The sequence below is a fragment of the Pseudomonas sp. SWRI92 genome (assembly GCF_014268685.1).
GTDB classification, from domain to species: domain Bacteria; phylum Pseudomonadota; class Gammaproteobacteria; order Pseudomonadales; family Pseudomonadaceae; genus Aquipseudomonas; species Aquipseudomonas marvdashtae.
In genome coordinates this window covers 56,294-113,964 of sequence record NZ_JABWQY010000002.1, presented here as the reverse complement: position 1 = coordinate 113,964, position 57,671 = coordinate 56,294, and the positions used below count along the sequence as shown (strand labels likewise).

The 57,671-nt window shown below is 60.0% G+C and carries 43 protein-coding genes (2 of these 43 running past the window's edge); 23 read left to right on the top strand and 20 right to left on the bottom strand.

All coding sequences use genetic code 11. The annotated features are described in order from the left end of the window. On the top strand, positions 1-618 hold the 3' portion of the coding sequence (gene hexR / locus HU762_RS03840) for a transcriptional regulator HexR (RefSeq protein WP_003187110.1). The gene continues 249 nt to the left of window position 1, outside the view; only the last 618 of its 867 coding nucleotides appear in the window; its start codon lies beyond the left edge, outside the window; it ends in the stop codon at positions 616-618. A gap of 122 nt (positions 619-740) precedes the next feature. Then, on the top strand, positions 741-950 hold the full coding sequence (locus HU762_RS03835) for a hypothetical protein (protein WP_186633203.1): 210 nt from the start codon (positions 741-743) through the stop codon (positions 948-950). On the opposite strand, the gene HU762_RS03830 is transcribed toward HU762_RS03835, so the two are convergent. Continuing rightward, positions 892-1,854, bottom strand: a complete 963-nt coding sequence (locus HU762_RS03830; RefSeq protein WP_186633200.1) for a LysR family transcriptional regulator — start codon at positions 1,852-1,854, stop codon at positions 892-894. The two genes, HU762_RS03835 and HU762_RS03830, sit on opposite strands and share 59 nt — an antisense overlap. Before the next feature lie 188 nt (positions 1,855-2,042). Here HU762_RS03830 and HU762_RS03825 point away from each other — a divergent pair, with 188 nt between their 5' ends. Further along, positions 2,043-3,458 carry an acetyl-CoA carboxylase biotin carboxylase subunit gene (locus tag HU762_RS03825; RefSeq protein ID WP_003187105.1) on the top strand — a complete coding sequence of 472 codons (1,416 nt, stop codon included), beginning with the start codon at positions 2,043-2,045 and terminating at the stop codon, positions 3,456-3,458. Between the two features lie 12 nt (positions 3,459-3,470). After that, complete coding sequence (gene oadA / locus HU762_RS03820) at positions 3,471-5,279, top strand: sodium-extruding oxaloacetate decarboxylase subunit alpha (protein WP_186633197.1); 1,809 nt, start codon at positions 3,471-3,473, stop codon at positions 5,277-5,279. Between the two features lie 62 nt (positions 5,280-5,341). Here oadA and HU762_RS03815 read toward each other — a convergent pair whose 3' ends face one another. From HU762_RS03815 to HU762_RS03805, 3 genes are all read right to left on the bottom strand, one after another. Further along, entirely contained in the window at positions 5,342-7,405 is a 2,064-nt protein-coding gene (locus tag HU762_RS03815; RefSeq protein ID WP_186633194.1) for an autotransporter outer membrane beta-barrel domain-containing protein, read from the bottom strand. A 208-nt stretch (positions 7,406-7,613) separates the two neighbouring features. Further along, on the bottom strand, positions 7,614-8,447 hold the full coding sequence (locus HU762_RS03810; RefSeq protein WP_186633191.1) for an amino acid ABC transporter permease: 834 nt from the start codon (positions 8,445-8,447) through the stop codon (positions 7,614-7,616). Next, positions 8,444-9,265: an ABC transporter substrate-binding protein gene (locus HU762_RS03805; RefSeq protein ID WP_186633188.1), complete on the bottom strand. Its 822-nt coding sequence runs from the start codon at positions 9,263-9,265 to the stop codon at positions 8,444-8,446. The genes HU762_RS03810 and HU762_RS03805 overlap by 4 nt, the downstream gene beginning before the upstream one ends. Positions 9,266-9,379: 114 nt before the next feature. Between HU762_RS03805 and HU762_RS03800 the strand changes: the two genes are divergently transcribed. From HU762_RS03800 to HU762_RS26660, 4 genes are all read left to right on the top strand, one after another. After that, entirely contained in the window at positions 9,380-10,279 is a 900-nt protein-coding gene (locus HU762_RS03800) for a homocysteine S-methyltransferase family protein (RefSeq protein WP_186633185.1), read from the top strand. A gap of 191 nt (positions 10,280-10,470) precedes the next feature. Next, positions 10,471-15,468 (top strand): DUF6543 domain-containing protein, encoded by a 4,998-nt coding sequence (locus HU762_RS26670; protein ID WP_238340348.1) that lies wholly within the window; start codon positions 10,471-10,473, stop codon positions 15,466-15,468. A 138-nt stretch (positions 15,469-15,606) separates the two neighbouring features. Next, the gene (locus tag HU762_RS26665) at positions 15,607-17,487 is read left to right on the top strand and encodes a hypothetical protein (protein ID WP_238340347.1); all 1,881 of its coding nucleotides are present in this window, start codon (positions 15,607-15,609) and stop codon (positions 17,485-17,487) included. Next, positions 17,488-20,970, top strand: coding sequence for a DUF6543 domain-containing protein (locus tag HU762_RS26660; RefSeq protein WP_238340346.1), 3,483 nt, complete (start codon positions 17,488-17,490; stop codon positions 20,968-20,970). A 56-nt stretch (positions 20,971-21,026) separates the two neighbouring features. On the opposite strand, the gene HU762_RS03785 is transcribed toward HU762_RS26660, so the two are convergent. From HU762_RS03785 to HU762_RS03775, 3 genes are read right to left on the bottom strand one after another with little or no spacing between them, the layout of a single operon-like run. Then, positions 21,027-21,698, bottom strand: a complete 672-nt coding sequence (locus HU762_RS03785) for a GNAT family protein (protein WP_186633183.1) — start codon at positions 21,696-21,698, stop codon at positions 21,027-21,029. Between the two features lie 10 nt (positions 21,699-21,708). After that, positions 21,709-22,155: a GNAT family N-acetyltransferase gene (locus tag HU762_RS03780; RefSeq protein WP_186633180.1), complete on the bottom strand. Its 447-nt coding sequence runs from the start codon at positions 22,153-22,155 to the stop codon at positions 21,709-21,711. A 2-nt stretch (positions 22,156-22,157) separates the two neighbouring features. After that, on the bottom strand, positions 22,158-22,799 hold the full coding sequence (locus HU762_RS03775; protein ID WP_186633177.1) for an FMN-binding negative transcriptional regulator: 642 nt from the start codon (positions 22,797-22,799) through the stop codon (positions 22,158-22,160). Between the two features lie 100 nt (positions 22,800-22,899). On the opposite strand from HU762_RS03775, the gene HU762_RS03770 reads away from it, so the two are divergent. Then, positions 22,900-24,444, top strand: a complete 1,545-nt coding sequence (locus HU762_RS03770) for a PLP-dependent aminotransferase family protein (RefSeq protein WP_186633174.1) — start codon at positions 22,900-22,902, stop codon at positions 24,442-24,444. A 41-nt stretch (positions 24,445-24,485) separates the two neighbouring features. On the opposite strand, the gene HU762_RS03765 is transcribed toward HU762_RS03770, so the two are convergent. From HU762_RS03765 to aspA, 7 genes are all read right to left on the bottom strand, one after another. Continuing rightward, positions 24,486-29,084, bottom strand: a complete 4,599-nt coding sequence (locus tag HU762_RS03765; protein WP_186633171.1) for a DUF6543 domain-containing protein — start codon at positions 29,082-29,084, stop codon at positions 24,486-24,488. A gap of 115 nt (positions 29,085-29,199) precedes the next feature. Beyond that, positions 29,200-30,300, bottom strand: coding sequence for a polyamine ABC transporter substrate-binding protein (locus tag HU762_RS03760; protein ID WP_186633168.1), 1,101 nt, complete (start codon positions 30,298-30,300; stop codon positions 29,200-29,202). A gap of 11 nt (positions 30,301-30,311) precedes the next feature. Then, entirely contained in the window at positions 30,312-31,343 is a 1,032-nt protein-coding gene (locus HU762_RS03755; protein WP_186633166.1) for a histone deacetylase family protein, read from the bottom strand. Positions 31,344-31,679: 336 nt separating this feature from the next. Then, positions 31,680-32,672: an AraC family transcriptional regulator gene (locus tag HU762_RS03750; protein WP_186633163.1), complete on the bottom strand. Its 993-nt coding sequence runs from the start codon at positions 32,670-32,672 to the stop codon at positions 31,680-31,682. Between the two features lie 76 nt (positions 32,673-32,748). Beyond that, positions 32,749-33,753, bottom strand: coding sequence for an asparaginase (locus HU762_RS03745; protein ID WP_186633160.1), 1,005 nt, complete (start codon positions 33,751-33,753; stop codon positions 32,749-32,751). Positions 33,754-33,884: 131 nt separating this feature from the next. Further along, complete coding sequence (locus HU762_RS03740) at positions 33,885-35,336, bottom strand: alanine/glycine:cation symporter family protein (protein WP_186633157.1); 1,452 nt, start codon at positions 35,334-35,336, stop codon at positions 33,885-33,887. 487 nt (positions 35,337-35,823) lie between these two features. Further along, the gene (gene aspA, locus HU762_RS03735; protein WP_186611362.1) at positions 35,824-37,248 is read right to left on the bottom strand and encodes an aspartate ammonia-lyase; all 1,425 of its coding nucleotides are present in this window, start codon (positions 37,246-37,248) and stop codon (positions 35,824-35,826) included. Positions 37,249-37,430: 182 nt separating this feature from the next. On the opposite strand from aspA, the gene HU762_RS03730 reads away from it, so the two are divergent. The 5 genes from HU762_RS03730 to HU762_RS03710 all read left to right on the top strand — a co-directional run bounded on the left by HU762_RS03730 (position 37,431) and on the right by HU762_RS03710 (position 41,147). Next, the gene (locus HU762_RS03730; RefSeq protein WP_186633154.1) at positions 37,431-38,348 is read left to right on the top strand and encodes a LysR substrate-binding domain-containing protein; all 918 of its coding nucleotides are present in this window, start codon (positions 37,431-37,433) and stop codon (positions 38,346-38,348) included. Between the two features lie 235 nt (positions 38,349-38,583). Then, complete coding sequence (purE, locus tag HU762_RS03725) at positions 38,584-39,075, top strand: 5-(carboxyamino)imidazole ribonucleotide mutase (protein ID WP_003187060.1); 492 nt, start codon at positions 38,584-38,586, stop codon at positions 39,073-39,075. Positions 39,076-39,088: 13 nt separating this feature from the next. Continuing rightward, positions 39,089-40,174, top strand: a complete 1,086-nt coding sequence (locus HU762_RS03720; protein WP_186633151.1) for a 5-(carboxyamino)imidazole ribonucleotide synthase — start codon at positions 39,089-39,091, stop codon at positions 40,172-40,174. 102 nt (positions 40,175-40,276) lie between these two features. Continuing rightward, complete coding sequence (locus HU762_RS03715; protein ID WP_186633148.1) at positions 40,277-40,522, top strand: GlsB/YeaQ/YmgE family stress response membrane protein; 246 nt, start codon at positions 40,277-40,279, stop codon at positions 40,520-40,522. Positions 40,523-40,610: 88 nt separating this feature from the next. Further along, on the top strand, positions 40,611-41,147 hold the full coding sequence (locus HU762_RS03710; RefSeq protein ID WP_186633145.1) for a DUF3299 domain-containing protein: 537 nt from the start codon (positions 40,611-40,613) through the stop codon (positions 41,145-41,147). Between the two features lie 69 nt (positions 41,148-41,216). Here the strand turns inward: HU762_RS03710 and HU762_RS03705 are convergent, their stop codons facing one another. Then, positions 41,217-42,116, bottom strand: a complete 900-nt coding sequence (locus HU762_RS03705; protein ID WP_186633142.1) for a D-hexose-6-phosphate mutarotase — start codon at positions 42,114-42,116, stop codon at positions 41,217-41,219. Between the two features lie 57 nt (positions 42,117-42,173). Beyond that, on the bottom strand, positions 42,174-42,578 hold the full coding sequence (locus HU762_RS03700; protein ID WP_030139126.1) for an acyl-CoA thioesterase: 405 nt from the start codon (positions 42,576-42,578) through the stop codon (positions 42,174-42,176). 373 nt (positions 42,579-42,951) lie between these two features. Between HU762_RS03700 and HU762_RS03695 the strand changes: the two genes are divergently transcribed. The 8 genes from HU762_RS03695 to HU762_RS03660 all read left to right on the top strand — a co-directional run bounded on the left by HU762_RS03695 (position 42,952) and on the right by HU762_RS03660 (position 53,506). Further along, positions 42,952-44,250, top strand: coding sequence for an MFS transporter (locus HU762_RS03695; protein ID WP_186633138.1), 1,299 nt, complete (start codon positions 42,952-42,954; stop codon positions 44,248-44,250). Positions 44,251-44,416: 166 nt separating this feature from the next. Further along, a complete protein-coding gene (locus HU762_RS03690) occupies positions 44,417-45,415 on the top strand; it encodes a phosphate ABC transporter substrate-binding protein PstS (protein ID WP_186633135.1) in 999 nt (332 codons plus the stop codon). 407 nt (positions 45,416-45,822) lie between these two features. Beyond that, positions 45,823-47,856 (top strand): ABC transporter permease subunit, encoded by a 2,034-nt coding sequence (locus tag HU762_RS03685; protein ID WP_186634399.1) that lies wholly within the window; start codon positions 45,823-45,825, stop codon positions 47,854-47,856. A gap of 15 nt (positions 47,857-47,871) precedes the next feature. Then, a complete protein-coding gene (gene pstA / locus HU762_RS03680) occupies positions 47,872-49,542 on the top strand; it encodes a phosphate ABC transporter permease PstA (protein WP_186633132.1) in 1,671 nt (556 codons plus the stop codon). A gap of 93 nt (positions 49,543-49,635) precedes the next feature. Beyond that, positions 49,636-50,469, top strand: coding sequence for a phosphate ABC transporter ATP-binding protein PstB (gene pstB / locus HU762_RS03675; RefSeq protein WP_186633129.1), 834 nt, complete (start codon positions 49,636-49,638; stop codon positions 50,467-50,469). A 72-nt stretch (positions 50,470-50,541) separates the two neighbouring features. After that, positions 50,542-51,303, top strand: coding sequence for a phosphate signaling complex protein PhoU (gene phoU, locus HU762_RS03670; protein WP_030139132.1), 762 nt, complete (start codon positions 50,542-50,544; stop codon positions 51,301-51,303). A gap of 166 nt (positions 51,304-51,469) precedes the next feature. Then, entirely contained in the window at positions 51,470-52,417 is a 948-nt protein-coding gene (locus tag HU762_RS03665) for a response regulator (protein ID WP_186633126.1), read from the top strand. Positions 52,418-52,609: 192 nt separating this feature from the next. Next, entirely contained in the window at positions 52,610-53,506 is an 897-nt protein-coding gene (locus HU762_RS03660; RefSeq protein WP_186633123.1) for a peptidoglycan DD-metalloendopeptidase family protein, read from the top strand. A 25-nt stretch (positions 53,507-53,531) separates the two neighbouring features. Here HU762_RS03660 and HU762_RS03655 read toward each other — a convergent pair whose 3' ends face one another. The 3 genes from HU762_RS03655 to phoB all read right to left on the bottom strand — a co-directional run bounded on the left by HU762_RS03655 (position 53,532) and on the right by phoB (position 57,052). Next, the gene (locus HU762_RS03655) at positions 53,532-54,872 is read right to left on the bottom strand and encodes a hemolysin family protein (RefSeq protein ID WP_186611377.1); all 1,341 of its coding nucleotides are present in this window, start codon (positions 54,870-54,872) and stop codon (positions 53,532-53,534) included. A 122-nt stretch (positions 54,873-54,994) separates the two neighbouring features. Next, positions 54,995-56,281, bottom strand: coding sequence for a phosphate regulon sensor histidine kinase PhoR (gene phoR / locus HU762_RS03650; RefSeq protein ID WP_189664485.1), 1,287 nt, complete (start codon positions 56,279-56,281; stop codon positions 54,995-54,997). An 81-nt stretch (positions 56,282-56,362) separates the two neighbouring features. Beyond that, positions 56,363-57,052 carry a phosphate regulon transcriptional regulator PhoB gene (phoB, locus tag HU762_RS03645; protein WP_186633116.1) on the bottom strand — a complete coding sequence of 230 codons (690 nt, stop codon included), beginning with the start codon at positions 57,050-57,052 and terminating at the stop codon, positions 56,363-56,365. A 152-nt stretch (positions 57,053-57,204) separates the two neighbouring features. Between phoB and HU762_RS03640 the strand changes: the two genes are divergently transcribed. Next, a complete protein-coding gene (locus HU762_RS03640) occupies positions 57,205-57,585 on the top strand; it encodes a hypothetical protein (protein WP_186633114.1) in 381 nt (126 codons plus the stop codon). A gap of 75 nt (positions 57,586-57,660) precedes the next feature. Here HU762_RS03640 and ubiA read toward each other — a convergent pair whose 3' ends face one another. Next, positions 57,661-57,671: the 3' portion of a 4-hydroxybenzoate octaprenyltransferase gene (gene ubiA, locus HU762_RS03635; RefSeq protein WP_186633111.1), read on the bottom strand. 880 nt of this gene lie beyond the right edge of the window; 11 of the gene's 891 nt are visible here — the last part of the coding sequence; its start codon lies off the right edge, out of view; its stop codon occupies positions 57,661-57,663.

Below are 57,671 nucleotides of genomic sequence, written 5' to 3'. Positions count from 1 at the left end.
GCCATCCATGAAGACGACTCGGTCGCCGACTACAGCCTGAAGATCTTCGACACGACCCTGCACACGTTGATGGAGGTTCGCGAGAAGCTCGACCCGGTGGCGTTGCAAAAAGCCGTGACGGCCATGTCCCAGGCCCAGCGTGTCGAGTTCTACGGTTTTGGCGCTTCCGGTGCGGTGGCCGCCGATGCACAGCACAAGTTCTTCCGTTTGTTGCTCACCGCAGCGGCGTATTCCGACCCGCACATGCAGGCGATGTCAGCGGTCACGTTGAAACCCACCGATGTGGCGATCTGTATTTCCCAATCGGGGCGTTCCAAGGATCTGTTGATTACCGCGAATCTGGTTCGCGAAAGCGGCGCCTCGTTGATCACCCTGTGCCCGAGCCAGACTCCATTGGCTGAGCTGTCGACGGTGAACCTGGCGATCGATGTGCATGAAGACACCGAAATCTATACACCATTGACCTCGCGCATCGCCCATCTGGTGGTTATCGATGTATTGGCAATGGGCGTGGCCATGGCGCGTGGGCCGAGCCTGGTCAATCATCTGAAGAGTGTGAAGCGAAGCCTTCGCAGCTTGCGATTGTCGCCCAAGTCGGTGAAGGCGCTGGACGACTGAGCGCAGATCCTGGAGCCTCGGGTTCATCTGCGCAAATTCATCGTTCTGTAACCCTCGCGCCGCCAAATCGTCATCCCGCGCCGTCATCTTGAAGCTCCCGTATACGTCTTGGGAGTCTCGACATGACCCAGTCCTACGAAGAACGCAGCGCCGTCAAAACCCGTCGACAGCAGGAAGACCAGCGCCGCATGGCGTTCCGTCGTGCCATCGAAGACCGCTATGAACAGCGCCAGCTTCTGGCACAGATCAGCGAATTTCCTGACGCTGCAGAGTTCAATTACTGGCAGGCAACACCGGCGGCTTCCCGTCGAAACGTTCAACCAGGGCGATGATCTGAGCGCGCTCGCCGCGTACGAACGCCAGGAAGGCATGCGCGACGGGTGACAAGCGCTTCGCCCTGGCCTGCACCAGGCACCAGCTGCGGTACAGCGGCAATTCCTCCACCGGCAACTCAATGAGCGCGCCGGACGATAGTTCCCGGCTTACGGCGTGGCGTGTCAACAGCGCCACGCCCAGCCCGGCTACCACGCATTCGCGCTGGGCCTCCGCCGACGCCACTTCCAGCGTCTGGGTGAAATGCACCCGTTTCTCCTTGAAGTATTCCTCGCAGGCCAGCCGCGTGCCGGACCCTGGTTCGCGCAACAGCAGGGTGTAGGGCTCCAGATCCTGCAATCGCAATGAGCCCATATGGCACAGCGGATGGTCGGGCGGCGCCACGGCGACGATTGGATTGTTGAGGAACGGCAGGAATTCCAGCCCCATGTCCTGAGGCACCATGGACATGATCACCAAGTCGTCACGGTTGTCCGAGAGCCGCCGGATGACTTGACCGCGATTGACCACCGTGAGGTTCAGGTTCACCTCGGGATGCTGGCGCTTGAACGCAGCGAACAGGTGCGGGACGAAATACTTGGCGCTGGATTCCACCGCAAGCTTCAATTGGCCCTGCAGCGAACCCTGCATGTCCGAGAGCTGCATGTCGAGGTTTTCCAGGCGCCCGAAAATGTCACGGCTGGCACGTTGCAGGGCTTCGGCGGCCTCGGTCATGTAGAGTTTTTTGCCGACATATTCGAATAACGGCTGGCCAATCAGCTCTTCCAAAGATCGAATCTGTAGGCTAACGGCCGGTTGTGTGAGAGACATTTCGTCGGCCGCACGGCTGTAGGACCTCAGATCGCACACCTCGTTGAAAATTTGCAGTTGACGCAATGTCATACGCATCAATGACTTACGCATTTTCTAGACTCTTTGGTGTGGGGCGGATAACGCAACTATAAGTCTTTGCTTATGCACGACCCAATAATTATTCATTTTTGTTAATCGACGCCCCGGACTAGTGTGGAGCTGCGACCAATTGTTACATCTGGTCACGCATCGGCCTGAACCTCGGGCCGTGGGTATCACCGGCTCAAGGGAACCTCCAATTGATAACAAAGATCCTGATCGCCAACCGTGGTGAGATTGCCGTCCGCATCGTCCGCGCCTGTGCAGAGATGGGCATCCGCTCGGTCGCGGTCTATTCCGACGCCGACCGCCACGCCTTGCATGTCAAACGTGCGGACGAGGCCCACAGCATTGGCGCCGATCCGCTGGCCGGTTATCTCAACCCACGCAAACTGGTGAACCTGGCGGTGGAAACCGGTTGTGATGCGTTGCATCCCGGCTATGGTTTCCTCTCGGAAAACGCCGAGCTGGCAGACATCTGCGCTGAACGTGGTATCAAATTCATTGGCCCGTCCGCGGAAGTCATTCGCCGCATGGGCGACAAGACCGAAGCGCGCCGCAGCATGATCAAGGCTGGTGTGCCGGTCACGCCGGGGACCGAAGGCAACGTAGCGGGCATCGAAGAGGCGCTGACCGAAGGTGATCGGATTGGTTACCCGGTCATGCTCAAGGCCACGTCCGGCGGCGGTGGCCGTGGCATCCGTCGTTGCAACAGTCGTGAAGAACTCGAACAGGCCTTCCCGCGGGTGATTTCCGAAGCCACCAAGGCGTTCGGTTCGGCGGAAGTGTTCCTGGAAAAATGCATCGTCAATCCCAAGCACATCGAAGCGCAGATCCTGGGCGACAGTTTCGGCAACGTCGTGCACCTGTTCGAACGGGACTGCTCGATCCAGCGCCGCAACCAGAAGCTGATCGAAATCGCCCCGAGCCCGCAGCTGACGCCCGAGCAGCGCGCCTACATCGGTGACTTGTCGGTGCGCGCCGCCAAGGCCGTGGGCTACGAGAATGCCGGCACCGTGGAGTTCCTGCTCGCCGAAGGCGAGGTGTACTTCATGGAGATGAACACCCGAGTGCAGGTGGAACACACCATCACTGAAGAAATCACCGGTATCGACATTGTCCGCGAACAGATCCGCATCGCCTCCGGGCTGCCGCTGTCGGTCAAGCAAGAAGACATCCAGCACCGTGGCTTTGCGTTGCAGTTCCGAATCAACGCCGAAGACCCGAAAAACAATTTCCTGCCCAGCTTCGGCAAGATCACCCGTTATTACGCTCCGGGCGGCCCGGGCGTGCGCACCGACACGGCGATCTACACCGGCTACACCATTCCGCCGTTCTACGATTCGATGTGCCTGAAGCTGGTGGTCTGGGCATTGACCTGGGAAGAAGCGATGGACCGTGGCCTGCGAGCCCTGGATGACATGCGCCTGCAGGGGGTCAAGACCACCGCCGCGTATTACCAGGAGATCCTGCGCAATCCGGAATTCCGCAGCGGCCAGTTCAATACCAGCTTCGTTGAAAGCCACCCTGAACTGACCAACTACTCGATCAAGCGCAAACCCGAAGAGCTGGCCCTGGCCATCGCCGCCGCCATTGCCGCCCACGCAGGCCTGTAAGGAATCATGACAATGTCCAAGAAGATCCACGTAACCGACACAATCCTGCGCGACGCCCACCAATCGCTGCTCGCCACCCGCATGCGCACCGAAGACATGCTGCCGATCTGCGACAAGCTCGACAAAGTCGGCTATTGGTCGCTGGAAGTCTGGGGCGGCGCAACCTTTGACGCGTGCGTGCGCTTTTTGAAAGAAGATCCATGGGAGCGCCTGCGCCAACTGCGCGCGGCGCTGCCCAACACTCGCTTGCAAATGCTCCTGCGCGGCCAGAACCTGCTGGGCTACCGTCATTACAGCGATGACGTGGTCAGGGCGTTTGTCGCCAAGGCTGCGGTCAACGGTATCGATGTGTTCCGTATCTTCGACGCGATGAACGACGTGCGTAACCTGCGCGTTGCCATCGAAGCCGTGAAGGCTGCTGGCAAGCATGCTCAGGGCACCATCGCCTACACCACCAGCCCGGTGCACACCATTGAAGCTTTCGTGGCCCAGGCCAAACAGATGGAAGCCATGGGTTGCGATTCGGTGGCGATCAAGGACATGGCCGGCCTGCTTACGCCGTACGCCACTGGCGAGCTGGTGAAAGCGCTGAAGGCCGAGCAATCGCTGCCGGTGTTCATCCACTCCCACGATACCGCCGGCCTGGCCGCGATGTGCCAACTCAAGGCCATCGAAAACGGTGCCGACCACATTGACACCGCGATCTCCAGCTTCGCCTGGGGCACCAGCCATCCGGGCACCGAATCGATGGTCGCGGCCCTTAAAGGCAGTGAATTCGACACCGGCCTGGACCTGGAACTGCTGCAGGAAATTGGCCTGTATTTCTACGCTGTGCGCAAGAAATACCACCAGTTCGAAAGCGAGTTCACTGCGGTGGATACCCGCGTTCAGGTCAACCAAGTGCCGGGCGGCATGATCTCCAACCTCGCCAACCAGCTCAAAGAGCAGGGCGCGTTGAACCGCATGAACGAAGTACTGGCGGAAATCCCGCGTGTGCGTGAAGACCTCGGCTTCCCGCCGCTGGTGACTCCTACCTCGCAGATCGTGGGTACCCAGGCGTTCTTCAACGTGTTGGCCGGTGAGCGCTACAAGACCATCACCAACGAAGTGAAACTCTATCTGCAGGGTGGCTACGGCAAGGCCCCGGGCGCGGTGAACGAGAAGTTGCGTCGCCAGGCCATCGGCAGTGAAGACGTGATCGACGTCCGTCCCGCCGACCTGCTCAAGCCGGAAATGACCCGGCTGCGTGGAGAGATCGGCGCCTTGGCCAAATCCGAGGAAGACGTGCTGACCTATGCGATGTTTCCGGACATCGGTCGCAAATTCCTCGAGGAACGCGATGCCGGCACCCTGACCCCGGAAGTGCTGCTGCCAATTCCTGAGGCAGGCAGCGTGAGCTCCGCGGGTGGTGAAGGTGTGCCGACCGAGTTCGTCATCGATGTTCACGGTGAAACCTATCGCGTGGATATCACTGGCGTGGGCGTCAAGGCTGAAGGCAAGCGTCACTTCTACCTGTCCATCGATGGCATGCCGGAAGAAGTCGTTTTCGAACCGCTCAATGAATTTGTCGGCGGCGGCAGCAGCAAGCGCAAGCAAGCCACTGCGCCGGGCCACGTCAGCACCACCATGCCGGGCAACATCGTCGATGTGCTGGTCAAGGAGGGCGACATGGTGAAGGCCGGCCAGGCTGTGCTGATCACCGAAGCCATGAAGATGGAAACCGAAGTGCAGGCCGCCATCGCCGGCAAGGTCACCGCCATTCATGTGGCCAAGGGCGACCGGGTCAACCCGGGTGAGATCCTGGTCGAGATCGAAGGCTGACAGAACAGCCTCGATACAACGCTTTAACCTCGGGGGGGCATGTGCTCCCCTTTTTTTGCCTGTCAGAACATCATTCTCCACTGGCCCATGAGTGCACCGTTGCGGTTGTCCTGGCCGGTTTCACCGCTGTAGCTCAATCCCAGGGTGTGACGTGGCGAAACAGCCAGGTCCAGCCCGGCTTGCAACAGCAGGCTGTCTCGGTCCAACTCGACACCTTCGATGGTGTAGGAACTGCCCCCATCAGCCAGACGTTGATCGGAGCTGCCCCTGACATCGCCGTAGCGGTGCTTCCAGCCGATGTCCAGGCGCGGCGTCAAGCGTGTGCCGCGATCAAACAGGAAGGGGCGCACGAGGCGCAAGCCCAAATCGCTGCTGTAGTGGTGCTGTGACTGGCCGTTGTACTGCAACGCAGCGTCCCCGCCTTTTTCGGTATAGCCGTCGCGTTGGTAGCGTTGATAGCCAACTTGGGCATAGGGCTCGATATCGAAATGACCTAAAACCCAGTTGTAGCCAACCTGTCCAAAGACCTGCTGCGTAGTGGCATCGTAGCGGCCTTTCAAACGATCCCTGAAACCGTTGAAGGCTACGTGGCGATTGGTGCTGCCGTCATGATTGCCATAGACAGCGCCCAGACGCAGCGCCAGCGGCCCGTCCTGGCGTAAGGCGTATGCGCCTGCGAGCCAACTGTCCAGGGCACCGTCGAACTGATAACTGTCCAGCCGGGTCTGGGTCTTGCTGCCGATGATGCCCAAGCGCCAATCGGAGCTGATCGCCCAGTCGGTTCCCAGCATCAGGCCCTTTGTCGAATGCTTGAGGGCAAAGCTGCCCAATTGCTTGGCGAGGCTGCCGCTGTTGCCGATGGCCTGGATCCAGACTTGGCCGTTGTCGTATTCGCCCGACGGGGTGTTCCGGCCCATGGCGGAAAGCATTCCGCTGCTGATCGGTGCGACGCTGCTGAGAGTGGAGTTGCCCAGGTCCGCCGTGTCATAACCGCCCAGCTGGTCAATGGCGTCGGCGGCTGTAGCCATATTGGTGCCGAGTAGGGCGTTGATGGCGGCGTTGGGTTTGGGGGCGGTAGCTACTTTCGGTGGTTCGTTAGGATTTGATGTGGGCTGACTGGTTCGCGGCTCGGTGGCGACGGGGCCTGACTGCTTTGGTTCGACCTGTTTCAGGATACTGCCTAAAGCCGCTTGGCCATTTTCAGAGTCGGTGACTTTCGTAGGCGCCACATCCTTGAGCGTAAGGGTCAGTCCTACTTCTGCACCTGTGGTGTAGTCAGGTGTCGCTGTCACGAGGGCCAATTCGTTGATGACCTTCCCAAATTCACCATCGATTTTGGTTGCTTTTATCACGACGTGTTTACTCTGTCCGACGGACTCGCCCGGCAATGACGTGATTTTCAACGTCGCATTGCCTAACGTCGCGGTACCGCCAACCTTTATCGTCGCGCTTCCTTTTTCTGCATCGATTCCGTAAACCAGCATCGCGCTTTTGGAAAACTTGAGATCGTTGGTAATCGAAGGGGCGCCGACTTCAGGACCGACCTCTATCAAACCTGCAACGTCCAGTGCGTCGACCGTCCCGTTGCCGCTGAACTTGGCATTTTTCCCTACAAAAACCGGTCCGGCCACCGTGCCTTGGTTAGTGAACTCGCCAAGAACGTGCACCGCACCGCCGATAGCTCCGGTATTAATCAATTTAGCCTTGGAATCAATCAGGCTGTTTCCGCTGAAAACCCTGCTGTTCGACCATTCGCCTGGCTTTACATGCAGATCCTGGAAGTTGCGTGTTTCAGGCGACTCGCCTCCCTTGGCGTTATCCAGCTGCAAGACATTGATACCACCGCCGCCGTCAGTGATCCCGATGAGTTGGCCGCCGCTTTTTAAAATCACCAGATCGTTATCGTCGCCTTTCGACAGGGCTGCTTCTTGGGCTGTGATGACTTTATCGATCTTCGTATCCTTCGTTGTCGCGAACGCCTTGAGACGAGCCTGCATCTGGGCGGTCGTTTCTACGGAGCGGGCTTGATCGGCAACTGACTGAGCCATCGAAACCTCGGCACAGCCAAGCGCCAAGGCGATCGCCAGAGCGAGGTGGTGGGGCAGGTACACGTGTTGGGTAGGCATCGAGTGCGGCCTCTCATGAAATGAGTCCGCACTTTAGAAATTTCATCCAGGAGACGATGCCAGCCATCTTCTCGCCGTTGGCGAGACATGACGATGGAGCCTGTAGGCTTCTCGTGTTGCGATCACCGCATCGCTGCATTGGCATTCTTGAGAATAGGCTTTTCCCTACACAATCCTCGGACCGTTCCGTTTGACTACGTGTGTGCCATCAACTGCGCTTGAGATAAGCCTTCCCATAATGCCGCTCCATCCGCGCCTGGATCAGCTCCAGCGCAATGGACATCAACCAGTAAATGATCGCCGCCGTAGTCAGCATTTCGATATAGCGATAGCTCGAGCGACCGTAGGATTGCGCCAGAAACATCACCTCCCAGACGCCCATCACCGAGATCAATGAAGAGTCCTTGAGCATGGAGATGAACTGGTTGGTGGTCGGCGGGATGATGGTGCGCATGGCCTGGGGCAGGGTGACGCGCCAGAAGATCACGGTTTCGCCCATGCCCAGCGCCAGCGAGGCTTCGCGTTGGCCGTGGGGCACGCCGAGGATGCCGGCGCGAAAGATTTCGCTCAGGTAGGCGCCGTAGTTCAGCGACAGGGCGATGATTCCGGCGGCAATGGCGCCCGGGACCATGCCCAGTTGTGGCAGACCCAGGTAGATCAGCAGGATCTGGATCAGCAGCGGCGTGCCACGAAAGAACGAGGCGTAGAAACTGGCGATGCCGAACGCCACCGCGCTGCTGGACAGCCGCGCCAGGGCGGTGATGAAACCCAGCAGTGAGGAAGCGAAGATCGAGCACACGCATAGGAACAACGTCAGCACCGCGCCCTGCAAGAAGCCATTGGGCGCCAGATGCACGCCCAGCAGGTTCGGCAGTTTGTCGAGGATGATCGAGAACTTCAGGTCGAAGCTCAGGAAGAAACTCGCGAACAGCACTAACATCGCCGCCCAGGTCAGGTACAACCGGGTGCGAAAACCGAAGATTTTTTGCAGGCGTGACTCAGCCACCGGTGGCGGTGGCTGAGGGGGTGGAAAAGAAGTCATTGGCTGATATCGGCGCCGATCCATTTTTGCGAGAGTTTGCTCAAGGTGCCGTCCTGTTTCAACTGAGCGAAGACTTCACGCACTTTGCTGTTCCACTCGGCGTCACCCTTTTCGATAGCGACCGAGTTGGGCTCGGAATACAGCGCCTCGCCCGCCAGTTTGAAACGCTTGTCTTCGGTCAGGCGTGGCTGCGCGGTCACCAGGTTGGTCAGCACTGCATCCAGGCGCACCCCGGCGCCGAGGCCCAGGTCTTGGAACGCTACGTTGTCGGTGTCGTACGGGGCGATCTGCACGTCCTCGAACGGATAGCTCAGTTGGGTATCTTCAGCGCCTTCGATCACCAGGTTCTTGTTCAGGTAGCTTTCGTAGCTGGAGGCGCTGGTGAGGCCGACTTTCTTGCCGCTCAAGTCCTTGGCGCCGTGAATACTGTCGTCCTTGGCGTTTACCACGATCACCGCTGGCGAGGCGTAGTACTGCACGGGAAAATCGAACACTTCGGCGCGCGCCTTGCTCGGCGTCATGGAGCAGATGCAGATGTCATAGCGCCCGCTCCAGCGACCGGCCGCGATCACGTCCCACGAAGGCGTTTCCAGGCGCAGCTTCACGCCCAGTTTTTCAGCGACTGCCTTGGCGACGTCCACGTCAAAACCATCGAGTTGGTTTTGATCGTTGAGGAACGAGAAGGGTGGATAGCTTTCCATCAACACGCCAACCAGTTCTTTTTTTTGTTCGATGCGGTCCAGCGTGGCGCCGGCGAACGCTTGCGAGGAGGCGCCCAGGAGAGTCAGGCCCAGGGCCAGCAACGGTTGTAATTTCATGTGACGCGCCCTGTTAGAAAAATAAGTTGTAGTTCTCTGAATCGTGCGTATTAAATAGTTATAAGAACGACTCCGGTAGTGAGTATTTTTCATAAGCTTATGAGTGAATCGCATATGGGCGCAGCAACGACAGTCATTCTCGACGGCGGCATGGGCCGTGAACTGCAACGCCGGGGCGCGCCGTTCCGACAGCCCGAGTGGTCGGCCCTGGCCTTGAGCGAAGCGCCCCAGGCGGTAGAAGCCGTGCACGCGGCCTACATTGCCAGCGGCGCCAACGTAATCACGAGCAACAGCTATGCCGTGGTGCCGTTCCACATTGGCGAAGCGCGTTTCGCTGCCGAAGGCCAGGCCTTGGCCGCGCTGGCTGGCGAATTGGCGCAACGGGCGGTACAGGCTTCAGGCAAAGCGGTGCGGGTGGCCGGGTCGCTGCCGCCGCTGTTCGGTTCCTATCGGCCGGATCTGTTCGACGCCTCCCGTGCCAGTGAACTGCTGACGCCCCTGGTGAACGGCCTGGCGCCTCATGTCGATTTGTGGCTGGCCGAGACCCAGAGCTCCACGGTCGAAGCGCGGGCGATTCACGCCGGGCTGCCGAAGGATGGCAAGCCGTTCTGGCTGTCGTTCACCCTCCAAGACGAAGACACTGATGAAGTGCCACGCCTGCGTTCCGGCGAACCGGTGGCGGACGCCGCTGCGGTGGCGGCCGAACTGGGCGTCGAAGTGCTGCTGTTCAACTGCAGCCAACCGGAAGTGATCGGCGCGGCGATCGATGCGGCGCGGGATACCTTCGAACGCCTGGGGGTGAAGATTCACATAGGTGCCTACGCCAACGCCTTCCCGCCGCAACCGAAGGAAGCGACGGCCAACGACGGGCTCGATCCCCTGCGCGAAGACCTCGATCCGCCCGGCTATCTGCAATGGGCGACTGACTGGCACAAGCGTGGCGCCAGCCATCTGGGCGGCTGCTGCGGGATCGGGCCGGAGCACATCGCGGTGTTGGCGCAAAATTTGGTTTGAGTTGCCTGGCGGTCGGCAGGTAAAGGAACAGTGCCGGGTCGACCGCCCATAACACCCCTGCGCCCAACAGCGTGGACATTGGCGGTTACGGTTGCGCCACGCAGCTGTGGCGACGCTATATATATGTATGTCTGCCGCGCCCTTACGACGCGATAGGTTCTGGACTTTCCAACCACAACTTGGACAGTCCAATGCCTTTCGATTCAACAAATGAAACCAGCACGTCGTCGCTACCCAGCGATGTTCGATCCGTCAACGATCAGCAAGCCCTCGCCCAGCCTGACCAGGGCGATGTACAACGTCGCCTATTGGAGCTCCTGGATATCAACCAGGAAAAACTGGTCCGTTTGTTCGCCAAACTCCCAACGTTCGATACGGTGATCAAGAATCTGCTGGTCAGCACCATCAAAGCCGGGATTGCGGCGCAACAATTTCGCGGCTCGCAATTTCCGAACCTGGACCCTGATCACTGCTATGTGAATCACTTTACCGTTGACCCGAACGGTGAGCGTTCACTGACGTCCTCGCTGAGTTTTACTGAGGTGCTATGGGAATGTCTGCTAACGGATAAGCCTCCCATTTTCACCACCGGGGAAGTGGGATTTTTCTCCCGTCCGGATACCGTCGACGAAGTTGACAGTCTGTTTGCGGGCGCGGTGGATGCGCGAATTCTTGGGGCCATGGCGTCTGCCTTTTATATCGCCAACCCCACCACTCAGGACAAAGTGAAGGGGCAATTGCGTGACGAGCTCAAGCTTTTTCACACCAGCCAACATTGGAACGGCTCGCTGGATTCCACTACGCCTTCGACAATGGAAGCGGCGTTCGCCCATCTGCTTTACCAACGGTTTCAACATCTTTTCGACTTGTACAAAGTCGATCAGCCCCCCTCCTCAGAATTAACCCAAAGTGCGCGAACCCAACGGATCGAGGAAGAACGCCTGCTGGATATCATCACGACGCATCCTGATAAGACAGCAAGAAGCCGGTTGATGCGGGCGCCCATCCCACATGTCTATGCCGTCATGCTCGACATGGGAGCCGAGGCATCCCAGACATGGCCCGCGGCGATGGTAATCAAGCGAGTGGATGGGCCGGCGCTGTTTCTTTACTCCCTGGAGGGCGGACTGCAGCGATTCGATTCTTTTCAACAGCTGGTCAATGAAGTGCAGCCTGTCTATGAAGGACGAGTGCACACAATCCGAGATATTTCATCCGAGCTCACCGGGCATGTATTCGATGTCGCGGCACAAGAGCTGCTGGTGGTGCAAAGCGCAGCGCTCGAAAGAGCATTGAATGCACCGCAAAACGCGACGATTGCTGTAAGAGCGTTTGCAAACAACGTCGAGGTTGCGCTGGTTCTGCCAATGCTGTCGCTGGCCGGTCCGCTGCTTTTTCGTATGGCAACAGCGATCGAAAACAACCGGCCCGATTTCTACAAAACCGCGACACGTTTGGAGCGAGCTCATTATCGCCGTTTGGAGGGCAAGGCAATGGACGCGGCCTACCGACTGGGCGGCGGCATTCAGTCGATCGAGCAGTTCGCCCGCCAAAAGATCCGAGCCTATCTTCGGCAAACAGTGCACACCGATATAGATCCCGACCCGGACAAAACAATGATCACGCTTTCTTTCGGGAAAAGCATCGAGCCGAGGAGTTCCCGCACTACCCACTTGACTCAGTTGATGCTCGACAATATCCGTTCGCCTCAGTATCCGAATGCAATGAGAGAGGTATCGAGCGTTTACTTGATTGACGGACATGGCCAACGTATCCGGCACCCGGCCAGCGGTATCCACATTACTTTGGCGGGGGATGAGCTTGCCACGATGGCGACGACGCTCGATGTCGGTGGGAGTTATGAAGTCGTGCTCCGAGACGCACTGAATAAGCCTGGCTACAAAGCGGCGTGGCAGGCAGCGTACCTGGCCAATATAAAGCTCAAGACGTACGAGGCGACGCTCAGAGGAGAAGCGGTGTTCAGGGGCGACGCACTCGATCAGACCCTCAAGCTTGGGAAATCCAGAAAACTGCTCGCTCTCTGGTTGCGGGTCATCGCGGCGTCGCCGTCAGCGGAGGCGCGCCCGCTGGTTTGCGGGCGCCAGGTTCATGTCTACGGTCTTCTGCTGGGAGGAAGCGTGGGTATGGGTGGACAGAACGGGACGATGGGCAACGCGACTAGCATCGACGGCGCACTGATCTTTACCGATCAGCACGGGCCGGTGATCAAGGGGACCGTTGGGGTTTGTTTTCCGGACGCTCCAAAGGGACAAGACCTGCATGAATTCTCTGATTTGAGTGACGGTGTCACAGAGCTGCTGAAACAGGAGGAGTGGCAAACTTATTTCCGTTCGCGCATTGCCAGTGTCGATCAGGAGGAAATAAAAACGCTGCTAGGCCAGCATCGCAGTCGTCCTCTGGTTCGGGGGGCGCTTATCACCGGTGATTTTCTTGAAACCCATCATCGGGCGCACGTTAACTTTCACAGCGCGTACGCGGATCACCGCTCCACCAGCAACCGGGATATACAGCGTGAAACCGCTTTAAGGGTCGGCATGGCGGTGGTCGAAAGCGTGATGGATGTGGTGGGTTTGCTGTTCACGCCTGGCTTTCGATTGCTCAAGCGTGCAGTGGAGGTTGGCTACCGGACATTCAAGACCGGTATCCCAATGGACCTGAAAACGCTGTTGCGTGTGCATAACGTCGCCACTCGCAAAGGACGACGACCTGTTCACGGCCTCATCCTTCCATTGCGGGACCAACCCGTCCTCAAGGCGTTGGCAGTTCCTCAGAACCAGGGGGAAGTGTTGATGGGGCTGCCGTTGGAGGAGGCGCTTTATCGTCGTTATGCCGTGACGGATGAGTCCTTGATTCGGGGCGTTTCGGCGGACGCCCAAGGTTTTTATCGCCCCACCGTGACCGATAATGTTACCGGTAGCGTCACGCGTCCCGTCTACGTACGGCAACCCGACGGGACGGTTTTCCGGGTTCACGATCACACGCGTTTGAACGCCACCGAAGCCACCCTTGTCGATCCGTTGACGGGCTTGAGCATTCGTACCAGCGGTGTGATGAGGAGTACCGTGGCGCGGATGCCCGATGGGGAATGGCGCGCCGTAGGGTTTGGCCAGGGAGGTGGGAAACGTCCGGGAGAGATGACTTCCCAGCCAGGCCCGTCAAAACCGAAGAGACCTGCCGCTTCGTCCCGCGCGGCTTCTGATCTGGTACGCACGCCAGGGGTTTGGGACGAGGAGGTTGTGGACCTGGTCCCTGCAATCATGACTCGCTTGCCGAGTTGGCCGCAGAACCGAAGTTTGCTGATCATGGATGAAATAGCCCCGGAACGTGATTGGTCGGTGCGTTTCACCCCAGGGCATGCTGAAAGCGTTTATCCGATGAGCGCTCATCCGCATAGAGCACGCACCGATATCGTCTTGAGGCGCGTGGCGCGCAATCATTACAGCCTGATCCTGCCGGATCGTGTCGAAACTTTGGACCCGGACGGCGATTGCTTCTTCAATGCTATCGCCCGAGGTTTGAACGAAGGGCAATCGCAAGAAACTTTCTCCACGCAAGGGTTGCGTGATGCCGCGGCCGACTATATCGACCAGCACCCCGAATTGAGTCCATACCTGCCGGTACCACAGGCCACCACTCAACAAGTCCTGCTCAATAGGGCACCGCCGTTGAAATCCCTGTTGGGCCGAGATGCCTTCGGCTTTTTGACGCGGATCGTTCATGGCGGTCCCAACCCGCATGGGTTGTTTCGACCGACCCTGAACTATCTGAGGCTATATGGAGACCGTGTGAACCGTAGTGTCTTGGCTCAAGCGCAAGACACTGACTTACCCCCTCAGAGGTTGGAAGCGATGGGTCACTCTCTGTCACCCCGGGCTCCGGGTCCTCTGGATAGAGGGTACGGGCCTTTATTTTCCTCGGATGAAAAACGGTTCTTTCGCCGCTTTCTACAAGATGTTTTGCTGGAGCCCGTCCAGGGCCGTCACATCGATGAATTGCTCGACGACAGCCAATTTGTACTGAGTCATCACCAACTGCATATCAAGCTCGAGTATGGCGTCACCTCCTGGGAGTTGGCATGGAATCATCCCGTCTCCAGGGAAGGTTATGTCATGTATGACGAGGCCGTTCACGGACATCTCGACGAGGATGAACTTGAGGAAGTGCTGGAGGGTGCGACGCTGGTGACTCGCAATGATCTGGAGGACTTATCGGCCAACATCAAACGGATTACTGGCCGGGACGTCGACAACGATAAAGCGTTGCTGGGGTTGCTGGTCGAATACAACTCAGCGGATGCAACGAGAGATTTATATCGTAGCGCGCTAAGGCGTTTTCCCGATCTACAGAGGCGGGCTGGAATTCTCCTCGAATCCCGGATCATTGCCTTTACCTTGGCCGATAAATTGAGCGTAGCTTTATTTGCCAGTTGGTTGCGCAATCCGGCTATAACCGAGGCACGGCTGCGCATGATTGCCGAGTATGCCAATACTCGCTATGACGAGCTGCTGAGTAATAACCACCTCGATATCGATTGGATGCGACCGTTCAGTGATCGCAACCTACAAAACCTTTTCACTCATCAACAAGCGTTAACGGGCCTCTTGAGGTTTCTTGGAGGCGCCCGGAGCGATGCGGGTGATATTGGCATGCCTGCTGTCGCGGGGTTGTTCAGGTCACCCGATCAGGCTGTTTCAAATACCCGAGTCGCGATGTTATTCAATACCCCGGGGCTTTGGGACTCCCTTCAACTTCTCCCGCAAGACATGGCCCGGCAAATCTGGAACGAACTGATCGGGCCGTATTTCAGCGATGCCAATATTCAACGGACACTCAGGCATCCTGGGGCGCTGGGCTCCGGGTTGAATTTTGCGGTTGCGTTAAGGGACAGCTTGGAGCCCGATGAAGCCCGTGTGAATCTCATTGTTCAGGGGTTGCTGAGCATCGGCCAAGGGCGGGCCCAGCAATACCTGTATAACTTTGATTTTCCAACCAACCGCCTGGGTCATAGCCGTCTGGATTTTGCCTTGTATCTGGAAAACTATCTGACAGTGCCGGAGTGGGCCTGGCAGTATGCGAGAGAAGGCGTGACGCCGGACTCGCTCAGGCCGTTCGGAGCGATGAAAAGACACGATCCTGGCAAACTACGAACCTTGACCACCCCGGACTAAGTTACCCGACCGGTTTGGCAGGACATTCAAGCTTACGATTTTCGCCGCTTGCGCAGCGATGCCTATACATATGTATGCCATTTGCGTTTCAGCGACGGGATAGGGTCCGGTTTCCTCAATCAAAACCGGACCCCTTGAATGTCTATTCTTCCCGAAGATAAGCCGGGCACGCCAGCGAACACGGCTGTAGCCTCTTTTAAGCCCATTACCCTGTTACCCAGCGGCCTGGAATTTCAACCGCACCCGTTTGCCGATCAGTGGCTGCTTGAAAGAGGTCTTGCCGGTGACACCCTGGTTAAGGTCACCTACCAAGAAGTCGATACGGTTGACTCGGCAGCAGAACTAAAAAGCGTTTCGGTGCCTTTGCGCAATGCCGTGACCCAGGGCTTTTCAGTCGCCTATCAAAGCACTGATACGGTGGCCAGCGTTGCGCGCCCGGCCCGCGAAGGCTGGGTTTATCCACACCGAAGCCATCTATCAGTGAACTTCGCGCCGTTGAGCGTCAATGGCCAAGCCCTCTCGCAAAGCCTACTGGGCGAGTTGAAAGCGGGTATTCCTCACAATTATCGGAGCATTGACCAACCCGCTATTGCCCCAAGCGAGGCTCAAGGCGACCCGCTCAGCCCCAAGGGAGAAGAGCAGGCCAGATTATTGGGTTCGCTGGATACCAACCAGGCGAAACTGGTGCGTCTGTTCGCCGGTCTTCCGACCTTCGACACCGTGCTGAAGCGTTTGCTGGTCGACATCCTCGAAACAAAAAATTTCACGCGTAAATTACGCGCCGCACGGCCTGAGGAGATTGATCCGGACTTCTGCTATGTGAGTCACTTTACGGCTGACTCGAACGGTGGGCGCTCACTGACGACTTCGGAGAGTTTTACCGACGTCCTGTGGCGGTGCTTGCAGACGGACACGCCCGAGACCTATACGGGCGGCGGCGTGGATTTCTTCACCCGTCCGGACTCGGTGAAGGAGGCCGACAGCCTGTTTGTCGGCCCGCCGGGCGCGCAGGATCTACGCGCGATGGAGGCTGTGCTTTACCTCGCCAACCCCACCACGAATGAGCGCATGAAGCGCCAGTTTCACGACGACTTGACCCAGTTTCGCAACCGTCTTTACCGCGAAGCTTCCCTCGAGCTGCCCACCACGGCGGCAACCTTCGCTCACTTGCTTGCCCTGCGATTCCTGCACTTTTTCGACCTGTATAAAGTTGATCGGGGGCCAGCCACCCCACTCACGCCCAGTGAGCGCATCCAGCAGCAAGATGAAGACCGCCTGGTGGACATCATTACCACCCATCCTTCCAAAGCGGATCGAAGCCGGTTGCTGCGGGCTCCCATTCCCCACGTCTACACCGTGATGCTAGACATGGGCACGGCGGCACCGCAGAAATGGCCCGCCGCGATGGTGATCAAGTTTACTGATCGCCTGACGTTGTTCCTGTACTCCCTGGAAGGTGGGATACAGCGATTCCGTTCGGTACAAGAGCTGATCAGCAATGTGCACCCGACCCATGAAGGGCAGGAGCGCACCATCCTCGATATTTCGTCCGAACTGTCCGGGCATGTGTTTGAGGTGGCGGCGGATGACCTGCTGCAACTGCAAAGCGCCGCCCTGGAAAAGGTCCTGAATGCGCCAGGAAACGAGACGCTCGCGTTGAACGCTTTCGCTCAGCGCGCCGAAAGTGCATTGGGCCTGCCCATGTTGTCACTGGCCGAGCCCCTGGCGGTGCGCCAGCAAACCCTGGTGGAAAACAATCGCCCGGGTTTCTACAAGGCCGCGACCCGGTCCGAGCAAACCCAATATCGTCGTCTGGAAGGGCAGGTATTCAAGGCCGTCTACGCCTTGGGCGGCGGTGTGCAGACGCTGCTGCAGTTCACGCGCCAGCAGATCAGGCAATACCTTGAGCGCACCGTGTATCCAGGCATCGAGCCGGACGCGGACAAAACCGTGGTCACGCTGTTCCAGGGCAATATTGCCCGTCCGAGCCAGTTCCGTACCAGCAGCCTGACGCAGTAGATGCTCGATAACCTGCGCCCGTCTCAATACCCCAACGCGATGAGGGAAGTCCTGCCGGTTTATCTGCTCGATCGACATGGCCAGCGTGTCCGGCACCCGGCCAATGGTTTCTTTATCACCTTGACGGGCAAGCAGCTTGCCGAGATGGCAAGCCATCTTGATGTCGGGGGCCGTTATGAAACCCTGCTGCGCAAGGCGATGAACGAACCTCGATACAAGGCCGCCTGGCAGGCGGCGTATCTGGCTAACTTGCAATTCAAGGGCTACGAGGCTTCGCTCAGGGGCGACAAGGTGTTCAAGACCACCGTGCTCGATAAGGCATTCGACCCACCAAAACCTTGCAAGCGGGTGGCTTTCTGGCTGGACACGGTCTTGCGTTCGCCGACAGCGGCGGGGCGCGCCCGGGTCGATGGGCGCAAGGTCTGCGTCCATGGCTTGGTACTGGGCGGCAGCGTGGGCGCAGGAGGACAGCAAGATGCGCTGAACAACGCGGTCAGCATCGACGGCGTATTGATTTTTTCCGATCAGGACGGCCCGGATATCCACGGCACCGTGGGCGTTTATTTCCCGGACAGCCCCGGTGGTGAAGATTTCCATGAGTTCGCTGACCTGAGCGACGGCATCGCCGGGCTGTTGCCGGAAGAACAGTGGCAGGCGTATTTCCGTTCGCGCATTTCCACGCTCGATCTCGCGCAGATCAAGCGCCTGTTGGGCCAGCAAGGCGGTCGGCCGTTGATTCGTGGGGTGTTGTTGAGCGGCGATCTGTTTGAAAGTCTTCACAAGGCCTATGTCGATTTCCAAAGCGCCTACGCGGATCACCGCTCCAACAGCAACCGGGATATCCGTCATCGCGCCGCGGCGAGGCTGGGGATGATGACCGTCGAGCTCATCGTTGACCTGGCCGGCCTGCTAGTACCGGGTTTCCAAATGCTCTTGCGCGCCATCAAGACCGGCTTGCTGGTGCTCAGGACTGGTGCTGTCCCAACGAACCTGGCCACCCTGGCGTTCGTCGATCGTGTGGCAAACCATGTGCAGAAAGGGCTGGCCGTAGGGGTGAGCGTTCCGGTACGCGGCAAGTCCACTTTCCTGGCGGTGACGGCTCGCCAAAGCCAGGCCGAAGCGTTGGCCGGGCTGCCGCTGGAAGATGCGCTTTATCGCCGTTATGCCGTGACGGACACGTCGTTGCTACGAGGGGTTACACCGGACCTGCAAGGTTTTTATCGCCCTACGATCACTCAAAACGCCACGGGGAGCGTGACCCGCCCGGTGTATGTGCGACAACCCGATGGGACGGTGTTCCGGGTGCATGACCATACGCGGTCGAGGGCCACCGAGGCGACCATCGTCGACCCTGTCACGGGGCTGAGCATCCGCTCCAGTGGTGTGAGCAGAAATACCGTGGCGCGGATGCCCGATGGTGAGTGGCGCTCGGTAGGGCACGGCTGGGGCGGCGGCAAGCGCTCGCGATCGCCGTCCCCCCAACCAGGCTCTTCAAATCCCAAGCAGCCTGCCGCATTGCCTCGCAGCACTTCCAATCTGGTGCGCACGCCAAACGAGTGGGACGTCGAGATCATGGATCTGGTGCCTGCCCTCATCACCCGGCTGCCGAATTGGCCACGCAACCGCAGCTTGTTGATCATCGAGCAAAGACCGGCGCATCAGGACTGGTCAGTGCGCTTTACGCCGGGAGAGGTTGAACGGGCTTATCCGGCCATTGATCATCCGCTGAGATCAGACACGGATGTCGTCTTGAGCCGGATCGGTGAGAACCATTACAACCTGATGTTGGGTGAAGATGTCATCAGGTTCGAAGCCGATGGTGACTGCTTCTTCAATGCCGTCGCCCGGGGATTGAATGAGGGGCAGGCCCCACAGCGGTTTTCGATGCAGGGGTTGCGCAATGACGTCGCCGATTACATCGACCTGCATCCGGAAGTAAATGATTACTTGGTGGCGCAACCCTCCGGGATTCAGCAGGCACTCTCTGATAATGCACGGACGCTGGCAGACATCATGGACGAGCCGGCAGTCCTCGACCTGACTCACGTCATCTATGGCGGTGCCAATCCACATGGCTTGTTTCGGCCGATCCAGAATTACTTGGACGTGTATGCAAGAGAATCGGGACGTCGGGTATTGGATCAAGCCCAGGCGGCTGACTTGCCGCCGGAGATACTGCAATACATCGGAAACTATTTATCACCGCGCATGCCGGGTCGCTTGATGCTGAGCAGCATTCCGTATTACACGCAAAAAAGTCAGGCCTTGCAGGCATTCTTCGAGGATGTGCTGTTGCAGCCCATCGACCGCCGGCAAATCGCCGAACTGCTCAATAACGAATACCTCATGCTCTCTCAGGACGTGGTGCACATCATGCTTGAATACGGCATTCGGGCCCGTGAGCTGACAGACCATCACCCTCGCAATGGGATGGCCTACGTCAAGTACGATCAGGCCGTGCATGGCGCTCTCACCGATGAGCAGCTCGACGAACAACTCAATGGTGCTCTTTTGGTAGATCGCGACGACCTGAAGGAAGTGGCAGGACGATTCGAGCGTGAGACGGGCGCACGCATCGATGACGATGTCGATCTGATGGATCAGTTCGTGTACTACGACAGGGTCGAGGACCTCACGGATCTGCTCATGGTGTCCCTTGAACGTTACCCCGTGTTGTTGGCGCGGGCCCAGATCCTCCTGCGCAGCCCCGTGATCGCTTCCAATCTGGGCGGCCTGTTTCCGGTGAACGCCCTTGCGGCATGGATACGTAATCCGGCGCTGAACGACGCGCGCCTTCAAATCATTGCCGGCTATACCGGCAGCCGTTATCAAGAGCTGGTGAGAAGGGGCGGCATTGATATCGATTGGATGCGACCATTCAACGATCGCAATCTGCGCGATCTTGTTTTCCATCAGGACGCCTTGGTGAGTTTTTGGGATTTTCTCCAGGGCACTCGGCCCCTCGATGGCAACAATATGTCGACGGCCATGGGTTTGTTCAACGTTTCAGGGCAGATGGCTTCCAATAGCCGGATCGCGATTTTTTTCGAGACCCCGGACCTGTGGCGATCCATTCAAACCATGCCGGGTATCTCAGCGCATAGCGCCCGGCGAATCTGGGACGATCTGGTCGGGCCACAGTTCAGCGATGAGAATATCCGGCGAACATTGATGCAGCGTGATTCACTGAGTTCCGAGTCGGCTTTTACCAGCGCGCTGATCGACAGCCTTACGCTCGACGAAGCCCATGCCCATCAGGTCATTCTCGGCGCCTATGGTGTGACGCCAAGACAAGTCCTGCGTTTTCTGCGCAGCTTTGATTTTCCAGGGACGACTGCAGACCACAGCCGCCTGACGCTGGCGCTTTACCTGAGTCGTCATGGATCGATACCGGATTGGGCTTGGCAGTATGCCCGAGCGGGGGTGACGCCCGAATCGCTGCGGTCATTCCTGGCCGCACGCAAAACGTCGATTCCCAAATGATTTGAGTCGTTATGTGGCGAGGGGCAGCCGCCACGGGTAGGTGGCCGGCAGCAGCCCTAGAACCGGCACTCCACCAAGCCGCGCACCTGCCCGTCCTCGCGCTGGTTCTCTTCGCTCAACCAGCGCTCGAACCCGGCGCCGATGGCGGGCCATTCCGAGTCCAGCATCGAGTACCAGGCCGTGTCGCGGTTCTGGCCCTTGACCACCATGTGCTGGCGGAATACACCCTCGAACGTAAACCCCAGCCGCTCGGCCGCATATTTGGAGCGGGCGTTGGCGTTGTTGCACTTCCATTCCAGGCGGCGATAACCCAGGGCGAACGATTCTTTTGCCAGCAGATAAACGGCTTCAGTGCTTTTCGGCGAGCGCTGCATCGGCGCGCCGAACGTCACGTGGCCGATCTCGATGCGGCCTTGGGCCGGGACGATGGACATGAGACTGAGAATGCCCTGCACCTCGCCGCTGGCACGGTCGATCACGCTGAAGAAATAGGGGTCGGAGTTGGCGGCATGGTTGTTCAGCCAGGCGTCGAACGTGACGCGATCCTTGAACGGACCATAGGGCAAGTAATCCCAGAGTTTCGGGTCGGCCCCGGGACCTTCGAGGGCTTGCCACAGGCCGTCGGCATGCCGCGCCGGGTCGAGTTTTTCCAGGCGAATGAAACGCCCTTCGAGCAACTGCGCGGAGGGCGCCGGGGCACCTTTCCAATCAGCGAGTGAAGTCGTCATGAGGCGCTCCTTAAAGGGCTTTGCGAAATTGAATGAAGCCTGGGCGTTCGGCGATGCGCTCGTACAGCTGGATCGCCGTGGCGTTGGTTTCGTGGGTCAACCAGTGCACCTTGCAGCAACCGTCGGCCTTGGCGGTGGCGTAGACGAACTCGATGAGCTGGCGACCCACACCGGTGCCACGGCTCTGTTCCGTCACCAGCAGGTCTTGCAGATAGCAGGAATTCTCGATGCTCCAGTTCGAACGGTGATAGATAAAGTGCACCAGGCCCACCGCTGTGTCGCCCTGCCAGGCCAGGGCAGCATGGGTCGGTTCACGCTCATCGAGCAAGCGCTGCCAAGTGCTTTGGCTGACCGCCTCCGGCAGCTCGGTGTTGTAGAACTGCAGGTAGGCTTGCCACAACGGCAGCCAGGCAGCGTGATCGGCGGCGTTGACGAGGCGGATTTCGGGCTGGCTCATGTTCACTCCTTGGACAATTGTTCAGGTATCAGGTGGGCGAGGGCCCGGTCCTGCGGATCGGGACTGGCGGCGAGCCCGTTGCGTACCCCGGCGACATCCGCGGGGCTGCGGTTCTGGCTGAGCTTGCGCTTGCCTTCCAGACGCTGGATGGGCAGGGCGAAGCCGACGATGGCTTTGAGCATGCTGTCGATGTACTCGGCCGGTGCATCATCGATCTTCCATGGCTGCCCACGACCGGCTTCGTGGCGGTCGGTGAGGGCGCCGACCAGGTTGCGCAGGCGATGAGCATCGCTGAACACCTCGGCCTTGCCGTAGGCGTGTACGGCCACGTAGTTCCAGGTCGGCACGACTTTGCCGTGTTCGGCCTTGCTCGGGTAGAACGCCGGGCTGACGTACGCCTCGGCACCGGCGAATATCACCAAGGCTTCGGCGCCGGCTTCGAGGTCGCGCCATTGTCGATTGGCCCGGGCCATGTGCCCATAAAGGCTGCCGTTCGGCCCCTGTCGCGTGTCCAGCAACAACGGCAGATGGCTGGCCTGCAAGCCGTGTTCGCCGTGGGTGACCAATACGGCCAGGCGGCAGTCGCCCATCATCTGGTGCAGTTGGGGCAGGTCTTCGATGGCAAAGGCTTTGGGGTTGTACATGATGATTTTCCTTGGCGAATGCGAGCATCCTAGGCAGGCTATTGGTCTGTTGTAAGAGCCACTTACGACCAATTCGATAGGTCCATTTGCGAGGGCTGTCATGCACAACGCCGCGCCGCCACTGTCGTTCAACCCCGCGGGTATCGAACTGGACCGCCGTCATGGGCTCAGCCGCCAGCTTTACCAGGCGTTGCGTGCCCGAGTGCTGGACGGGCGTCTGGCCAGCGGCACGCGCCTGCCGGCCAGCCGTGACCTGGCGGCCGCCTTGTCGATTTCGCGCAACAGCGTGGTGCGGGCCTATGACCAGCTCTACGCCGAGGGCTTCATCGAAGGGCGGGTCGGTGACGGGACTTACGTGGCGAAACTGTCCACCACGACCTTGCCGCTGAAAAACATATCCACAAAAGTATCCACAGGCTTTTCAACAGGCTTACCCACAGCCTTATCCACAGATTGGCTCGATTTACCTGTGCTTCCATCCAGTAAAGTTATCCACAGCGACGCCTTGAACCGCGTCGAAAACCACCATTTACCCCCGCCACCCAGTGGCCCGCCGCGAGCATTCAGGGTCGGCGTGCCGGCTTTCGATCTGTTCCCTTTTGACGTCTGGGCCAAGCTGAATGCGGCTTTCTGGCGCAAGCCGGATCTGCAACAGCTGTGTTATGGCGATTCCCAAGGGGACGCACGCTTGCGCGGGCTGATCGCCGCTTATTTGCGCAGCTCCCGCGGGCTGCACTGCACGGCTGAGCAAATTGTGATCACCAGCGGCGCGCAGCAGGGCATTAGCCTTTGTGCACAGCTGCTGGTGGACCCGGGCGACGTCGTGGCGGTGGAAAATCCTGGCTATCGCGCGGCGGGGCATGCGTTCGCCGTTGCTGGCGCGAACGTCAGGGGCGTGCCGGTTGATAGCGATGGCTTGGATTGCACGGCGCTCGGTGCGTTGAACCACTGTCGGCTGGCCTACGTCACCCCCTCCCATCAATATCCGACCGGGGTGGTCATGAGCCTGCCACGACGCCTGGAACTGTTGGCCTGGGCCGAACGCAACGACGGCTGGATCGTCGAGGACGACTACGATGGCGAGTACCGCTACAGCGGCGCGCCCCTGGCGCCCTTGGCGGCGTTGGACCGCCAGGGCCGGGTGCTTTACGTCGGCACGTTCGGCAAAGTCGCGTTCCCGGCCCTGCGCCTGGGCTATCTGGTGCTGCCGCCAGGCCTGGTCAGCGCCTTCGCCCGCCGGCGTGCCGTGGACGTGCGCCACTCCGAAGTCAGCACCCAGGCCGTGATGGCCGAGTTCATGGCCGCCGGGCATTTCCAGCGGCATATCCGCCGTATGCGCAGGGCCGCCCTGGCTCGGCGTGATGCGTTGCTGGCGGGCTGGCCCAAGGCTGTTGCGGGTATGGGGGCCATGCCCACCGTCGTCGCTGGGTTGCATGTCACGGTTGCCGTGGACAGCATCGAGCGTGAGCGTGAGCTGATTGCCCTAGCGACGAATGTTGGGATCGAAATCAATGGTCTGAGCAGTTATTGGTTGCCCGACACCTCCTCGCAGAGGCGCGCCGGGCTGGTGCTGGGGTTTGCGGCGGTCCCGCCAGCGGCGATTGGCAGTGCGCTGGCGAGCCTGGAGAAGGCCTGGAAAACCTGATCGCCCACAATTGGGATATCAATCGCAGGCCGGGCGTTGGCTCATGACCGTTTCTCCGGGAAAAATACCTGTATGGCCTGGTCCACGGAGATTTCGCCGCGGTAAAGGTCGATCAACTGACGCTGGCTCAATTCATCCGTAGAGATCTCGGCGAAGCCCGAATCGACTTGTTCCAAGGTTCTGAGGCGCGCCGAAAGGAACGAACGGTGGGTAACCCAAAACGTGGAGTAGTGGAAGTCAGCGAACCAGAGCGTTTTGCCGGTTTTCTTATCCTTGATGTCGTACCTGTCGAGATAGAATTTTTCCGGGATCTTGATGCGGCGTCGGTTGATCCGTTTGGTGACATGGATAAGGTTCCGGTCTTTCAACCAGATCACACCACTCATGGTAGGCGGGCTCTGCTTGATAAGACCCAGGACGGTGTCGTATTCCTCGGCCCACAGTGCCGTCGATTCTTTCTTGAGTGACAATCGCAAGGACTCGGCCGAGCGCTGTTTTTCCTCCGGGAGTTCAACCGTTTCGTTCGTCATGACGCTTTCTGCCTGGTCGAGGGCTTTTCTGATCGCTACCCCGACTGCCTCCATCCGGCTTGCATGCGCGCTCAAGATCATTGCCACGCCAGCAGGCGTGCGTTCTGGCTGCTGCAGGTCTTTTTCGATTTGCGCCTTGAAAGCAGGCAGTCCGTCGAGCAGGGCTTGGCCCTTTCGAAGGCTTGTTTCCAAGGTCGGGATCACCTGCGGTGTGTTGACTGTTACGCGTTGGACCCATTCTCCTGTTGCCTTACGGTGGAATGTCGCGATGATTTCACCGGAGAACGGATTCTTCACGTCGACCCAACCCGCTTCTTCGGACGGCCCGGATAAACGAGGCTCACCACTGACGAAGCCCCAAAAGCGAGCCCTGATAAATTGTTTCCTGGGCCCGGGACGTTCTTTATAAGGACCGCCTGAGCGTCGCTGGATGCTGCGCTCATCCAGGGCTTGGGCCAGATGGCTCAACGCTCTTTTCTTGGAATCGCTTATTCGCTGGCGTAGGCGAATGAGTTGCTGTCGATTGACGCTGTCGTTGTATTCGCTGCCCAGATAGTCGAGGTGCTCTTCGATACCGGCGAACTGTTCCGTCAGGCCTCCGAGTACATCGATCTGTTCGTCCAGCCGGATCACGCTGCGTTCATCCAGCGCGTCGCGCAGGGTTTGGAAAGCCACCATCGCGTTGTCGACCAAGCGGTTGATTTCCAGCCAGCCTTCGGGCATCGTCCCGACGCTTTCAAGGGTCAGGCAGAGGTGGCGAAACAAGTCCAGTTGAAGAAGTCGTAGATCGTCGCTTTGGTACGACGGCATCTTTGCACGATGCTCCCGGACAATCTCGAAGCCTCCGCGTCCTTGTCGCTTGAGCTTGGAGAAGCGCGTTTCCATATACTCAAGGCGCTCAATCATGTCGTCACCGATCCGAATCATGTTGTCGGCGGCGTCGATGTGTTGTTGCTCCAGCGCATTGACCTGGGACAGGCTCATGTCCCTCGTTTGGTCCATGGCGGGGATCAAGCGCTCTCGCAATACGGCCATTTCCGCGAAGGTGAAGTTTATCTGCGCGTTCAAGTAGCCGAGGCATACTCGTGGGGAGTCGGGCCTTGACTGAAAGATCGGCCATTCCATCAATGCGTTCAGAGCCAACTCGTAGTTATCCCGCTGCGCTTCCAAGGTCGACACGTAGACATCACGATAAATTGCTCTGGCATCACCGGAGGCTCGCTCCATCGCCTGAGCATCCATGGTCAGCAACCGCTCGTTGGCCAGTCTCTGGTTTTCGAATCCGTTGAGCTCGGCAAGCAATTGAATGCTTCGCCGCTGAGCGTAGACGTCGGTTTCTCGCCTGACGCGTTTTGATCCACCGCCGCGTAGCCGCAATCGGCTATCGACCCGCCATTGGCCATGGACATCATGGACAAGGGCGGGCCCGGTGCGTGTTTTGTCGATGATGCTGACTTGCTCGGTCTCGACGGCGACCTCAAACCAGTTGTCCGCTATTTTCACGTACCACAGCCCGTCTTTCTGATAGAGGCCCTTGAGCGCACCTTCGCTCATGGGGAGTCCGGGCTCGTCGGGGGCCGCGATGCTGAAGCTATCAAGGAATCGGACGTCCTTTTTGGAGCCGCCCATCAAGGCGCCACTGGTATGGATAGCGTCGTAATGTTCCAGTGCCACTTCTTTTGGGATAAGCGGCGCGAGTGTCTCGATAACCAGTTCGGCCTCCGGTTCCGGTTCGGGCAGACTGGCCTCCGAGGCGATTTCCGGGGCTTCCGACGGACGGCTACGGTTGCTTGCCCTGTTGCGGTCGATGGCGATATTGATGACGCCTAACGCCACGTTGAGCAGCAAGTCGACGAAGATCTCCCACTTCGCTTGGCCCGCGGATGCCTCGTCGTTTTGCGTCAGTTGCTCAAGGTCGGTCATTATTTGCCAGAGCCAGAGCGTGGTGTTCGCGGTCGCACCGAGGTAGGGCAACGCCAGGGAGAAAATCAGCCAACCCGCTTGCTTGAAAGACGCCCAGCGGTTCTCGCTATTGGAGACTGATTGACGATCAGCGAGCGTGACCAAGGCGTCGGCATTGGCCTTGAACAGCAGCGGCATAAAGTCGTTCCCCAAGGATTCGTCGCTGAGACTGACGGGGCCGGCGGTGCCCAACGACGCCATGGCGCTTGTCGCAAAATCCACAACGGTCCAAGGCGAGGGCAGGGCGCCCGGAAAAACGTATCGGCTGTAGGTTTCCCGGACACCGTCGGGCAGCCACGCCAACACCGACTGCCGCAAGGAAGCAGTTTGCCTGATGGCATATATCAAGTTGCTGAACGAGGGGAACTGCCAAAGCTGCGGTTCGAGCATCGGACGGTAGAGCAAGCAAGGACCGGCACTTGATGTCTGCGGGCCGATCACGAACATGTTGGCAACGATGTCCTCTGAAAGGCCCAGTTGCAGTTCGGGCACGAACGCCAATTTGCGCAGGACAATGGCGTGACCGTCAGCCTTGCGGTCGGCTTGCGAAGGCTCCACCAGCGCCGCGACATACCGGCAACCCCGGTCATCTATATTACCCAGCCCACGCAGTTTGCCTTCAAGCGCAAGCATGGGCAGTTGTATACGTAACTGTTCGGTATACAGCTTTTCCCGGCGGGTCGACTCTGCCGGATCGTCTAGCAATTTGGCTTTGACCAGCTCTGGATAGACACGGCCGATATCGACTTGGGTGATGAGATTTTCGACATATTCCACCGTTACCCATGCCGGGAGTTCGGTCCCGTCCAGAGCCCTGACGGTTTTGTTGCCCGATGGCATTGCTATCAGGTTCTGCAAGGCCAGATCGACGAGGTTGAACCGGGTCGTGTCCAGCTGGAACGGAACGACAAACGCTCCCCAGACGATGGGGCTCTGTATTTCGATTTCAATGTTTTTCGGGGCCGGCGTCGAAGCAGCACCATGATCGGCCTGCATCTGGGTCGTCAGGGCGTTGGACGCGTATTTCTTGATGTCAGGGATATCGTCCAGATAGGTTTTGCCGGCATGCGAACTGCTCAATGCCGAGAGGGCTTTCATGTACTGGGCGAACAGGACCTGATCGGTTTCCGATGCTCTCTTCAGCCACTCAGGTATTTGATGCTGGAACCAACGTTCTCCAGGTCCCGTCTCCATACTGGTCGACGCATCGGCATCAGCGAAGAACTCATACAGCGTGGTGTGCGGGATGCCAAGAATCTGGACTTGCATGGCAATGAGCCCGCAGGCCTTGTTATCGAAAATGCTGCCGCTGGGCTCGTAAAGCCGCCACTGTATTTTCGCGATGCCCTCCGCGTTCCCCATATGGGTTGGAAGGGATTGTCCCAGTGCACGGCGCGAGTCGAATTTCTCGTAGCCATTGAGTAACGAGTGCGTGAGGATGACCTCCTTGCTGTCAATCTGGCCGATCAGGACCACCAATGAGTTTTCGTTCACAGGGGTGGTCCGTTCGCCATCGACGATCTCGATGTCGACCAGATACGCGTGGCTGTCAAAATTATCCTTGCGGTCTTCTGGGTTGGGGTGGAGAAACAGCTGCCTGGCCATATCGCACTCAGTTGCCGTCCAGCCTTCGACCTGCTTGACGTTCCAGAGCTTGCGCAGCGTGGCGGAAAGCTCCCGCCAGCGCGTGTCGTAATTGCCAAAGGGAGTGTTCCAGTAAGTCAGTTGCTTTTCCTGGGTGGCCGTCGGCATGGCGGGCGTCAATTCATTGATCAACCGTCCGATCTGGTCGATACGCACCGGCAAATGCATCTCGGGTGTGGTGAGGGGAAGACGGGTCAGAAAGTGCAGTCCTTCAATCAGCAAGGTCGGCAGGTTCGCGTCTGCTCGCTCGGCCAGCAAGTCGCTGAGAGATTTATAGCGGGTGGGGAGCTCTACGATTTCGCCATCGACAATGTCCCAGTCCGGTTCGCCGATGACAGTCGTGTAGGGATCCAGGTCCAGAGACGGATATATGTCCCTGAGTGCATCGCGCAGGAGTGCGGCGGCGACTTCCGGGTAACTGGGGCCCCCAAGCAATTGATTGAGCAGAGCGCCTCTGATGCTTAAGTCAGATATCGAGTCTGTGTCGGTAGGATGAAGCGTCATTTGAGTATCCCTGTCTCGAGAATATGAAAAACCCGAAGCGAATGCTTCGGGCTGTCATGCTAGAGAGGCAGGGGATGGGGAAGGTGGTAACTATTTATATGCGATCGTCCTTGGATTACTGGCCGGATTTGATCCGTGTCCAGGCCCGCGTCCGCGCCCGTTCGGCGTCCCTTGGCAAAGGTTGCAGGGTATAGAGCGTCGCCATGGCGGACTCGGTCGGATACAAGTTGGGGTTGCCGCGGATCGCCGGATCGACCATCTCGGTGGCGTCCTTGTTCGGGTTCGGATAACCAACAAAATCGCTGACCGGTGCAATCACCTGCGGCTGCAGCAAATAGTTGATGAAGGTGTAGGCGTCGTCCGGGTTTTTCGCGCCCTTGGGGATGGCAAGCATGTCGAACCAGATCGGCGCGCCTTCCTTGGGCAGGCGCATGTCCACCGTCACGCCATTCTTGGCTTCCTTGGCGCGGTTGGCCGCCTGGGAGAAGCTGCCGGAATAACCGACCGCGACGCAGATGTCGCCGTTGGCGATGTCGGCCATGTATTTGGATGAGTGGAAATAGGTGATGTGCGGGCGAATCTTCATCAATAGCGCTTCGGCCTTGGTGTAGTCCGCTGGCTTCTTGCTGTTGGGATCCAGGCCAAGATGCTGCAAAGCCAGGGGTAGGATTTCCGAAGGCGAATCGAGCAATGCCACGCCGCACTGCTTGAGCTTGCTGATGTTTTCTTCCTTGAAGATCAGGTCCCAGCTGTCCACTGGCGCGTTGTCGCCCAGGGCGGCCTTGACCTTGTCCGGGTTGAAGCCGATCAGGATGGTGCCGTACATGTAGGGCACGGCGAATTTGTTGCCCGGGTCGTTGGCTTCGATCAGTTTCATCAGCTTGGGATCGAGGTGATTCCAGTTCGGCAACTTGCTGCGATCAAGCGGCTGGAACACCCCGGCTTCAATCTGCTTGGCCAGGAACACGTTGGACGGCACCACCACGTCATAGCCGGCATTGCCGGTCAACAGCTTGGCCTCCAAGGCCTCGTTGGTGTCGAAGATGTCGTAGACCAGTTTGACTTGAGGGTTCTGCGCCTTGAAATCGTCCAGCGCCTTGGGCGTGATGTAGTCGAACCAGTTATAGACACGCAGGGTGCGCTCCTCGGCCTGCGCCACGCCGCACAGCAGCGCGGCGCACAGGGCTGGAGCGATAAAACGCTTGAGTCTGTTCATGCTGTTATTCCTCATTGGGCGCTTTGGAAACCTTCGAGAACGTTCACGGCATTGATGCCGATTTCTGCCACTGCATACCCGCCTTCCATCACGAACAGGGTTGGCTTGCCAAGCGCTGCGATGCGCTTGCCCATCGCCAGGTAGTCCGGGCTGTCGAGCTTGAATTGCGAAATCGGGTCGTCCTTGAAAGTGTCCACGCCCAGGGAGACGACGATGACGTCGGCGTCGTAGCGTTGGAGTTCGCCGCAGGATTGCTCCAGGGCGGCGCTCCACGTGTCCCAGCCTGAGCCTGCGGGCAAAGGATAGTTGAAGTTGAAGCCCTCGCCGGCGGCTTCGCCGCGCTCATCGGCATAGCCGAGGAAGAACGGAAACTCGGCTTCCGGGTGGCCGTGGATCGAGGCAAACAGTACGTCGCTGCGCTCGTAGAAGATCGATTGAGTGCCGTTGCCGTGGTGGTAGTCGACATCGAGGATCGCGACTTTTTTGTGTCCTTGGTCAAGAAACGCCTGGGCAGCGATGGCGGCGTTGTTGAGGTAGCAATAACCGCCCATCAAGTCGCTGGCGGCGTGGTGTCCGGGCGGCCGGCACAACGCAAAGGCGCTGCGCGCACCCCGCTGGATCTCGGCCTGGGCGGTGAGGGCAACTTGCGCGGCGCTGTAGGCGGCTTGCCAAGTCCCGGCGGTAATCGGTGCGCCGCCGTCGAAGCTGTAATAACCGAGCTGGCCGTGCAGGCTGGTCGGGATGACGGGGCGCAGGGTACGGGCCGGCCAGGTATAGGGCAGCAGATCACCGTCGCGTTTGAATTCGGTCCAGCGGTCCCAGGCGCTTTTGAAAAATTCCAGGTACGCCTGGGTATGGATGCGCTGGATTGGCCCGAGGCCGAAATCCTCAGGTGCTCTGACCGGACCCAGGCCTTGGGTCTTGACCCGGTCCAGCACATGGTCGGCCCGGGAGGGCATTTCGAAGCAGGGCATCAATTGCCCATCCATCAACTCGCAGCGTCCATGGTGCAGGTGGTGATCGTCCGAGTAGATCGTCAGCATTTTTATTCTCCGCAAGGCTGATTCGCTTGATCACAGTTTTGCGGCGTATGGGGTTTTGGAGAACGGCAGGGAAGGCCAAAAGGGGATCGAAACGGCCAAAAGGTTTGACCGTAAATCGCCCCTTGTTGGCGCGGGCGTGCGCTGGTTCGGGGCGCGACGTAAAGCTGTTGCTGGAAAACCCGTGGCGAGGGAGCTTGCTCCCGCTGGGTGGCGAAGCCGCCCCAATCAATTCGACGCATTTCTATAGATGGACCGCGTTGGCCGGTTTGCGACGGCTGCGCCGCCGAGCGGGAGCAAGCTCCCTCGCCACGGGGATCGTGTTGAAACCAACGCGGATCACGGCCGGAACTGACTCGGCGCCACGCCGCTCCAGCGTACGAACGCATGGCGAAAACTGGCGGTTTCGCTGAAGCCGAGCAATTCGGCGATCCGATAGATCGGCAGTTGGTCCTCGCAGAGCATCTGCTTGGCTCGCTCGAAGCGCAGCTCATCCAGCAGTTCCTGATAGCTGCAACCCAATTGCTTGAGATGCCGACGCAAGGTGCGCGCCGAACAGTTCATGTGTTCGGCCAAGCCTTCCAGGCCTGGCGCAGCATCCAGCTGTGTGCTGAGCAACTGGCGGATCCGTCCCAGCCAGGCCTGCCGGCCGGTGAACTCGGTGTTCTGGCGGCGGCAGCGTTCCGCCATGGCGTGGTGGGTGATGGGGTCGGCCAATGGCAGCGGTTGTTCCAGCCAAAGGCGATCGAAAGCGAAGGCGTTGTCAATGCTGTCAAAGCGCACCGGGCAATCGAACAGCGCGCCGTAGCGTGCGTGATAGTCCGGTGCCGAGTGCTCGAACCGCGCAGCACGCAAGGGCAGCACGTGGCCGAGCAAGTCGTTGCAGATCACCTTCAGCGAGACCATGCAGAACTCGGCATTGAACACCGCCAGGGCCGGGTTTTCCCGATAGTCACTGGCGCTGAGCCAGATATGTTGGCCGTCATCTTCCAATGCCAGCTCAAACAGTGTTCCCAGTAGCGCTGGGTAACGCAGCGCCAAGCGCAAAGCGTCACCTAAGGTGGCGCTAGTGAGCAGGGCGTACCCGAGCATGCCGTAGGACGAAACGTGCATGTTGAGGCCCAGCTCCAGGCCAATGTCGCGTTTGAGCGCGACGGCGTTGGCGCAGACCTGCATCTCCTGGTTGGTGGTGATGCGCGTATCGGCCCGGCTCAGGTCCGCGGCGCTGATGCCACTGCCGGCCAACAATGCATCGCTGGGCAAGCCTTCGTTCTTGAAGGCGTTGAGCACCAGGGAGACGGCGTTGAGCGTGGTGAGGTGGGAATGCAGCATGGTCCGTTTCCAGACTTGGGAGACTGGAAGCGGAGCAAGTTGTATGCCGCTCACTACACGTTGATGCAGGTTCGGATCAGCGCAGTTCGCCACACAGGTCCAGCTCAACCAACCGCCGAACCTCATTCACTGGCAACCCCGCGCCAATCAGCGCGTGCAATTTGCCGAACGCGGCCTCGCGGGTCATGCCGCCACCGGACAGCACGCCAACGCCACGCAAGCGGCTACCCGCTTCGTACACGTCCAGCTCAACGCCACCTTCATGGCATTGAGTGACCGCCACGACCACCACTCCGCTGTCCCGCGCCCGCTCCAGGCTCGCGAGGAAGGCCGGGTTGTCGCTCGGGCCGGTGCCGCTGCCGTAGCACTCCAGCACCAAGCCTTGGATGCCGCTGCCCAGCAGGCCTTCGACAATCTCGGCGCTGATGCCAGGGAACAGCGGCAGCGCCGCGACGTTCGCCAGTTGCTTGGGCTGGTTGTAGTTCAACGGCGCCGGCAGGGAATCGGCCTTGGCACCGCCGCCTTGGCGTTCCAGGTGCTTGAACGGATGACGACCAAAGCTGCGCACTTTCGCGCAACGGGTCGGCGCCAGCAACTCACCGTGGAAATACAGGTGCACGCCTGGCGCCAGGCCCTGGCCGAGGGCGACCAGTGCGCCGCTGAGGTTTTCCCAGGCATCGCTGTCGGTCACGCCGGCGGGCAGCATGGAACCGGTGAAGCACACCCGCGCGTGCAAGCCCAGCAACTGGAAACTCATGGCGGCGGCGCTGTAGGCCAGGGTGTCGGTGCCGTGCAGGATCAAGACGCTGTCGCAGCCTTGCACATCCACGGCATCGACCACTGCTTCGCGTAGTTGCTGCCAGTAGCCCGGGGTCATGTTGGCGCTGTCGATCAGCGGCGACATTTCCCGAAAGCGCCACTGCGGGACGACGAGTTCCGGCTGGCTGTGCAGGTAATCGCGCATCCGCGCTTCGAAACCGGATGCCGGGGCCAGGCCGTGGGCGCTGGCCTGCATGCCGATGGTGCCACCGGTGTAGAGCACCATGACGTGTTGGGCGGCAGGATAAGTCGAGGCATTCATGGGTGTTCTCCGAGGACGAAAACAGCAGCTTCATTTGCCGCTGCAACATAAGGCCGAGCATGACGCCGACCTTGTGTTGTGTCACGCCGGGCGCAGGGGATGCGCCCGGTTTTTTTCAAACGGACTGTTGATCAGCGTTGCGCTGCAGCCAGGCTCGCCGGGGCGTTTCCAGATTCGGCGGCAGGTGCCGATGGGGTCGCTGGCCAGGCCTTGCGGTCCAGGTCCAGGTCCGGGAACTTGCTCGAGTCGAACACCGGCACCTTGATGCCAGCCGAACGCTGGTCGTCGTAGTCACGCAAGATGCGCATGCCGACCTTGAACAACAGGAACAGCGCGATCAGGTTCACGAACGCCAGCAGGGTCATGGTGATGTCGGCGAACGCAAACACGGTGCCCAGGTTCTCGATGGCGCCCCAGAAAATCAGCGCCAGGACCAGGGTGCGATACGCCATCAGCGCCTTGCGGTTTTCGCCGAGCATGAAGCGCAGGTTGTTCTCACCCAGATAGTAGTTGTAGAGGATCGAGGTGAACACGAACAACGACAGGGCTACGGAGATGAACACTCGGCCCCAGTCACCGACCACGGCCGCCAGGGAGTTCTGGGTCAGGGCAATGCCGTCGCCTTCGAAGCCCGGTGTGTAGAAACCCGACAGCAGGATCAGCAGCGCGGTGCAGGTGCAGATCACGAAGGTGTCGAGGAACACGCTGAACGCCTGGACCACACCTTGGGCAACCGGGTGTTCGACCGAGGCGACGGCTGCCACGTTAGGGGCGCTGCCCAGGCCGGCTTCGTTGGCGAATACGCCACGCTTGACGCCCATGACGATTGCGCTGCCGATCAGGCCGCCAAAGGCCTGGTCCAGGCCGAAGGCGCTCTTGACGATGGTCGCCAGCATGCCCGGTACATGTTCGAACTGCAGCACGATCACGTAGAGCGTCACGCCGATGTAGGCCAGCGTCTTGACCGGTACCAGCAGGTCGGCAACCTTGGCGATACGCTTGATCCCGCCGATGAATACCAGGCCCAGCAACGCAGCCAGGGCCAGGCCGGTGTAGGTCGTGTCGAAGCCGAAGGCATTGTTCAACGAGTGCGTCACGGCGTGGGCTTGCAGGCCGTTGAAGGCGAAGCCGAAGGTGATCAGCAGCAGGAACGCCATGATCATGCCCAGCCAGCGTTTCTGCAGGCCGTGCTGGATGTAGTAGGACGGGCCGCCACGGTACTGGCCTTCGGAGTCGCAGCGCTTGTAGAGCTGGCCGAGGGAGCACTCGAAGAAGCTGCTGGACATGCCGACCAGCGCGGTCACCCACATCCAGAACACCGCACCGGGCCCGCCGAGGGTCACGGCAATGCCGACACCGGCGATGTTGCCCGCGCCGACGCGGCCGGCCAGGCTGAGCATCAAGGCCTGGAACGAACTGAGCTGGTCAGTGCTGCTTTTCAGGCTGTCGCGGAACACCGCGAACATATGAAAGAAATGACGGAACTGGACGAAACGCGAGCGGATCGTGAAGTAGCCACCGAGTCCGACAATGAGCACGATCAGCACTTTCCCTGAGAGGAAGTCGTTGATGACTTCGAGCATGTGTATTCCTCGCTGTTTTTTGTTTAAGCAATGCTGGCCATTTGGAAACATCGTGTTACATCGGTCCGCAGGCGGCTCGACAGGTCAGGCGATGTTTCGTCCCGGTCCACTTCGCGGGTTTGTTATTAGTTCGGTTTTCGCATGTTGTTGAGGCCTCGTTGACGACGACCACTCATGCGAAGAGGGGCGGCACTATACCTATCAGTGCGACGCCCGTCTGCACAGTTGTGGTGCGTGCGACGAAACGGACCTTTGTAGCTCCTGGCCTATCGGTCAGGTTCTTGCGGGAACGAGCCAGCTCGCGGTGGCGGGCGACGCGGATTACAACGGCAGCGTGTCGTCGTTTATCGCGAGCCGGCTCGGTCCTACAGGTTCTGTCTTGCTTGCAGTCATTTGTTAAAAAAAAGGGCTTGGGAAACGAGTCCCCAAGCCCTCAAAAGGTGAGAGGTGTCTAGTCCCTCGACCTGGTGAGCAGTGGTCGCGTCGGTCAAGCTTTCAGCGGGACCAGACGCGGAGCAATCATGTTTTCCGGGCGCAGGATGTCGTCGAGCATGGCGTCGTCGAGCAAACCTTCTTCGCGCACCAGTTCCAGCACGCCACGGCCGCTTTCCAGGGCAACGCGGGCGATGCGAGTGGCGTTTTCATAGCCGATATACGGATTCAGGGCGGTGACCAGGCCGATCGAATGCTCGACCAGTTCACGGCAGCGCGCTTCGTTTGCGGTGATGCCGACGATGCAGTGCTCGCGCAGCATGTCCATGGCCCGTTGCAGCAGGCGGATCGAGTCGAAGATCTTGAAGGCGATCAGCGGTTCCATCACGTTCAGTTGCAGCTGGCCGCCTTCGGCCGCCATGGTCAGCGCGAGGTCGTTGCCGATGATCTGGAACGCCACTTGGTTGACCGCTTCAGGAATCACCGGGTTGACCTTGCCGGGCATGATCGAGCTGCCTGGCTGGCGGGCCGGCAGGTTGATTTCATTGATGCCGGTGCGCGGGCCGCTGGACAGCAGGCGCAAGTCGTTGCAAATCTTCGACAGCTTGACTGCGGTGCGCTTGAGCATGCCGGAGAACAGCACGAAGGCGCCCATGTCAGAGGTGGCTTCGATCAGGTCGGCGGCCGGGACCAGCGGCTGGCCACTGATAGTTGCCAGGCGCTGCACGGCCAGGGCTTGGTAGCGCGGGTCAGCGTTGATGCCGGTGCCGATCGCGGTGCCGCCCAGGTTTACTTCGGTGAGCAGTTCAGGCGCCAGGGTTTTCAGGCGCGCCAGGTCTTCGCCAAGGGTCGTGGCGAAGGCGCGGAATTCCTGGCCGAGCGTCATCGGAACGGCGTCTTGCAGTTGGGTGCGGCCCATTTTCAGGACGTGGCTGAATTCCTGGCCCTTGGCGGCGAACGCCTGGATCAGGCTGTCGAGGCTGGCCAGCAGCGCGTCATGACCCAGCAGCAGACCCAGGCGGATCGCCGTCGGGTAGGCGTCGTTGGTGGACTGCGCCATGTTCACGTCGTTGTTGGGGTGCAGGTACTGGTACTCGCCTTTCTGGTGACCCATGGCCTCCAGCGCGATGTTGGCGATGACCTCGTTGGCATTCATGTTGGTCGACGTGCCTGCGCCGCCCTGAATCATGTCCACCACGAACTCTTCGTGGAAATCCCCGCGGATCAACCGTGCGCAGGCTTCGCTGATCGCGGCGTGCTTGGCTTCGCTGAGTTGGCCCAGCTCACGGTTGGCGTCAGCGGCGGCTTGCTTGACCATCGCCAGACCGACCACCAGCTTGGGGTAATGCGAGATCGGGACACCGGAGAGACGAAAGTTGTTGATCGCTCGCAGGGTCTGGATGCCGTAATACGCTTGCGCCGGTACTTCGAGTACGCCAAGCAGGTCTTTTTCTGTGCGGAATGATGCAGCGGAGGACATGATGGAAATCATCTCAATAAGGACCCGGTCTGTGCCGGAACGCTGTGAATCCTAGGCTTTCAGGAAAATTTGGGCCAATGCTGTTAAACACTGGCCTATGCATATTCGGCATAATGCGCGTGTGACGCCGACGACTCGGCGAACGTGCGACCTGTTTTGGTGCGTCCTTCGGGAGGACGATGATGAATCTTGAAAGCAAATGGCTCGAGGACTTCAGTGCCTTGGCCGCGACTCGCAGTTTTTCCCAGGCGGCCGAGCGGCGCTTTGTCACGCAACCGGCTTTCAGTCGGCGGATCCGCAGTCTGGAAGCGGCGCTGGGGCTGACGTTGGTCAACCGCTCCCGTACGCCGATCGAACTGACCGCGGCGGGGCAACTGTTCCTGGTGACGGCGCGCACCGTGGTCGAGCAGTTGGGCGAGGTGCTCAGGCATCTGCACCATCTGGAAGGCGGGCAGGGCGAAGTGATCCAAGTGGCGGCGGCACATTCCCTGGCGCTGGGTTTCTTCCCACGCTGGATCGCGCAATTGCGCAACGAAGGCATGAACATCGCCACGCGACTGGTCGCGACCAACGTGGGCGATGCCGTGCATGCGTTGCGCGAGGGCGGTTGTGATCTGATGCTGGCTTTCTACGACCCGGATTCGGCGATGCAAATGGACCCGGAGATTTTCCCGTCCCTGCACCTGGGCCAGACCGAAATGCTCCCGGTCTGTGCGGCCGACGCTGACCGCAAGCCGTTATTTGACTTGGAGGGCGAGGCCAGCGTGCCCTTGCTGGCCTACAGTGCCGGGGCATTCCTGGGACGTTCGGTGAATCAATTGTTGCGCCAGCGCGCGTTGCGCTTCACCACTGTCTATGAGACGGCCATGGCCGACAGCTTGAAAAGCATGGCCCTGGAAGGGCTGGGCATCGCCTGGGTGCCGCGGCTCAGCGTACGCGCCGAGCTGGAGCGTGGGGAGCTGGTGATCTGCGGCGGACCACAATGGCATGTGCCGCTCGAGATCCGCCTGTACCGCTGCGCTCTGGTGCGCAAGGCCAATGTACGGTTGTTGTGGCGCAAGCTCGAGAGCGGGGTTGCGCAAGGCGGGACTGGCGCTTGAATCAAGTCCCCCCGCAAGGGTTTTCCATTGACCTCAGGGTCAATAAAACCGCCGTTTAACCACAAATGACAGATGGTCGCGGCAGGGGCTGTTTATCTGCTTCATTGCGGTATACTGCGCGGCCTTTGGCCGGTCCAGATCGGCCATAATTCGTACAACAAGCCACGCTGGTTTTCCCGCGTGGCTTGTTGTTTTTTGACGCGCCTGCGGGCGCCCAGAGAGAAGAGGCACGACGATGAGTGCACTGGTTGGCGTGATCATGGGCTCCAAGTCCGATTGGTCCACCCTTAGCCACACCGCCGATATGCTGGAAAAGCTCGGCATCCCTTACGAGGTGAAAGTGGTGTCCGCCCACCGTACCCCGGACCTGCTGTTCCAGTACGCCGAAGAGGCCGAGTCCCGTGGCATCGAGGTGATCATTGCCGGAGCCGGTGGCGCGGCCCATCTGCCAGGCATGTGTGCGGCCAAGACGCACCTGCCGGTGCTGGGCGTGCCGGTGCAGTCGTCGATGCTCTCGGGTGTCGATTCGCTGCTGTCGATCGTGCAGATGCCAGCCGGCATCCCGGTCGCTACCCTGGCCATCGGCAAGGCCGGCGCGATCAACGCGGCGCTGCTGTCGGCCAGCATCCTGGGCGCCAAGCATCCACAATTTCATACCGTGCTGAAAAAATTCCGCGCTGAGCAGACAGACAGCGTCCTGGACAATCCAGACCCACGCATTGCCTGAGGTTGTTGACGAAATGAAAATCGGTGTAATCGGTGGCGGCCAGTTGGGTCGCATGTTGGCCTTGGCGGGTACGCCGCTGGGGATGAACTTCGCTTTCCTGGATCCGGCGCCGGACGCCTGCGCCGCTGCCCTGGGTGAACATCTGCGGGCCGATTACGGTGATCAGGATCACCTGCGCCAGTTGGCCGATGAAGTCGACCTGGTGACCTTCGAATTCGAAAGCGTCCCGGCCGAGACCGTTGCCTTCCTGTCCCAGTTCGTCCCGGTCTACCCGAGCGCCGAAGCCCTGCGCATCGCCCGCGATCGCTGGTTCGAAAAGAACATGTTCAAGGACTTGGGCATCCCGACGCCGGCCTTCGCCGATATCCAGTCTCAAGCTGACCTTGAAGCGGCTGTCGCTTCCATCGGCCTGCCAGCCGTGCTCAAGACCCGCACCCTGGGTTACGACGGCAAGGGCCAGAAAGTCTTGCGCAACGCCGAAGACGTCGCCGGCACGTTTGCCGAGCTGGGCAGCGTCGGCTGCCTGCTGGAAGGCTTCGTACCCTTCACCGGCGAAGTCTCGCTGATTGCCGTGCGTGCCCGTGACGGTGAACTGCGCTTCTACCCGCTGGTGCACAACACCCACAAGGACGGCATTCTCAAGCTGTCCGTCGCCAGCACCGACCATCCGCTGCAAGCGTTGGCCGAAGACTACTCCAGCCGAGTGCTCAAGCAGCTCGACTATGTTGGCGTCATGGCGTTCGAGTTCTTCGAAGTGGACGGTGGCCTCAAGGCCAACGAAATCGCTCCGCGTGTGCATAACTCCGGGCATTGGACTACTGAAGGCGCCGAGTGCAGCCAGTTCGAAAATCACCTGCGGGCGGTGGCCGGGCTGCCACTGGGGTCGACGGCCAAGGTCGGTGAGAGCGCAATGCTGAACTTCATCGGCAAAGTGCCGGATACCGAGAAAGTCCTGGCGATTGCCGACTGTCATCTGCACCACTATGGCAAGGCGTTCAAAGTGGGCCGAAAGGTCGGTCACGCCAACCTGCGTTGCGCCGACAGGGCCACGCTGGCCCAGCAGATCATCAAGGTCGAGACGCTGATCGCCGAGCAATAATCCGAAACATTCGTTGAACCATTCGTCGGCCGGCTTCTCTCATGGCAAGGTGCCAAAGTCTGACTAGGCTTTGGCATAGCTATTCAACCAGAGGGAAATGCCATGGGAATCATCGGAACCATCTTAATCGGCTTGATCGTCGGCCTGCTGGCGCGCTTCCTCAAACCGGGCGATGACAGCATGGGCTGGATCATGACCATCCTGCTCGGTATCGGCGGTTCGTTGGCGGCCACTTACGGCGGCCAGGCCTTGGGTATATATCAGGCGGGCGAAGGCGCTGGTTTCCTCGGTGCCCTGGTGGGCGCGGTGGTATTGCTGGTGATCTACGGCTTGATCAAAAGAAACTGATTAAACCTGATGAAGCCCTCTCTGCGCGGCGCACGGAGAGGGCTAAACTGCCCGGCGTTTCATTCCTCACTCATTGCCGAGCACTTTCATGCGCCGTTTAGTGTTGACCCTTCTTCTACTGGGCAGTGGCCTGGCCCATGCCGCCGAGCTGGCGGAAACCGACTGGCTCGAACTGATGCCAAAGTCCGACCAGAAAGCCCTCGAGGCCATGCCTGAGATCGACCACAACTCCCCCGAAGCCAGCGGCACCTTCACCGAAAAGGGCGGCCTGAAGCAGAGCAAAGGCTTGCCGGCGGTGATGTATTCGGCCAAGACCGTGGCGTCGATGAACGACAAGCACATCCGCCTGGGTGGTTATCCGGTTCCTTTGGAAATTGATGCCAAGGGCCGGAGCACGTTGTTTTTCCTGGTGCCTTATCCCGGTGCCTGCATCCACGTCCCGCCACCGCCGCCCAATCAACTGGTGCTGGTGCGCTATCCCAAGGGCCTGAAGCTTGACGATATCTACACGCCACTGTGGGTCACCGGCACGCTGAAAATCGAAAAGGTCGACAACGACCTGGCGAGCGCCGCGTATGCGATGGAGGCGGAGAAGGTGAGGGTGGTAGTGGACGCGGATCTGTAGCAGGCGCAAATGCGGCTGGACCCGAATGTGGGAGCGGGCTTGCTCCCACATCTTGGTGTCGAGGGTGGCCTAGAGCGGCTTGCTGGCGATGCTCACACCCAGCGTATGACGAGCGTCGGGCAACAGCGTCACCACATCGTCCATCACATTCGCCGTCTCGATGCACAGCATGCGCTGCCAGCCATCATCGGCCATGTCGCTGAAAGCCTTGGCCCGCTCGGTCCACGGGTTCCAGACTACCGCCGAGCGCGAGCCGACGCTGGCCAACTCGATCCGTCGATTCCAATGCGCGTCCACGATGCTCAGCGTCGGTGGCGTATCGAGGTAGATACGGTCCGTTTCGCCGGCAAAATGCAAGTCGCCTGCCTGGGAGTGGATGTTCCAATCGTCCAGGGTCTCGATATAGCGCAAGCCATCCACACCGTCGACGTGTACGTTACGCACGTCGCTGACAGCGAAATAGCTGTGCAGCGCCTGGCTGAGGCTGACGGTTTCGCTGCCCCGGTTATGGCTGGTGAGGTGGATATGCAGTTGCTCGTCCATCACGATCGTCAGCGTCAGGTCTACGTGGTGGGGCCAGCCCGAGAGGCCGTTTTCCGGGTAGGGCAAGACGAATTCGATCTTCAGGCTTTCGCCCTCGGCCTCGATGCCCTTGAGTTCCCAATCCATCGCTCGCACCAAGCCGTGGGCCGTGGCCGGTTCGTTGCTGACGCGCATCGCCTGGACGCTGTCGGGGTTGCGTGTCAGGTTGCCGAACCATGGCCAGCACACCGGCACGCCGGCGCGGATGCTCTTACCGCTCTTGAACGTGGCCTGGTCGTTGAGCCAGATCAACGGCGGCTGGCCGTCCACTTGATAGCTGAGGACATGCGCGCCTTGCTGGGCCACCAGCAACTCGGCCTGACCGTGGCGGATGCGCCAACCGTTCAGTTCATCCAGTTTGACGGCTTCGACGTTAGGCGTAGGCATCTTGCAAATCTCGTTCAGGAACATGAACTGCAATGGACCGCAAAACGGTCGCCGTGTTTAACGGGCGCGTGGCGGAACCGAGCGGGTGCGACCACTGCCATCGATGGCGACAAATACAAACACCGCTTCGGTGACCTTGCGCCATTCACTGGACAGCGGGTCGTCGCTCCAGACTTCAACCATCATCTGGATCGAGCTGCGACCGATTTCCAGGGCCTGGGTATAGAACGACAACTGCGCGCCGACGGCCACCGGCACCAGGAATGCCATGCGATCAATGGCCACGGTTGCCACGCGTCCGCCGGCCACTTTGCTGGCCATCGCGGTGCCGGCGAGGTCCATCTGGGACACCAGCCAGCCGCCAAAAATATCGCCAAAGCCGTTGGTGTCGCGAGGAAGCGCGGTGATTTGCAGGGCCAGGTCGCCTTGCGGAATCGGATCTTCTTGTTCGAGCTCTATCATGCCGGGGGGCCTCTGACCCGTAACTCTGTCTTGTCTTTCAGGTGAATAGCCGTCTTTGAAAAAAACGATTCAGCCCGAACATGCCACGTTCGTCACGTTTTTCGTAAAGGCGTGCCAAAGGGAAACTCTGCGAAACCGGCTGATTTGACTACATCACCAACGACGTTTTCGCACAGCAACCCCTTACAGAGTGTCGCAAGGTTGCGAGTATATCGGGCGATAGACGTCGAGACGACCACTGGGTTCTGATTTCGACTGTCTATTACGCACCTCTATGTGCTTTTTCGAACAATTTGCTATCGTGCCGGACCTGCCCAGGCTCCCATTGCGTGTTGTCGGGGCCGCAGAACCGACTATAAGAGAAGCCCTTGCCATGACCACTGCGCCTTCGAGCACGGCGACGTCCGCACAACCCGCCCGTCCGCTGACCCGTAATGACTACAAGACCCTGTCGCTTTCTGCCTTGGGCGGTGCGCTGGAGTTCTACGATTTCATCATTTTCGTGTTCTTCGCCACCGTGGTCGGCAAGCTGTTCTTTCCCGCCGAGATGCCCGAATGGCTGCGCCTGATGCAAACGTTTGGCATCTTTGCCGCCGGTTATCTGGCCCGGCCGCTGGGCGGGATCGTCATGGCCCACTTCGGTGACCTGCTGGGCCGCAAGAAAATGTTCACCCTGAGCATTTTCATGATGGCGGTGCCCACCTTGATCATGGGCTTGCTGCCGACATATGCGCAGATCGGCATGTGGGCGCCGATCCTCTTGTTGCTGATGCGGGTGATTCAGGGCGCGGCCATCGGCGGCGAAGTGCCTGGGGCCTGGGTATTCGTTTCCGAGCATGTGCCAGCGCGCCACATCGGCTATGCCTGCGGCACCCTGACCTGTGGCCTGACGGCGGGGATTCTGCTGGGGTCGCTGGTGGCCACCGCCATTAATAGCCTCTATACACCGGTGGAAGTGGCGGATTACGCCTGGCGGATCCCGTTCCTGCTGGGCGGTGTGTTCGGCTTGTTCTCGGTGTATCTGCGCCGCTGGCTCCACGAAACCCCGGTATTCGCCGAGCTGCAGCTGCGCAAGGCCCTGGCCGAAGAGGTACCGCTGCGGGCCGTGCTGCGCGACCATCGCGGCGCAATCGCCATTTCGATGCTGCTGACCTGGCTGCTGTCGGCCGGGGTCATCGTCGTCATCCTGATGACGCCGACGGTGCTGCAGACTGTGTATCACTTCAGCCCGACGACTGCATTGCAGGCCAATAGCCTGGCGATCGTGTTCCTGAGTTTCGGTTGCATTGGCGCGGGTGTGCTGGCCGACCGTTTCGGTGCGGGGCGGGTGTTTGTCTTCGGCAGCGGTTTGCTGCTCGTCACGTTCTGGACCTTCTACCACAGCTTGTTCGAGCACCCTGACTGGTTGTTCCCGCTCTACGCCTTGAGCGGTTTGCTGGTGGGCACCATCGGCGCGGTGCCTTACGTCATGGTCAATGCGTTCCCGGCCGTGGTGCGCTTCAGTGGCCTGTCGTTTTCCTACAACCTGGCCTACGCAATCTTCGGCGGATTGACACCGATGATCGTGACCTTGCTGTTGAAAGAGAGCCCGATGGGGCCAGCGTATTACGTGGCGATCATCTGCGGGATCGGGATGGGGGTGGGCGGTTATCTTTGGAAAAAAGGTCGCTAAGCGACGCCGAACAACCTTTGTGGCGAGGGATAAATTCCCTCGCCACGACATCCGACGAAACCCAATACTGGCCTTTCATCCAATTGTCATATTTCAGCAATAGAGTGTTCACAAGGCTTACCGATACTTGGCCGACTTAACACACCCTATCTGCTAGGAGTAAGGCATGAAACTGAAGCGTTTGATGGCGGCAATGACTGTCGTCGCTGCTGGCGTTGCGACTGCCAACGCGGTTGCCGCTGTTGACCCTGCGATCCCGAGCTACACCAAGACCACTGGTGTGTCGGGCAACCTGTCCAGCGTCGGCTCCGATACCCTGGCCAACCTGATGACCTTGTGGGCTGAGAACTACAAGAAAGAATACCCGAACGTAAACATCCAGATTCAGGCCGCCGGTTCCTCCACCGCGCCGCCCGCGCTCACCGAAGGCACCGCCAACCTGGGCCCGATGAGCCGCAAGATGAAGGACAACGAACTGCAGGCCTTCGAAACCAAGTACGGCTACAAGCCTACCGCTATCCCGGTTGCCGTGGACGCCCTGGCCGTATTCGTCCATAAGGACAACCCGATCAAGCACCTGACCATGGCTCAAGTCGATGCCATCTTCTCCTCGACTCGCCTGTGCGGCGCCAAGGCTGACGTCAAGACCTGGGGTGACCTGGGCGTGACCGGCGACCTGGCCAACAAGCCAGTCCAGCTGTTCGGCCGTAACTCGGTGTCCGGCACCTACGGCTACTTCAAGGAAGAAGCACTGTGCAAAGGCGACTATAAGCCTAACGTCAACGAACAGCCGGGTTCGGCTTCGGTTGTGCAGTCGATCAGCAGCTCGCTTAACGGCGTCGGCTACTCGGGCATCGGCTACAAGACGGCTAGCGTGAAAACCGTTGCCTTGGCGAAGAAAGAAGGCGGCGAATTCATCGAAGACACCGAAGAAAACGCCCTGAACGGCAAGTACCCGCTGTCGCGCTTCCTCTACGTCTACGTCAACAAGGCCCCGAACAAGCCTCTGGCCCCGCTGGAAGCTGAGTTCGTGAAGCTGATCCTGTCCAAGCAAGGCCAGGAAGTCGTGGTCAAGGACGGCTACATCCCGCTGCCAGCCAAGGTTGCCGCCAAGGCACTGGCTGACCTGGGCCTGCAAGAAGGCGGCAACGTCGCCAAGCAGTAATACCTGAGCCCGGGCCGAAACCCGGGCCTGCTGTGGGAGTGCACGCCACTTCCACAGCCCATATTTCCCATCCGCTGCCGCTTCTAGCTGGCGGCGGATTTGTTGCGTCACTTCACTGTCATCTTTCTGTCATACAGGATCGCTAGGGTGTGCGCATGAATGATCTGGCCAACTCCACAATGACTACGACTTCCCCTCCCAAGCGCATTGACTTCAATACGCCTGAGCTGCAACGCAAGCGTCGCATCCGCGCGCTCAAGGATCGCCTGACCCGCTGGTACGTGCTGGTTGGCGGCCTCGCCGTCCTCGCAGCAATCACCCTGATTTTCTTCTTCCTGGCCTATGTGGTGCTCCCGCTGTTCCAAGGTGCGGACCTCACGGCCAAGGATTCGATCACGCCCGCCTGGATGCAAGACGCCGGCAAGCCGCTGATGATCGCCATCGAAGAACAGAACCAAGTCGCCATGCGGATTTCCGACAAGGGCCAAGCGCTGTTTTTCGAGCTCGACAACGGTGCCGAACTGCGTCGCGTCGACCTGCCGATCCCGGCCGGCGCCAGCGTGACGTCCATCGGCGAAGACCAGCCCGGCAGCCCGCTGGTAGCGATCGGTCTTTCCAATGGCCAGGCCCTGGTGGTGCGCCACACTTATAAAGTCAGCTACCCCGACGGCAAGAAAACCATTTCGCCCGCCATCGAATACCCTTACGGCGAGACCCCAATCGCCTTGAACGAGCAGGGCGCGCCTCTTGAGCACGTGAGCCTCAACGCCACCGATTCGACGCTGCTGCTGGCAGGCTCCAGCGGCGCGCAACTGTATGTGCTGTCGCTGACCAGCGAAGAAAACATGATGACCGGTGAAATCACCAGCGAGCAGACACGCATCGAGCTGCCGCAGATGACCGAGCCGGTGAAGAACATTTTCGTCGACCCGCGCCAGCAATGGCTGTATGTGATCAACGGACGTGCTCAAGCCGATGTGTTCAGCCTGCGGGACAAGAGCCTCAACGGTCGCTACAAGCTGCTGGAAAACGCCGAAGCCCAGATCACCGCGACTGCTCAACTGGTGGGCGGTATCTCGCTGATCTTCGGGGACTCCAAAGGTGGCTTGGCCCAGTGGTTCATGGCTCGCGATCCGGACGGCGAACAGCGCCTGAAGCAGATCCGTACCTTCCAGATGGGCTCTGCGCCGATCGTTGAAATCAGCGCCGAAGAGCGTCGCAAAGGCTTCGTCGCCCTCGACGCCGCCGGCAAGCTCGGCGTGTTCCACAGCACCGCCCACCGCACCTTGCTGGTAGACCAGGTGGTCGATGGCGAAGGCCTGTTTGGTATGTCGCCGCGTGCAAACCGGTTGATCGTGGAGCAGGGCGGCAAGTTGCAACCGTTGTCGCTTGAGAACCCGCACCCGGAAGTTTCGTGGAGCGCGTTGTGGAGCAAGGTCTGGTACGAAAACTACGACGAACCCAAGTACGTCTGGCAATCGACCGCCGCCAACACCGACTTCGAACCCAAGCTGAGCCTTTCGCCGCTGACCTTCGGTACCCTGAAGGCCGCTTTCTACGCGATGCTGCTGGCCGCGCCGCTGGCGGTTGCCGCCGCGATCTACACCGCCTACTTCATGGCCCCGGGCATGCGCCGCAAGGTCAAGCCAGTGATCGAGCTGATGGAGGCGATGCCGACGGTGATCCTCGGCTTCTTCGCCGGCCTGTTCCTGGCGCCATACGTTGAAGGGCACCTGCCAGGCATCTTCAGCCTGCTGATGTTGCTGCCGATCGGCATCCTGGTCGCCGGTTTCGCTTTCAGCCGCCTGCCGGAATCCATTCGCCTGCGAGTGCCGGACGGCTGGGAAAGCGCCCTGTTGATCCCGGTGATCCTCTTCATCGGCTGGCTCTCGTTGTACATGAGCCCGTACATGGAAGCCTGGTTCTTCGGCGGCGACATGCGCATGTGGATCTCCCATGACCTGGGCATCACCTACGACCAGCGCAACGCCTTGGTGGTTGGCCTGGCGATGGGCTTCGCCGTGATCCCGAACATCTATTCGATCGCCGAAGACGCCGTGTTCAGCGTGCCACGCGGCCTGACCCTGGGCTCCCTGGCCCTCGGTGCCACGCCCTGGCAGACCATGACGCGCGTGGTGATCCTCACCGCCAGCCCGGGCATTTTCTCGGCACTGATGATCGGCATGGGCCGGGCGGTGGGCGAGACGATGATCGTGCTGATGGCCACCGGCAACACGCCGGTCATGGAAATGAACCTGTTCGAAGGCCTGCGCACCCTGGCGGCCAACGTGGCAGTGGAAATGCCTGAATCGGAAGTCGGCGGCAGCCACTACCGCGTGCTGTTCCTGTCGGCCTTGGTGCTGCTGTTGTTCACCTTCGTCATGAACACCCTCGCCGAGCTGATCCGTCAGCGTCTGCGCAAGAAATATTCGTCGCTTTAAGAAAGGTAGAAGTCTGTGAAACAGAACTCCCTGAAAGGATGGTTCAAGAGCGGCGCCCCGGGCGTCTGGATCAGCGGGGGCGCGGTGTCCATCGCGGTCATCATGACCATTGGCCTGCTGGCGGTAATTGCCGTGCGTGGCCTGGGCCACTTCTGGCCGGCGGACCTGATCCACGCCAGCTACACCGTACCGGGCATGCCTGCGCACCTGGTGGTGGGCGAAGTCGTGCAGAAAGAAGAAGTGCCTCGCGAGCGCCTGAAAAGCGCCGGCCTGCCGGTGCCGAACGAAGGCCCTGAGTTCATGACCCGTGAACTGGTGAAGGTCGGCAACCGCGACCTAAACGGCACCGACTTCACCTGGATCGTCGGCGACTGGCTGACCAACCAGACGACGCCGCCGGAGCTGATGGCCCTTGAACGACGTGAGTGGGGCAACTTTTACGGTTACCTCGTCAACGTCAAGGAACAAGGCAAGGTCATCGCCGAGGGCGAGTCCGCGTGGCCGCAGTTGCAAGCGCGTATCCAACGCGTCAACGAACTGGCCGACGAGCTCAAGACCCTGGAAAAATCCGACATCGGCGCGATCAACGCCGGCCTCGAGCGCATTCGCCTGCACGGTCGCAAACTGGAGCTGGAGGGCAAGCTCGACGCCACCGCACAAGCCGATCTGGAAAGCGAGCGCGCCGAACTCAACGCCCGCTACAAGGACATCGAAGCGCGCCTGGCCGACCTGCACGCGCAGTTCAATCGCGACAGCCTGACGGCCCGCGATGCCAACGGCAAGGAAGTGGAGATCGAAATCGGCAAAGTGGTGCACGCCTACCAGCCAAATGGCATGGGCACGTTCACCAAGATCAGTTTCTACTTCAGCAAGGTCTGGGAATTCCTCAGCGACGACCCTCGTGAAGCCAACACCGAAGGCGGGATCTTCCCGGCGATTTTCGGCACCGTGATGATGACCCTGATCATGGCGATGATCGTCACTCCGTTCGGCGTGCTGGCGGCGGTGTATCTGCGTGAATATGCCCGCCAGGGGCCGATGACCCGCTTGATCCGCATTGCCGTGAACAACCTGGCGGGTGTTCCGGCCATCGTCTACGGCGTGTTCGGCCTGGGCTTCTTCGTCTACGTGCTGGGCGGCTCGGTTGACCGGCTGTTCTTTCCCGAAGCCTTGCCTGCGCCGACTTTCGGCACCCCCGGCTTGCTCTGGGCGTCCCTGACCCTGGCGCTGCTGGCGGTGCCGGTGGTAATCGTCGCCACCGAGGAAGGCCTGGCGCGAATCCCGCGAACCGTTCGCGAGGGTTCCCTGGCTCTTGGCGCGACCAAGGCCGAGACTCTGTGGAAAATCGTCCTGCCGATGGCGAGCCCGGCGATGATGACCGGCATGATCCTCGCCGTGGCCCGCGCCGCCGGCGAAGTAGCGCCGTTGATGCTGGTGGGCGTGGTGAAACTGGCCCCGTCGCTGCCGCTGGACGGCAACTACCCGTACCTGCACCTGGACCAGAAGATCATGCACCTGGGCTTCCATATCTACGACGTTGGCTTCCAGAGCCCGAACGTTGAAGCGGCGCGACCGCTGGTGTACGCCACGGCGCTGTTGCTGGTGCTGGTGATCGCCACCTTGAACCTGTCGGCGGTGTGGATCCGTAATCACCTGCGCGAGAAATACAAAGCGTTGGATAGCTAAAAGCATTAGCCACAAGCGGCAAGCTGCAGGCCGCTTTTGCTCAAAACTTGCAGCTTGCAGCTAAAAGCTTGCAGCTACGAACGGAGTGAGACCATGCAACACGAAGCACATACACACGGCATCAACATGTCGGCCCTGGGCCGCGACAAGCAGAGCCTGAACCTGGCTTCGGAAACCGTCGCCATCGAAGTGCCCGGCTTGAACCTGTTCTACGGCCAGAAGCAGGCGCTGTATGACGTCAGCCTGAACATACCGAAACAGCGCGTTACCGCGTTCATCGGCCCGTCGGGCTGCGGCAAGTCGACGTTGCTGCGGACCTTCAACCGCATGAATGACTTGGTGGACGGTTGCCGCGTCGAAGGCGAAATCAATCTCTACGGCAACAACATCTACCGCAAGGGCGAGGACGTTGCCGAGCTGCGTCGCCGCGTGGGCATGGTGTTCCAGAAGCCCAACCCGTTCCCGAAGACCATCTATGAGAACGTGGTCTACGGCCTGCGCATCCAGGGCATCAACAAAAAACGCGTGCTCGATGAAGCCGTGGAATGGGCGCTCAAGGGCGCGGCGCTGTGGGATGAGGTCAAGGACCGCCTGCATGAGTCGGCCCTGGGCCTGTCCGGCGGCCAGCAACAACGTCTGGTGATTGCCCGTACCATCGCCGTGGAACCGGAAGTGCTGCTGCTCGACGAACCGTGCTCGGCCCTCGATCCGATCTCGACGCTGAAGGTCGAAGAGCTGATCTATGAGCTCAAGTCCAAGTTCACCATCGTCATCGTGACCCACAACATGCAACAGGCGGCTCGGGTATCCGACTACACCGCGTTCATGTACATGGGCAAGCTGGTGGAATTCGGCGACACCGATACCCTGTTTACCAATCCGGCCATGAAGCAGACCGAGGACTACATCACCGGTCGTTACGGCTAGGACGCCGTGGTTGCTCATTGAATCTACGCTGCGGTCCGCCGCACCTTACCGGACGCTCCAAGGACGCCAAAGATGATTAGTAAAGAAGGCCTCACCCACCACATTTCCGCGCAGTTCAACGCCGAGCTGGAAGAGGTGCGCAGCCACCTGCTGGCCATGGGCGGGCTGGTGGAAAAACAGGTCAATGACGCGGTGACCGCGCTGATCGAGGCCGATTCCGGCCTGGCCCAGCAAGTGCGCGAGATCGACGACCAGATCAACCAGATGGAACGCAACATCGACGAAGAGTGCCTGCGCATCCTGGCCCGTCGTCAACCGGCGGCGTCCGACCTGCGCCTGATCATCAGCATCTCCAAGTCGGTGATCGACCTGGAGCGGATCGGCGACGAAGCCACCAAGATTGCCCGTCGGGCCATCCAGTTGTGCGAAGAAGGCGAAGCGCCACGCGGTTACGTCGAAGTCCGCCATATCGGTGACCAGGTGCGCAACATGGTCCGCGATGCGCTGGATGCCTTCGCCCGTTTCGACGCCGACCTTGCGTTGTCGGTGGCCCAGTACGACAAGATCATCGACCGCGAATACAAGACTGCCCTGCGCGAGCTGGCGACCTACATGATGGAAGACCCGCGCTCCATCTCCCGGGTACTGAGCATCATCTGGGTGCTGCGTTCCCTGGAGCGTATCGGCGATCATGCGCGCAACATCTCGGAACTGGTGATCTACCTGGTGCGTGGCACCGACGTGCGGCATATGGGGCTCAAGCGGATGAAGGAGGAAGTTGAAGGCACCCCGTCCGAAACCGCTAATGTTCCCGGTGAAACTGACGATAAGTAAGATTGCCAAGAAAAGCGCCCGGCCTTTTGGTCGGGCTTTTTTTTGCGGTTTTTTTAATCAAAAGCAGCACCCCGCGAACGAAAAGTCCCGGCGTGACTGAAGGTTTTTGGCAATATGCCATCAGTAAAGCGGTATGCTTGCCGGGATTTTTTAGAGGTGTATCTGGATGAGTAAGGTCAGTGTGTTGGTCGTGGACGATGCTTCGTTCATTCGTGATTTGGTGAAGAAGTGCCTGCGCAACTACTTCCCAGGCATCCGCATCGAAGACGCGGTGAACGGCAAGAAAGCCCAGGCCCTGCTGGCCCGTGAAGCGTTTGACTTGGTGCTGTGCGACTGGGAAATGCCGGAGATGTCCGGCCTGGAACTGTTGACCTGGTGCCGCCAGCAAGACAACCTCAAGGGCATGCCGTTCGTCATGGTGACCAGCCGTGGCGACAAGGAAAACGTGGTCCAGGCGATCCAGGCCGGCGTTTCCGGCTATGTCAGCAAGCCCTTCACCAACGAGCAACTTCTCACCAAGGTCAAACAGGTGATGCACAAGGCCGGCAAGCTCGAGACCTTGATGAACAGCGCCCCGACCAAGATGAATTCAGCCTTCGGCAATGATTCCCTCAGCGCCCTGACGGGTGGCAAGCCTCCGGTTGCGGCCGTTGCGTCGGCGCCTGCGGTGAATCCTTTTGCCAAGCCAGCCGCCGCCCCGGCTCCCGCAGCCGCTCCGGCCCGTGGTTTGCTCAACAGCCCACCCGTCAAGGCACCGGCCGCCGCCGCTTCGACGACCAACCGTGGCCAAGGCCAGTTGCGCCTGTCCAGCGGCACCCAGCAATGCGTGATCAAGGCCCTGAGCCTCAAGGAAGCGCTGTTGGTGGTCAAACGCACCGACACCCTGCCACAGGTGCTTGAAAGCGCCGTGCTGGACATGGAGCAGGGCGACAACGCCGAAACCGCTCGCCTGAACGGTTACCTGCACGCCATCGTCGCCCACGAACAAACCCCCGACAGCGAGTGGCTGCAACTGACCTTCCGCTTCGTCGACAAAGACCCGCAGAAACTCGACTACATCTCCCGCCTGATCGCCCGCGGCACCGCGCAGAAGCACTTCGTTCCGGGCGCCTGATCCGGCAGCGCAGATCGTTCCCATGCTCCGCGTGGGAGCGTCCTTGGCGGCATTCCCACGCAGAGCGTGGGAACAATCACCAACGGTCATCTGGCCGCTCGGCCGTCCAATTTGAAACATCTGTCGACTACGCTGGTCCATCCCAGCTGCTAGTCTGCGTTGCAGGCCCTCATTTCGACAGAATTCTTGCCCATGCTCGTGCCGTTGCTGTTCGCCTGTGGTCTCGTCCTGGCCGTCACCCCGGCCCTGGCCATGACTATCTATAAATCCACCGATGCCAATGGCGTGGTCTCCTACAGCGACCGCCCCAGCAAAGGCTCCCAGGTGTTCGTGTTCCGTGATCGCATGGTCGAGCGCCTGGAGCGGCAGGTGTTTCTCGACATCAAAAAGCAAAAGGGCGCGGACACGGTGTATGTGCGTAACGACCTGTATGCGCCGGTGGAGATCGAATTGAGTTTCGCCGGGCTGCGCAATGTCAGCGGTGCTCCGAGCCGGCCGATTCGCCGTGTGTTGCCGGCGCGCAGCAACCTGCGCCTGGCGCTGCTGACGGCCACTCGGCCCGGAAGGCCGCTGGTGTATACCCCAAGGTTCGAATATTCCCTGGGCGACCCGGCAGGCGCGGCGCAGGCGTATCGCTACCCGTTGCCTTGGCGAGGCGGGCCGTTTCGACTGAGCCAGGGCGCCAACGGCCAATACAGTCACTACGGGCCGAAGAACCGCTACGCCATGGACATCGCCATGCCCGAGGGCACGCCGATCATCGCGGCGCGGGGCGGCGTGGTGGTCAAGACCGAAAACGAGCAGACCGGGCGCGGCACCGACCCGTCCGGCAACTTCGTGCGCGTGCTGCACGATGACGGGACCATGGGCGTCTACCTGCACTTGCAAAAGGGGTCGGTGGGCGTACGAGAAGGGCAACGGGTGTCGGTGGGCACGCCATTGGCTTTATCGGGCAACACCGGCAACAGCTCCGGCCCGCACCTGCACTTCGTGGTGCAGCGCAATACCGGGCTGGGACTGGTGTCGATTCCCTACCAATTCAACCAACCGGTGGGCGACTTGCCCAACTTTGCGGTGGGCAAGCAATAGCGCCACAAGGGGGGCGCCGGGCCGGTCAATCGAGCATCAACACCTTCGCCAAAATGATCTTCGGCCCTTTCATCTTCTTGATGATGATCCGCAGGCCTTCGACTTCCAGCACTTCTTCCTCTTCCGGCACCCGTTTCAGGGTTTCGTAGACCAACCCTGCCAGGGTTTCCGCCTCGATGTGATCCAGGTCGATTCCAAGCAGACGCTCGACCTTGAACAACGGCGTGTCGCCGCGTACCAGCAGCTTGCCCGGCTGATAGGCGAGGATGCCGCGCTCGGCCTTGCGGTGTTCGTCCTGGATATCGCCCACCAGCACTTCCAGTACGTCTTCCATGGTCAGGTAGCCGATGATGTTGCCGTCGGCTTCCTCGACCACGGCGAAATGCGAGCCGCCCTTGCGGAACTGCTCCAGCAATTGCGACAGCGGCATGTGCCGCGACACGCGTTCCAGCGGCCGGGTCAGTTCGGCCAGGTTGAACGACTCGGGAATGTGATCCAGGGCCGCCAGTTCCAGCAGCAGGTCCTTGATGTGCAGCAGGCCGACGAACTCCTGGCGCTCGCTGTCGTACACCGGATAACGGCTGAACTTGTGGCGACGGAACATCGCCAGGATTTCCTTGAGCGGTGCGTTGAACTCCAGCGTCACCAGGTCTTCCCGGGAGTTGGCCCAGTCCACGACTTCCAGTTCGCCCATTTCCACGGCGGAGGCGAGTACGCGCATGCCTTGGTCGCTCGGGTCCTGGCCACGGCTGGAGTGCAGGATCAGCTTCAGCTCCTCGCGACTGTAATGGTGTTCGTGATGCGGGCCGGGCTCGCCTTGGCCGGCGATGCGCAGGATGGCGTTGGCGCTGGCGTTGAGCAGGTAGATTGCCGGGTACATCGCCCAGTAGAACAGGTACAGCGGCACAGCCGTCCACAGCGACAGCAGCTCGGGTTTGCGGATCGCCCATGACTTGGGCGCCAGTTCACCGACCACGATGTGCAAATAGGAAATGATGAAGAACGCGGTGAAGAACGACACACCCTTGATCACTTCCGGCGACTGGACGCCGACCGCGCCCAACAACGGCTCGAGAATGTGTGCGAACGCCGGTTCGCCGACCCAGCCCAGGCCCAGCGAAGCCAGGGTGATACCCAGTTGGCAGGCTGACAGGTAGGCATCTAGCTGGCTATGGACGGTGCGCAGGATGTGCCCGCGCCAGCCGTTCTGCTCAGCGATGGCCTCGACCCGGGTCGAGCGCAGCTTGACCATGGCGAATTCAGCCGCAACGAAAAATCCGTTGAGCAGGACCAGGATCAGAGCAAAAAGAATCATGCCGAATTCGGCGAAGAGTGTAGCGAGGGACAAGCCAGGGGAAGGGTCCATGATGGAGTTTTGCAGGTTCCGTATGTTCGTATGAGTGAAAATCAGTGCCTGAAAAGGCAGGCACAAGTCAGCCAATGTAGCGGCTGACCCGGCGATTGCCTAGTGGGGAGCGCTGGCCGGTGTCACTCGTCGTGGCTGGGGAGGCGTCCGCGAACCACCTGCGCCGGGGCGAAGTGGCAGGTAAACGTGCTGCCATGGCCCGGCACGCTGCTGATTTCCATGCGTGCGCGATGACGCAGCAAGACGTGTTTGACGATCGCCAGCCCCAGCCCGGTGCCCCCGGTGTTGGAGTTGCGGCTGGAATCGACCCGGTAGAATCGTTCGGTCAGGCGCGGCAGATGCTTGCTGTCGATGCCGATGCCTGAGTCGCGCACGCTCAGGTGCGCGCCTTGTTCATCGCCCCACCAGCGGACCTGGATTCGCCCCTGTTCCGGCGTGTATTTGACTGCGTTGAACACGAGGTTGGAAAAAGCGCTGCGCAATTCCGCCTCGCTGCCCTTGAGCTGCACGGTCGGGTCGGCTTCCAGGGTGATAGCCTGCTGCTTGGGGCCGGATAACTCCTGCGCGTCCTCCACAATGATTTGCAGCAACTCCTCGATGGCCACGGGCTGGTTGTCCGACGGGTAATCGGTGGCTTCCAGCTTCGCCAGCAGCAGCAAGTCGTTGAGCAAGGTCTGCATGCGCCCGCCTTGCTGCTGCATTTGTTGCAGTGCGCGGCTCCAGCGTGGGTTCACCTCCTCGACGTTATCGAGCAGGGTTTCCAGATAACCGCAGATCACCGTCAACGGCGTGCGCAGCTCATGGGACACGTTGGCAATAAAGTCCTTACGCATCTGTTCCAACTGATGAATGCGCGTCACGTCCCGCACCAGCATCAAATGCTCGTTGTTGCCGTAGCGGGTGATATACAGCTGGATGCGCAGGCGATCGTTGGTCGGCGAGGGAATTTCCAACGGCTCGGCGTAGTTGTCCTGTTCGAAGTATTCCTTGAAGCGTGGATGACGCACCAGGTTGGTCACTGGCTGGCCGCTGTCCTGTGGTGTCTTGAGGCCCAGCAGGGTTTCGGCGGCGCGGTTCCACCATTCCAGGTTGCCGTCGCTGTCGAGCATGATCACCGCGTCTTTCAGCGCGGCTGTAGATTCCTGGACGCGGTCGATCACCGCTTGCAGGCGCCCGCGCACGCGTTGGTCGCGCCGTTGCAGGTGATAGATGCTGTCGAACACTTCGCCCCACAGGCCGTAGCCGTCGGGCGGGGCCTCGTCGGGCTGGTGCAGGCGCAGCCACTCGTGCAGGCGCAGCAACTGCTTGAGGGTCCAGGCCAGGTAAAGCGCCAGGCCCACGGCCAGGCTCCAGCCGTAATAACCTGTGATCAGGCCGATCAACAGGCAACCGGTCACCAGCAACAACATGTGGCGGATCAGGGTGCCATGCCAGTTTTGATTCACGTGAACGCGCGTCCTTGTCAGCTTGTCGGGCGGTAAGGGCTCGGATCAGGCCTTTGTCGAAAAACGATAACCGGTGCCACGCACGGTTTGTACCAGATTCTCGTAGGCCTCGCCGAGGGCTTTGCGCAGCCGTCGGATGTGTACGTCCACGGTGCGCTCCTCGACATACACATTGCCGCCCCAAACCTGGTCCAGCAGTTGGCCGCGGGTGTAGGCGCGCTCCTGGTGGGTCATGAAGAATTGCAGCAGGCGGTATTCGGTCGGGCCCATCTCGGCGGGCTTGCCGTCGATGGTCACGCGGTGGCTGATCGGGTCGAGCAGCAGGCCACCGACTTCGATCGGCGCTTCGCCATCGGTCGGACCGGCACGCCGCAGCACGGCCTTGAGGCGCGCCACCAGCTCACGTGGGGAAAAAGGTTTGGTGATGTAATCGTCGGCGCCGACTTCAAGACCCTGGATCTTGTTGTCCTCTTCACCCTTGGCGGTGAGCATGATGATCGGGATATCACCGGTCAGCTCATCACGCTTGAGGCGCCGCGCCAGCTCGATGCCAGACGTGCCGGGAAGCATCCAGTCCAGCAAGATCAGGTCGGGCTTGCGGTCGACGATGATGGCGTGGGCCTGTTGAGAGTTTTCTGCTTCCATGCAGTCATAGCCGGCCATCTCCAACGCAACGGCAATCATCTCGCGGATGGGCGCCTCGTCGTCGACGATCAGAATGCTCCTGCCAACCATGGGGTAATCCTCTTGTCATTTAACTGTCTTGCGCCGCATTAGATAACGGAATTATTGCAGTCGTGTGACAGTTATTTCCTTGAGCGGCAGCGAAGGGGATCCTGGTCTACGCTTTTCAGTCCGAATCCTGACAACCACAAAGGAAGGTTTCCATGGCTTATTACACTCAATCCATCAAGGCGCTGGGGCTGGTGGCTGCGCTGATGTTGCCGGCGGTGGCGCTTGCGGCTGGCGAACCGGCAATGGTCAAGGGTGACGTGCTGGTCGATCACAAGGGCATGACCCTGTACACCTATGACAAGGACGACGACAGCAAATCAATGTGCAACGACAAATGCGCCGAGAATTGGCCACCGCTCAAGGCCGAAAGCACCGCCACTCCGTCAGGGGAATGGACCGTGATCACTCGCGACGACGGGGCCTCGCAGTGGGCCTATGACGGCGACCCGCTGTACACCTTCGTCGGCGACAAGAAGGCCGGCGACAAGACGGGCGACGGCAAGGGTGGCGTCTGGAAAATAGCCAAGCCCTGACTGGTCCGAACCGCTTTCGTGGCGAGGGAGCAAGCTCCCTCGCCACAGGTTCAGCGTGCGCCGAGTTGGCGTGATTCAGCGCAACC

Excerpts from the sequence above, each read along its gene's own strand:
- HU762_RS03690 (WP_186633135.1), top strand. The coding sequence starts at position 44,417 with ATGAAACTGAAGCGTTTGATGGCGGCAATGACTGTCGTCGCTGCTGGC.
- HU762_RS03745 (WP_186633160.1), bottom strand. The coding sequence starts at position 33,753 with ATGAATGCCTCGACTTATCCTGCCGCCCAACACGTCATGGTGCTCTAC.
- HU762_RS03665 (WP_186633126.1), top strand. The coding sequence starts at position 51,470 with ATGAGTAAGGTCAGTGTGTTGGTCGTGGACGATGCTTCGTTCATTCGT.
- HU762_RS03720 (WP_186633151.1), top strand. The coding sequence starts at position 39,089 with ATGAAAATCGGTGTAATCGGTGGCGGCCAGTTGGGTCGCATGTTGGCC.
- HU762_RS26670 (WP_238340348.1), top strand. The coding sequence starts at position 10,471 with ATGCCTTTCGATTCAACAAATGAAACCAGCACGTCGTCGCTACCCAGC.
- HU762_RS03730 (WP_186633154.1), top strand. The coding sequence starts at position 37,431 with ATGAATCTTGAAAGCAAATGGCTCGAGGACTTCAGTGCCTTGGCCGCG.
- HU762_RS03760 (WP_186633168.1), bottom strand. The coding sequence starts at position 30,300 with ATGAACAGACTCAAGCGTTTTATCGCTCCAGCCCTGTGCGCCGCGCTG.
- HU762_RS03750 (WP_186633163.1), bottom strand. The coding sequence starts at position 32,672 with ATGCTGCATTCCCACCTCACCACGCTCAACGCCGTCTCCCTGGTGCTC.
- HU762_RS03660 (WP_186633123.1), top strand. The coding sequence starts at position 52,610 with ATGCTCGTGCCGTTGCTGTTCGCCTGTGGTCTCGTCCTGGCCGTCACC.
- phoB (WP_186633116.1), bottom strand. The coding sequence starts at position 57,052 with ATGGTTGGCAGGAGCATTCTGATCGTCGACGACGAGGCGCCCATCCGC.
- HU762_RS03740 (WP_186633157.1), bottom strand. The coding sequence starts at position 35,336 with ATGCTCGAAGTCATCAACGACTTCCTCTCAGGGAAAGTGCTGATCGTG.
- HU762_RS03705 (WP_186633142.1), bottom strand. The coding sequence starts at position 42,116 with ATGCCTACGCCTAACGTCGAAGCCGTCAAACTGGATGAACTGAACGGT.
- HU762_RS03715 (WP_186633148.1), top strand. The coding sequence starts at position 40,277 with ATGGGAATCATCGGAACCATCTTAATCGGCTTGATCGTCGGCCTGCTG.
- HU762_RS03695 (WP_186633138.1), top strand. The coding sequence starts at position 42,952 with ATGACCACTGCGCCTTCGAGCACGGCGACGTCCGCACAACCCGCCCGT.
- aspA (WP_186611362.1), bottom strand. The coding sequence starts at position 37,248 with ATGTCCTCCGCTGCATCATTCCGCACAGAAAAAGACCTGCTTGGCGTA.
- HU762_RS03655 (WP_186611377.1), bottom strand. The coding sequence starts at position 54,872 with ATGGACCCTTCCCCTGGCTTGTCCCTCGCTACACTCTTCGCCGAATTC.
- HU762_RS03710 (WP_186633145.1), top strand. The coding sequence starts at position 40,611 with ATGCGCCGTTTAGTGTTGACCCTTCTTCTACTGGGCAGTGGCCTGGCC.
- HU762_RS03640 (WP_186633114.1), top strand. The coding sequence starts at position 57,205 with ATGGCTTATTACACTCAATCCATCAAGGCGCTGGGGCTGGTGGCTGCG.
- HU762_RS03685 (WP_186634399.1), top strand. The coding sequence starts at position 45,823 with ATGCAAGACGCCGGCAAGCCGCTGATGATCGCCATCGAAGAACAGAAC.
- oadA (WP_186633197.1), top strand. The coding sequence starts at position 3,471 with ATGTCCAAGAAGATCCACGTAACCGACACAATCCTGCGCGACGCCCAC.
- HU762_RS03810 (WP_186633191.1), bottom strand. The coding sequence starts at position 8,447 with ATGACTTCTTTTCCACCCCCTCAGCCACCGCCACCGGTGGCTGAGTCA.
- HU762_RS26665 (WP_238340347.1), top strand. The coding sequence starts at position 15,607 with ATGTCTATTCTTCCCGAAGATAAGCCGGGCACGCCAGCGAACACGGCT.
- HU762_RS03775 (WP_186633177.1), bottom strand. The coding sequence starts at position 22,799 with ATGTACAACCCCAAAGCCTTTGCCATCGAAGACCTGCCCCAACTGCAC.
- purE (WP_003187060.1), top strand. The coding sequence starts at position 38,584 with ATGAGTGCACTGGTTGGCGTGATCATGGGCTCCAAGTCCGATTGGTCC.
- HU762_RS03765 (WP_186633171.1), bottom strand. The coding sequence starts at position 29,084 with ATGACGCTTCATCCTACCGACACAGACTCGATATCTGACTTAAGCATC.
- HU762_RS03780 (WP_186633180.1), bottom strand. The coding sequence starts at position 22,155 with ATGAGCCAGCCCGAAATCCGCCTCGTCAACGCCGCCGATCACGCTGCC.
- pstB (WP_186633129.1), top strand. The coding sequence starts at position 49,636 with ATGCAACACGAAGCACATACACACGGCATCAACATGTCGGCCCTGGGC.
- HU762_RS26660 (WP_238340346.1), top strand. The coding sequence starts at position 17,488 with ATGCTCGATAACCTGCGCCCGTCTCAATACCCCAACGCGATGAGGGAA.
- HU762_RS03700 (WP_030139126.1), bottom strand. The coding sequence starts at position 42,578 with ATGATAGAGCTCGAACAAGAAGATCCGATTCCGCAAGGCGACCTGGCC.
- phoR (WP_189664485.1), bottom strand. The coding sequence starts at position 56,281 with ATGTTGTTGCTGGTGACCGGTTGCCTGTTGATCGGCCTGATCACAGGT.
- HU762_RS03785 (WP_186633183.1), bottom strand. The coding sequence starts at position 21,698 with ATGACGACTTCACTCGCTGATTGGAAAGGTGCCCCGGCGCCCTCCGCG.
- HU762_RS03755 (WP_186633166.1), bottom strand. The coding sequence starts at position 31,343 with ATGCTGACGATCTACTCGGACGATCACCACCTGCACCATGGACGCTGC.
- HU762_RS03835 (WP_186633203.1), top strand. The coding sequence starts at position 741 with ATGACCCAGTCCTACGAAGAACGCAGCGCCGTCAAAACCCGTCGACAG.
- HU762_RS03770 (WP_186633174.1), top strand. The coding sequence starts at position 22,900 with ATGCACAACGCCGCGCCGCCACTGTCGTTCAACCCCGCGGGTATCGAA.
- HU762_RS03800 (WP_186633185.1), top strand. The coding sequence starts at position 9,380 with ATGGGCGCAGCAACGACAGTCATTCTCGACGGCGGCATGGGCCGTGAA.
- HU762_RS03815 (WP_186633194.1), bottom strand. The coding sequence starts at position 7,405 with ATGCCTACCCAACACGTGTACCTGCCCCACCACCTCGCTCTGGCGATC.
- HU762_RS03805 (WP_186633188.1), bottom strand. The coding sequence starts at position 9,265 with ATGAAATTACAACCGTTGCTGGCCCTGGGCCTGACTCTCCTGGGCGCC.
- phoU (WP_030139132.1), top strand. The coding sequence starts at position 50,542 with ATGATTAGTAAAGAAGGCCTCACCCACCACATTTCCGCGCAGTTCAAC.
- HU762_RS03830 (WP_186633200.1), bottom strand. The coding sequence starts at position 1,854 with ATGCGTAAGTCATTGATGCGTATGACATTGCGTCAACTGCAAATTTTC.